This is a genomic window from Pseudomonas sp. R5-89-07 (genome assembly GCF_003851685.1).
Taxonomy (GTDB): Bacteria; Pseudomonadota; Gammaproteobacteria; order Pseudomonadales; family Pseudomonadaceae; genus Aquipseudomonas.
This window is the reverse complement of the sequence record NZ_CP027727.1, coordinates 5706961-5762757: the sequence shown is the minus strand read 5'-3', so window position 1 is coordinate 5762757 and position 55797 is coordinate 5706961. Positions and strand designations below refer to the sequence as shown.

The 55797-nt window shown below is 60.4% G+C and carries 54 protein-coding genes and 1 pseudogene (1 of these 55 only partly in view); 34 read left to right on the top strand and 21 right to left on the bottom strand.

Going from position 1 to position 55797, the window contains the following annotated elements; all coding sequences use genetic code 11:
• The first annotated feature begins 79 nt into the window (after positions 1-79).
• Positions 80-412, top strand: a complete 333-nt coding sequence (sutA, locus tag C4J94_RS26490; protein ID WP_124388734.1) for a transcriptional regulator SutA — start codon at positions 80-82, stop codon at positions 410-412.
• A 186-nt stretch (positions 413-598) separates the two neighbouring features.
• On the opposite strand, the gene C4J94_RS26485 is transcribed toward sutA, so the two are convergent.
• From C4J94_RS26485 to C4J94_RS26460, 6 genes are read right to left on the bottom strand one after another with little or no spacing between them, the layout of a single operon-like run.
• Entirely contained in the window at positions 599-1294 is a 696-nt protein-coding gene (locus C4J94_RS26485) for an HAD family hydrolase (protein ID WP_124388733.1), read from the bottom strand.
• Complete coding sequence (xerC, locus tag C4J94_RS26480) at positions 1291-2190, bottom strand: tyrosine recombinase XerC (protein WP_124388732.1); 900 nt, start codon at positions 2188-2190, stop codon at positions 1291-1293. The genes C4J94_RS26485 and xerC overlap by 4 nt, the downstream gene beginning before the upstream one ends.
• A gap of 2 nt (positions 2191-2192) precedes the next feature.
• Entirely contained in the window at positions 2193-2909 is a 717-nt protein-coding gene (locus tag C4J94_RS26475) for a DUF484 family protein (protein WP_124388731.1), read from the bottom strand.
• Positions 2910-2922: 13 nt separating this feature from the next.
• Entirely contained in the window at positions 2923-3753 is an 831-nt protein-coding gene (gene dapF / locus C4J94_RS26470) for a diaminopimelate epimerase (protein WP_124388730.1), read from the bottom strand.
• Positions 3754-3756: 3 nt separating this feature from the next.
• Positions 3757-5004 carry a diaminopimelate decarboxylase gene (lysA, locus tag C4J94_RS26465; protein WP_124388729.1) on the bottom strand — a complete coding sequence of 416 codons (1248 nt, stop codon included), beginning with the start codon at positions 5002-5004 and terminating at the stop codon, positions 3757-3759.
• Between the two features lie 9 nt (positions 5005-5013).
• Entirely contained in the window at positions 5014-5181 is a 168-nt protein-coding gene (locus C4J94_RS26460; RefSeq protein ID WP_003195417.1) for a lipoprotein, read from the bottom strand.
• Positions 5182-5419: 238 nt separating this feature from the next.
• Between C4J94_RS26460 and cyaY the strand changes: the two genes are divergently transcribed.
• From cyaY to rnk, 3 genes are all read left to right on the top strand, one after another.
• Complete coding sequence (cyaY, locus tag C4J94_RS26455; protein ID WP_124388728.1) at positions 5420-5752, top strand: iron donor protein CyaY; 333 nt, start codon at positions 5420-5422, stop codon at positions 5750-5752.
• Positions 5753-5754: 2 nt separating this feature from the next.
• On the top strand, positions 5755-5973 hold the full coding sequence (locus C4J94_RS26450; RefSeq protein ID WP_124388727.1) for a DUF1289 domain-containing protein: 219 nt from the start codon (positions 5755-5757) through the stop codon (positions 5971-5973).
• 131 nt (positions 5974-6104) lie between these two features.
• On the top strand, positions 6105-6518 hold the full coding sequence (gene rnk / locus C4J94_RS26445; protein ID WP_124388726.1) for a nucleoside diphosphate kinase regulator: 414 nt from the start codon (positions 6105-6107) through the stop codon (positions 6516-6518).
• On the opposite strand, the gene C4J94_RS26440 is transcribed toward rnk, so the two are convergent.
• The 3 genes from C4J94_RS26440 to C4J94_RS26430 form a co-directional block, all read right to left on the bottom strand.
• On the bottom strand, positions 6515-9355 hold the full coding sequence (locus tag C4J94_RS26440) for a class I adenylate cyclase (protein WP_124388725.1): 2841 nt from the start codon (positions 9353-9355) through the stop codon (positions 6515-6517). The two genes, rnk and C4J94_RS26440, sit on opposite strands and share 4 nt — an antisense overlap.
• A gap of 168 nt (positions 9356-9523) precedes the next feature.
• A complete protein-coding gene (locus C4J94_RS26435) occupies positions 9524-9778 on the bottom strand; it encodes a TIGR02647 family protein (RefSeq protein ID WP_003195403.1) in 255 nt (84 codons plus the stop codon).
• A 96-nt stretch (positions 9779-9874) separates the two neighbouring features.
• A complete protein-coding gene (locus C4J94_RS26430) occupies positions 9875-10159 on the bottom strand; it encodes a hypothetical protein (RefSeq protein ID WP_124388724.1) in 285 nt (94 codons plus the stop codon).
• A gap of 126 nt (positions 10160-10285) precedes the next feature.
• Between C4J94_RS26430 and C4J94_RS26425 the strand changes: the two genes are divergently transcribed.
• Positions 10286-10945 carry a glutathione S-transferase family protein gene (locus C4J94_RS26425; RefSeq protein WP_124388723.1) on the top strand — a complete coding sequence of 220 codons (660 nt, stop codon included), beginning with the start codon at positions 10286-10288 and terminating at the stop codon, positions 10943-10945.
• A gap of 100 nt (positions 10946-11045) precedes the next feature.
• Here the strand turns inward: C4J94_RS26425 and argH are convergent, their stop codons facing one another.
• Positions 11046-12440, bottom strand: a complete 1395-nt coding sequence (argH, locus tag C4J94_RS26420; protein WP_124388722.1) for an argininosuccinate lyase — start codon at positions 12438-12440, stop codon at positions 11046-11048.
• 389 nt (positions 12441-12829) lie between these two features.
• Between argH and C4J94_RS28215 the strand changes: the two are divergent.
• The 8 genes and pseudogenes from C4J94_RS28215 to rsd form a co-directional block, all read left to right on the top strand.
• Positions 12830-12946: pseudogene (locus tag C4J94_RS28215) on the top strand (sensor histidine kinase); the annotation flags it as partial.
• The gene (locus C4J94_RS26415) at positions 12943-13689 is read left to right on the top strand and encodes a LytTR family DNA-binding domain-containing protein (protein WP_124388721.1); all 747 of its coding nucleotides are present in this window, start codon (positions 12943-12945) and stop codon (positions 13687-13689) included. The pseudogene C4J94_RS28215 and the gene C4J94_RS26415, both read left to right, overlap by 4 nt.
• A gap of 137 nt (positions 13690-13826) precedes the next feature.
• On the top strand, positions 13827-14768 hold the full coding sequence (hemC, locus tag C4J94_RS26410; RefSeq protein WP_124388720.1) for a hydroxymethylbilane synthase: 942 nt from the start codon (positions 13827-13829) through the stop codon (positions 14766-14768).
• Positions 14765-15523 (top strand): uroporphyrinogen-III synthase, encoded by a 759-nt coding sequence (locus C4J94_RS27955; RefSeq protein WP_256657606.1) that lies wholly within the window; start codon positions 14765-14767, stop codon positions 15521-15523. Before hemC ends, C4J94_RS27955 begins: the two co-directional genes overlap by 4 nt.
• Positions 15524-15541: 18 nt before the next feature.
• Positions 15542-16657: a uroporphyrinogen-III C-methyltransferase gene (locus C4J94_RS27950; RefSeq protein WP_256657605.1), complete on the top strand. Its 1116-nt coding sequence runs from the start codon at positions 15542-15544 to the stop codon at positions 16655-16657.
• Between the two features lie 5 nt (positions 16658-16662).
• Entirely contained in the window at positions 16663-17904 is a 1242-nt protein-coding gene (locus C4J94_RS26400) for a heme biosynthesis protein HemY (protein ID WP_124388719.1), read from the top strand.
• Positions 17905-18141: 237 nt separating this feature from the next.
• Positions 18142-18693, top strand: a complete 552-nt coding sequence (locus tag C4J94_RS26395; RefSeq protein WP_124388718.1) for a disulfide bond formation protein B — start codon at positions 18142-18144, stop codon at positions 18691-18693.
• A gap of 179 nt (positions 18694-18872) precedes the next feature.
• A complete protein-coding gene (gene rsd, locus C4J94_RS26390) occupies positions 18873-19331 on the top strand; it encodes a sigma D regulator (RefSeq protein ID WP_124388717.1) in 459 nt (152 codons plus the stop codon).
• A gap of 52 nt (positions 19332-19383) precedes the next feature.
• On the opposite strand, the gene C4J94_RS26385 is transcribed toward rsd, so the two are convergent.
• On the bottom strand, positions 19384-20061 hold the full coding sequence (locus tag C4J94_RS26385; protein ID WP_124388716.1) for an FKBP-type peptidyl-prolyl cis-trans isomerase: 678 nt from the start codon (positions 20059-20061) through the stop codon (positions 19384-19386).
• Positions 20062-20252: 191 nt separating this feature from the next.
• Between C4J94_RS26385 and C4J94_RS26380 the strand changes: the two genes are divergently transcribed.
• Entirely contained in the window at positions 20253-21359 is a 1107-nt protein-coding gene (locus C4J94_RS26380) for an AlgP family protein (RefSeq protein ID WP_124388715.1), read from the top strand.
• On the opposite strand, the gene C4J94_RS26375 is transcribed toward C4J94_RS26380, so the two are convergent.
• Complete coding sequence (locus C4J94_RS26375) at positions 21356-21820, bottom strand: TIGR02444 family protein (RefSeq protein WP_177413465.1); 465 nt, start codon at positions 21818-21820, stop codon at positions 21356-21358. The two genes, C4J94_RS26380 and C4J94_RS26375, sit on opposite strands and share 4 nt — an antisense overlap.
• Before the next feature lie 50 nt (positions 21821-21870).
• Here C4J94_RS26375 and C4J94_RS26370 point away from each other — a divergent pair, with 50 nt between their 5' ends.
• From C4J94_RS26370 to C4J94_RS26350, 5 genes are all read left to right on the top strand, one after another.
• Positions 21871-23781, top strand: coding sequence for an ATP-binding cassette domain-containing protein (locus tag C4J94_RS26370; RefSeq protein WP_124388713.1), 1911 nt, complete (start codon positions 21871-21873; stop codon positions 23779-23781).
• Positions 23781-24353 carry a mechanosensitive ion channel family protein gene (locus C4J94_RS26365; protein WP_124388712.1) on the top strand — a complete coding sequence of 191 codons (573 nt, stop codon included), beginning with the start codon at positions 23781-23783 and terminating at the stop codon, positions 24351-24353. Before C4J94_RS26370 ends, C4J94_RS26365 begins: the two co-directional genes overlap by 1 nt.
• 88 nt (positions 24354-24441) lie before the next feature.
• Positions 24442-25074, top strand: coding sequence for a LysE family transporter (locus tag C4J94_RS26360; RefSeq protein WP_124388711.1), 633 nt, complete (start codon positions 24442-24444; stop codon positions 25072-25074).
• Between the two features lie 201 nt (positions 25075-25275).
• On the top strand, positions 25276-27171 hold the full coding sequence (locus C4J94_RS26355; protein ID WP_124388710.1) for an FTR1 family protein: 1896 nt from the start codon (positions 25276-25278) through the stop codon (positions 27169-27171).
• Between the two features lie 2 nt (positions 27172-27173).
• Positions 27174-27629, top strand: coding sequence for a YaiI/YqxD family protein (locus C4J94_RS26350; protein ID WP_124388709.1), 456 nt, complete (start codon positions 27174-27176; stop codon positions 27627-27629).
• A 106-nt stretch (positions 27630-27735) separates the two neighbouring features.
• Here C4J94_RS26350 and elbB read toward each other — a convergent pair whose 3' ends face one another.
• Complete coding sequence (gene elbB, locus C4J94_RS26345) at positions 27736-28401, bottom strand: isoprenoid biosynthesis glyoxalase ElbB (protein WP_124388708.1); 666 nt, start codon at positions 28399-28401, stop codon at positions 27736-27738.
• A 114-nt stretch (positions 28402-28515) separates the two neighbouring features.
• Here elbB and C4J94_RS26340 point away from each other — a divergent pair, with 114 nt between their 5' ends.
• Positions 28516-29751, top strand: coding sequence for a sterol desaturase family protein (locus C4J94_RS26340; RefSeq protein WP_124388707.1), 1236 nt, complete (start codon positions 28516-28518; stop codon positions 29749-29751).
• Here the strand turns inward: C4J94_RS26340 and C4J94_RS26335 are convergent.
• The gene (locus C4J94_RS26335) at positions 29732-30364 is read right to left on the bottom strand and encodes a DedA family protein (RefSeq protein ID WP_124388706.1); all 633 of its coding nucleotides are present in this window, start codon (positions 30362-30364) and stop codon (positions 29732-29734) included. The genes C4J94_RS26340 and C4J94_RS26335 overlap by 20 nt on opposite strands.
• A 208-nt stretch (positions 30365-30572) precedes the next feature.
• Here C4J94_RS26335 and hemB point away from each other — a divergent pair, with 208 nt between their 5' ends.
• Together hemB and ppk1 are read left to right on the top strand one after the other, a co-directional pair.
• Positions 30573-31586 (top strand): porphobilinogen synthase, encoded by a 1014-nt coding sequence (hemB, locus tag C4J94_RS26330; protein ID WP_124388705.1) that lies wholly within the window; start codon positions 30573-30575, stop codon positions 31584-31586.
• A gap of 18 nt (positions 31587-31604) precedes the next feature.
• Positions 31605-33827, top strand: coding sequence for a polyphosphate kinase 1 (gene ppk1 / locus C4J94_RS26325; RefSeq protein WP_124388704.1), 2223 nt, complete (start codon positions 31605-31607; stop codon positions 33825-33827).
• 133 nt (positions 33828-33960) lie between these two features.
• Here the strand turns inward: ppk1 and ppx are convergent, their stop codons facing one another.
• Positions 33961-35463: an exopolyphosphatase gene (gene ppx, locus C4J94_RS26320; protein WP_124388703.1), complete on the bottom strand. Its 1503-nt coding sequence runs from the start codon at positions 35461-35463 to the stop codon at positions 33961-33963.
• Between the two features lie 480 nt (positions 35464-35943).
• On the opposite strand from ppx, the gene C4J94_RS26315 reads away from it, so the two are divergent.
• The 4 genes from C4J94_RS26315 to C4J94_RS26300 all read left to right on the top strand — a co-directional run bounded on the left by C4J94_RS26315 (position 35944) and on the right by C4J94_RS26300 (position 40458).
• Complete coding sequence (locus C4J94_RS26315) at positions 35944-36600, top strand: DUF1120 domain-containing protein (RefSeq protein WP_124388702.1); 657 nt, start codon at positions 35944-35946, stop codon at positions 36598-36600.
• A gap of 130 nt (positions 36601-36730) precedes the next feature.
• Complete coding sequence (locus tag C4J94_RS26310; RefSeq protein ID WP_124389045.1) at positions 36731-37420, top strand: fimbria/pilus chaperone family protein; 690 nt, start codon at positions 36731-36733, stop codon at positions 37418-37420.
• Positions 37421-37427: 7 nt separating this feature from the next.
• The gene (locus C4J94_RS26305; RefSeq protein ID WP_124388701.1) at positions 37428-39929 is read left to right on the top strand and encodes a fimbria/pilus outer membrane usher protein; all 2502 of its coding nucleotides are present in this window, start codon (positions 37428-37430) and stop codon (positions 39927-39929) included.
• Positions 39919-40458 carry a hypothetical protein gene (locus C4J94_RS26300; protein WP_124388700.1) on the top strand — a complete coding sequence of 180 codons (540 nt, stop codon included), beginning with the start codon at positions 39919-39921 and terminating at the stop codon, positions 40456-40458. The genes C4J94_RS26305 and C4J94_RS26300 overlap by 11 nt, the downstream gene beginning before the upstream one ends.
• Here C4J94_RS26300 and C4J94_RS26295 read toward each other — a convergent pair.
• Genes C4J94_RS26295 through C4J94_RS26280 form a run of 4 tightly spaced genes read right to left on the bottom strand, consistent with a single transcriptional unit; the run spans position 40430 to position 43272 of the window.
• A complete protein-coding gene (locus tag C4J94_RS26295; protein ID WP_124388699.1) occupies positions 40430-41167 on the bottom strand; it encodes an amino acid ABC transporter ATP-binding protein in 738 nt (245 codons plus the stop codon). The two genes, C4J94_RS26300 and C4J94_RS26295, sit on opposite strands and share 29 nt — an antisense overlap.
• Entirely contained in the window at positions 41154-41804 is a 651-nt protein-coding gene (locus C4J94_RS26290; protein WP_124388698.1) for an amino acid ABC transporter permease, read from the bottom strand. The genes C4J94_RS26295 and C4J94_RS26290 overlap by 14 nt, the downstream gene beginning before the upstream one ends.
• Positions 41801-42469: an amino acid ABC transporter permease gene (locus C4J94_RS26285; protein WP_124388697.1), complete on the bottom strand. Its 669-nt coding sequence runs from the start codon at positions 42467-42469 to the stop codon at positions 41801-41803. The genes C4J94_RS26290 and C4J94_RS26285 overlap by 4 nt, the downstream gene beginning before the upstream one ends.
• 17 nt (positions 42470-42486) lie before the next feature.
• The gene (locus tag C4J94_RS26280) at positions 42487-43272 is read right to left on the bottom strand and encodes a transporter substrate-binding domain-containing protein (protein WP_124388696.1); all 786 of its coding nucleotides are present in this window, start codon (positions 43270-43272) and stop codon (positions 42487-42489) included.
• Between the two features lie 255 nt (positions 43273-43527).
• Between C4J94_RS26280 and C4J94_RS26275 the strand changes: the two genes are divergently transcribed.
• The 6 genes from C4J94_RS26275 to C4J94_RS26250 all read left to right on the top strand — a co-directional run bounded on the left by C4J94_RS26275 (position 43528) and on the right by C4J94_RS26250 (position 50801).
• Positions 43528-44223: a FadR/GntR family transcriptional regulator gene (locus tag C4J94_RS26275; RefSeq protein ID WP_124388695.1), complete on the top strand. Its 696-nt coding sequence runs from the start codon at positions 43528-43530 to the stop codon at positions 44221-44223.
• A 120-nt stretch (positions 44224-44343) separates the two neighbouring features.
• Entirely contained in the window at positions 44344-44673 is a 330-nt protein-coding gene (trxA, locus tag C4J94_RS26270) for a thioredoxin TrxA (protein WP_015886460.1), read from the top strand.
• A 234-nt stretch (positions 44674-44907) separates the two neighbouring features.
• Positions 44908-46167, top strand: coding sequence for a transcription termination factor Rho (rho, locus tag C4J94_RS26265; RefSeq protein ID WP_003176825.1), 1260 nt, complete (start codon positions 44908-44910; stop codon positions 46165-46167).
• A gap of 157 nt (positions 46168-46324) precedes the next feature.
• A complete protein-coding gene (locus tag C4J94_RS26260; RefSeq protein ID WP_124388694.1) occupies positions 46325-48307 on the top strand; it encodes an acyltransferase family protein in 1983 nt (660 codons plus the stop codon).
• 59 nt (positions 48308-48366) lie between these two features.
• On the top strand, positions 48367-49833 hold the full coding sequence (gene ubiD, locus C4J94_RS26255) for a 4-hydroxy-3-polyprenylbenzoate decarboxylase (RefSeq protein WP_124388693.1): 1467 nt from the start codon (positions 48367-48369) through the stop codon (positions 49831-49833).
• Positions 49833-50801: a CDP-6-deoxy-delta-3,4-glucoseen reductase gene (locus tag C4J94_RS26250; RefSeq protein ID WP_124388692.1), complete on the top strand. Its 969-nt coding sequence runs from the start codon at positions 49833-49835 to the stop codon at positions 50799-50801. The genes ubiD and C4J94_RS26250 overlap by 1 nt, the downstream gene beginning before the upstream one ends.
• A gap of 58 nt (positions 50802-50859) precedes the next feature.
• Here C4J94_RS26250 and C4J94_RS26245 read toward each other — a convergent pair whose 3' ends face one another.
• Positions 50860-51342, bottom strand: coding sequence for a sn-glycerol-3-phosphate transporter (locus C4J94_RS26245; protein ID WP_124388691.1), 483 nt, complete (start codon positions 51340-51342; stop codon positions 50860-50862).
• Positions 51343-51671: 329 nt separating this feature from the next.
• On the opposite strand from C4J94_RS26245, the gene C4J94_RS26240 reads away from it, so the two are divergent.
• Positions 51672-54059: a TonB-dependent siderophore receptor gene (locus C4J94_RS26240; RefSeq protein WP_124388690.1), complete on the top strand. Its 2388-nt coding sequence runs from the start codon at positions 51672-51674 to the stop codon at positions 54057-54059.
• 27 nt (positions 54060-54086) lie between these two features.
• Entirely contained in the window at positions 54087-54740 is a 654-nt protein-coding gene (locus C4J94_RS26235; protein WP_124388689.1) for a gamma-glutamylcyclotransferase, read from the top strand.
• Here C4J94_RS26235 and glpT read toward each other — a convergent pair.
• Positions 54737-55797, bottom strand: the 3' portion of a protein-coding gene (glpT, locus tag C4J94_RS26230) for a glycerol-3-phosphate transporter (protein ID WP_016978960.1). It continues 277 nt past the right edge of the window; the window shows 1061 of its 1338 coding nt (coding positions 278-1338); its start codon lies beyond the right edge, outside the window — the gene reads right to left on this strand; the stop codon is at positions 54737-54739. The two genes, C4J94_RS26235 and glpT, sit on opposite strands and share 4 nt — an antisense overlap.

The window sequence follows — 55797 nt, the reverse complement described above, 5'->3', positions numbered from 1 at the left end:
TGATTTTTTTCCAGCGACCTCGACAGAGGGTGAAGCTGGGCTATAACTAATCTGCTTTTCGCAAGTCATGAGGTAGAACATGAGCGACGATGATCTGGAAAACGACGACCTTGAAGTAGGTGACGAAGACGACACTGAGGAAAGTCTTGAAGTGGCGGCTGATGACGTTGCTGAAGACCTTGATGACAGTGCTGGCGATGATGCCGCGCCCAAAGCCAAAGGCAAGGCCAAGGCTGCTGTTTCGGTAGACGAGCTGCCTAGCGTTGAAGCCAAGAACAAAGAGCGCGATGCCCTGGCCCGCGCGATGGAAGAGTTCCTCGCCAAAGGCGGCAAAGTGGTCGAAGTCGAGCCCAACGTGGTTGCTGATCCACCGAAGAAACCGGATAACAAGTACGGCAGCCGTCCTATCTGAGGCAGCCACCTGCTTGCTGAAAGAGCCCGCCGTCGCTGCGGGTTTTTTCATGGCTGCTATTTATGAGCTTGGGGCAATTCAATGTGGGAGGGGGCTTGCCCCCGATGGCGGTGGGTCAGCCAGTCCATCTGGTGACTGGTACACCGCTATCGGGGGCAAGCCCCCTCCCACATTTGGCCATCGGTGTTACTGCCAGCGGCGAAGTAACTCCGGCAACTCCGTCAGGCTGCGAATCTGCGCATCCGGGAGTTTTTCCCCTTCCCACACCTTGCCTGTCGGGTTGAACCACACCGCCCGCAGCCCCGCCTGTTGAGCCCCGGCGATGTCATCACCTGGATGATCGCCAACATGCACCGCCGCCCCGGCCTCCACACCGCCGCGCTGCAACGCCTCTTGAAACAATCGCGCATCCGGCTTGGCGATGCCGATATCTTCGGCACGCAAGGCAAAGTGAAAGTAGTCCGCCAGGCCCACACGTTGCACATCGGCATTGCCATTGGTGATCACCCCCAGCAGGAAGTGCTGGCGCAGCGCTTTGAGCATTGGCTCGGCTTCGGGGAAGACGGTGAGCTGGTGCCGCGCATGAATGAACGCTTCAAAACACACGTCGGCCATTTCCGTGGCCTCAGGTTGTGGATAACCGGCCTCCTCAAACGCATGCATTAACACCCGGTGGCGCAGGATACTGATGCGGTGTTTGAGTTCCGGGTGACGCTGCAGCACCTGTTGGCGCAGGCTGGCGAAATGTTCCAAGGGCAAGTCGCCGACCTTGGACGCGTTGAGCGCCAACCATTCGCGCATCGACGCTTCGGCGCTGATGATGACGGGTACGTTGTCCCAGAGCGTGTCGTCCAGGTCGAAGGTGATCAGCTTGATGCTCATGAGTCGTCGCCCTTGATGCGTTTGGCCCGTGGATGGGCGCTGTCGTACACCGTTGCCAGGTGCTGGAAGTCGAGGTGGGTATAGATTTGCGTGGTCTTGATATCGGAGTGGCCGAGCAGCTCCTGGACTGCGCGCAGGTCCTGGGACGATTCGAGCATATGGCTGGCAAAGGAGTGCCGGAGCATATGCGGGTGCAGGTTTTGTCCCAGTTCGCGCTCGCCGGCGGCCTTCACACGCAACTGAATGGCCCGTGGCCCCAGGCGTCGGCCTTGTTGGCTGATAAATACCGCATCGTCTTTCGGGTTGGCCAGCGCCCGTAATGGTAACCACAGCTGCAAGGCTTCGCGGGCTTTGCGGCCGACCGGCAGCACACGCGTCTTGCTGCCTTTACCCAGCACCTGCACCAGCCCATCCGCCAGGTCGAGTTGGTCGAGGTTCAGGCCGGTCAACTCTGACAAGCGCAGGCCCGAGGAATAGAACAGCTCGAGGATCGCCTGGTCGCGGTGTGCCAGGAAGTCATCCTCGACCGCGCCGTCCAGCAGTTGCAGGGCGCGGTCGGTGTCCAGGGTCTTTGGCAGGCGTCGCTCGCCTTTGGGCGGTGACAGGCCGTTGGCCGGGTCGTGATCGCACAAGCCTTCGCGGTTCAGGTAGTGATAGAGGCCGCGCACCGCCGACAGCAGGCGCGACAGGCTGCGCGAGGACTGGCCTTGCTGGTGCAGCCGTGCAACCAGGCTGCGCAGGCTCTGGATATCCAGGGTTTTCCAGCTGGCGACCTGCTGTTTTTCGCAATAGGCCAGGACCTTGTTCAAGTCCCGCCGGTAGGCCTCCAAGGTGTGAGGCGACACCTGGCGCTCGTTGCGCAGGTGAGCGCAGTAAGCGTCCAGTTGCCGTTCCATGGCTAGCGCACCGCGCGCAGGGCAGTGGTGTAGCGCGGCAAGACGCGGCCCAGCACTTCGGCGATGTAGGTCAGGAACAGTGTACCCACCGAGCTTTTATAGTGCGCAGGATCGCGGCTGGCGATGGCCAGTACGCCGTGCAGGCCTTGGTGGCTGAGGGCTACCACGGCGGTGGAGCCGATCTGTTTGCGCTGTTCGGCGCCAAACAGGAAGTCCAGTTCGTGCTCGCGCAGGGTGCCGCTGATGGTCTTGCCTTCCGACAGCAGGCCGCCAATGGCGGTTTGCGCTTCGCTACCACTGACCCAACGACCCACCGGCATCGGGTTATCGCTGAACAGGATCAGGCTGACAAATGGCACCTGGAAGTCCTGGCGCAGGCTGTCTTCCACGGCCATCACCGTTTCTTCCAGGCTGGCGGCGTCCATCAGGGTCAGGATCAGGCGACGGGTCTTGTCGAACAGGCGATCGTTGTCGCGCGCCACGTCCATCAGGTGCGAGAGCCGGTGGCGCATTTCGATATTGCGCTCGCGCAGGATTTTCATCTGCCGCTCCACCAACGACACGGTATCGCCACGCTGGTGAGGGATGCGCAATGCCGGGAGCAATTCTTCGTGCTCGACGAAGAAGTCCGGATGAGCCTCAAGGTACGCCGCGACTGCGGCGGCCTCCAGGCTTTCACTTGGGGTGACGTGTGCGGGTACTTGAGGCTTATCGGTCATTGGCTTGGCTCACTCATAGACGGACCTGTCCTTCGTATACACGCGAGGCCGGCCCGGTCATCATCACCGGGTGGCCAGGGCCTGCCCATTCGATGGACAAGCGCCCACCCGGCAGGTCGATCAGCAGCGGCGAATCCATCCACCCCTGGCTGATCGCGGCCACGGCAGCGGCGCAAGCACCGGTGCCGCAGGCCTGGGTTTCGCCGGCGCCGCGCTCCCACACACGCAATTGCGCGCGGGAACGGTCGATCACCTGCAGGAAGCCCACGTTGACCCGTGCCGGAAAGCGCGGGTGATGTTCGATCTTCGGCCCCAGCTCATGCACCGGTGCATTGTTGATGTCATTGACCCGCAGTACCGCATGGGGATTGCCCATGGATACGGCGGCGATATCCACACGGTTGCCGTCTACGTCCAGCGCATAGCTGAGCGCCTGCTCGGGCGCCTGGAACGGAATGTCCGCTGGCACCAGGCGTGGCGCGCCCATGTTGACGCTGATCTGGCCGTCACTGCGGATATCCAGTTCGATCACGCCGCCCTTGGTCTCGACGCGAATCTGGCGCTTGGCGGTCAAACGCTTGTCCAGCACAAAGCGCGCAAAGCAGCGCGCGCCGTTGCCGCACTGTTCCACTTCGGAGCCATCGGAGTTGAAGATCCGATAACGGAAGTCCACCTCCGGGTTGGTCGGCGCTTCTACCAGCAGCAGTTGGTCGAAGCCGACACCGGTATGCCGGTCGCCCCATTGTTTGGCGTGCTTGGGCAGGATGTGCGCATGCTGGCTGACCAGGTCGAGGACCATGAAGTCATTGCCCAGCCCGTGCATCTTGGTAAAACGCAGCAGCATGGCTTACTCCGGCAGCAGGCTTTCGCCAGCATACAACTCGGCTACCGTCTCGCGGCGACGCACTTCAAACGCTTGATCACCGTCCACCAGCACCTCGGCGGCTCGCCCGCGAGTGTTGTAGTTGGAACTCATGACAAACCCATAGGCACCGGCCGAATGTACGGCCAGCAGGTCGCCTTCCTCCAGGGCCAGCTGACGATCCTTGGCCAGGAAGTCGCCGGTCTCACAGATCGGGCCGACGATGTCATACGCACGCGCCTCGCTGTTGCGCGGTGCAACGGCAGTGACATTCATCCAGGCCTGGTACAGCGCCGGGCGGATCAGGTCGTTCATTGCCGCGTCGACAATGGCGAAGTCCTTGTGCTCGGTGTGCTTGAGGTACTCGACCTGGGTCAGCAGCAAACCGGCATTGGCGACGATGTAACGTCCCGGCTCGAACATCAGCGTCAGGTCGCGACCTTCGATACGCTCGCGCACGGCCTTGATGTAGTCGGCGATCAACGGCGGCTCTTCATCGCGATAACGCACCCCTACACCGCCACCCAGATCGATGTGGTGCAGGTAGATGCCGCAGTCGCCGAGGCGGTCGATCAGCGCCAGCAGGCGGTCGAGCGCATCCAGGAACGGCGGCAGGGTGGTCAGTTGCGAGCCGATATGGCAGTCGACGCCCAGTACTTCCAGGTTCGGCAACTGAGCGGCGCGGACATACACGTCTTCGGCGTCGGCAATGGCGATGCCGAACTTGTTCTCTTTGAGACCGGTGGAAATGTACGGATGAGTGCCGGCATCGACGTCCGGGTTGACGCGCAGGGAGATCGGCGCGCGAACGCCCATTTCGGCCGCCACGACCTGCAGGCGCTCCAGTTCGTCGGTGGATTCGATGTTGAAGCAGTGCACGCCCACTTCCAGGGCACGGCGCATGTCTTCGCGGCTCTTGCCGACGCCGGAGAATACGATTTTGTCGGGTTGGCCACCGGCGGCCAATACACGTTCGAGCTCGCCACGGGACACAATGTCGAAACCAGCGCCAAGGCGCGCCAGGACATTGAGTACACCCAGGTTGGAGTTGGCTTTCACCGCGTAGCACACCAGGTGCGGCACGCCTTCCAGCGGGTCGGTGAACGAGCGGTATTGCGCTTCGATGTGAGCACGCGAGTACACGTAGGTCGGGGTGCCGAAGCGCTCGGCAATCGCGGACAGCGCCACGCCTTCCGCGAACAGCTCGCCGTCCCGGTAGTTAAAAGCGTCCATGAGGGTCCCTTAGTAAGTGTCGTGCTTGTGCGCTTTGGATGGCTTTTGCGACGACTGCGCCTGTTCGTTCGGGTCTTTGCTGTCGTCGGGCAGGTACAGCGGGCCTTTTTGACCACAGGCACTAACGAGGCAAGCGACCGCGACGAGCGCAGCAAGGGAAGAGATCAGGCGCTTCATGGCGAAATCCTTGAATATGCATTAATTGCGCCCGAGTATACCGACCACCCGCCAGCTTGCCTATGCGCTGGAATACCCGTCCGGCGGGGGTTTGCCGAGATAGTCGGGAAGCGGGCTACGCTAGCTGGGGATATTTCGTACCGCCATCTGTGATGAAATCGGTATCCTTTGCAATCGGCGGGGCGCGTCCGTATCGTGCGGCGCTTGAGCAGAACCAGACACTTTCGAGGTTGCCACAATGAGTTTGACCGAAGCCCGTTTTCACGACCTGGTGGATGCCACCCAGGAGAAGCTGGAAGATATTTTCGACGACAGCGACCTGGACGTGGACCTGGAAAACTCGGCCGGCGTGCTGACTGTCAAGTTCGAGAGTGGCCAGCAATTGATCTTCAGTCGCCAGGAGCCGCTGCGTCAGCTCTGGTTGGCGGCGCGCTCCGGTGGCGTTCACTTCGACTACGACGAAGAAAGCGGCAAATGGCAGTGCGACAAGAGCGAAGAACTGTTGGGAGAAATGCTCGCGCGCCTGGTCCACGAATATACCGGTGCCGACCTGGATTTCGACGAGATCTGATCGTGAGTGAGCCTGCACCCGTACGCCCGCCCAAGCCACTGTTCAGCAATGTCAGCCCGGCAGTGCCGTCACCTTGTATCAGCTTGTGTCGCCTGGACGAGCAGAAAGTCTGCCTCGGCTGCTTCCGCCACGTGGAAGACATCCGTGAGTGGCGCTCCGCCGACGATGCCCGGCGTCGGGTGATCTGTGCACAAGCGGCGCAGCGCAAGGCCCAAACCTGACGCCGTCTTGTTTATTTGTGACGCTGTGTTAGTGTCCGGATACACCTCAACTCATCGAGGTCCGCGAGAACCCCGCCTTTTCCTGGCGGGGTTTTGCTTTTTTGTGCAGAAAAAAGGAGTCTGCCTGAATCATGACCACCGCACCGTCCATCATTCTTACCCGTCTTGACGTGCAGCGTCTGGAGCAACTGATCGACCGCTTGGGCGACGAGTTTCCCGGTGTCGAAGCGTTGCAGGCCGAACTCGACCGCGCCGAAGACGTGGTTGGTCACGATGAAGTGCCTGCAACTGTCGTGACCATGAACTCCAGCGTGCATTGCCGTGAACAAGGCAGTGGCAAGGACTATCACCTGACCCTGGTTTACCCGAAGGACGCGAATGCCGACGAAGGCAAAATCTCGATTTTGGCGCCGGTAGGCAGCGCTTTACTGGGCCTGCAAGTGGGCCAGCATATCGACTGGCCTGCACCGGGCGGCAAGACCCTCAAGCTCGAGCTGCTGAGTGTCGAAGGCCAGCCCAAAGACGGCGGTCCCTTCTCTCTTTAAATCTGGCTCAGCGCTGCATTGAGCGCGAGCTCCAGCTCGGCCTTGTAGCGCAGGTACAGATTGCTCGGGCTTTGCACGTCGCCCAGCAGGCCCGACAGATCCAGGTCGGTAATGTAGCAACGGTAACGCTCGGGTTCCCGGCGTTGCCCGACGATTTCCCGGGCGACCACCGCGAACAGCTGGTCGCCAAACTCCAGTTCGGAAAACTCCCGCTGATTGCAGTACAGCGTGACACTCACCTTGCCAGGCGCCGCCTTGCCGATAATCGCCTGCACGTCATAAAACGGCTTGTTGGCTGGGTTTTGCGGAGCCGGCCTTGGCTCGACAACGCGCGCGCGGGTGCTGCCCGATGGCAACAGCTGGTAATACAGGGTTTGTACTTCGCCCAACGGCTGGTGTGTGTCCAGAGGGGATAGCGCTTCGCGTCGATAGATGATCGACAGCAGGAAGCGCTGCAGCGGTGCCAACAGGCTTTGTTCATCATGGAACGGCAAGCGTTGCTGCCAGAGCGCATTGAATTCGTCGAGCACATACAGCTCGGCGAAGCCTTCGTTGACGCGATAGAACACTTGTACGCAATCGGCCAGGCCCATGGGCAGCAAAAGCGCCAGGTCATGGTCTTCCAGCGCCATGGCATCCAGGTGCAACGGGCTGTAGCTCGCCAGCTCTTCGCTGAGGTAGGCGACCAATGCGTCCTGGGTCGGCAGCGCCACGTGGGTGGCCTGGCCGGGGGTCAGTTCCATGACGTGATAGTGCTGCTGCACCTGGAGCAGGTAGCGGTAGTTGCTTTGGCCGAGCAGCAGATTCTGCGCGGTGTCGAATACCTCTTCCACGCGCTGGGCAATGAACTGCGCTCGGTTGTGACAGAAGCAGCGCACCCGCAGCCGAGGCAAATGATCCGGCGGCAGTTGGTTGAGGTAGTCGCGCAGGCAGTCGAGCAGCGCATGGGGCCCGTCGTAGCGGCTGACCAGCACCTCGTTCCAGCTATTGAGCGTGACCTGGTCCAGGGTCAGCACCAGGTTTTCGCGTACACCGGCGTAACTCAGGGAATCGGTGCGTTCGGTGGTCATCAGGATATTCAGGTCGCGGTGATGCTTGAGTGGATCCACGCCGACGTTGACCAGCAACAGCACGTCTTCCGGCACCGCCGAACGCAACAACCGAACTTCATCAACACTGGCCATGGGCAGGGTGATGGTTTGCTGCAGGCTGCCCAGCAGGTTGAACAGCTCGAACTCGGTCATGTCGCTGGCGCCGGGGTGCAGCGCCAGGCGCGTGCTGCTGTCGATCACACCGTTGCGGTGGCACCAGGTGAGCATTTCCAGCAGGTCGCGGCTGCGTTTGATCGGTGCGAAGTGTTCCCATTCCAACGCCGTGAGGTTGCCGTTATATAGCCCCCAATGATGCTGGCCCGGTTCCTTGCGGTTAGGTGAGTGCACCAGGGTCAGGGTGTCTTCGGCCAAGTCCGGGGCAATCCCCGGGTTAATGAACTCGACCTTGCCGGCCTTGCGTTCAAAGGCCGCGTACAAGCGACGGCCCAGCACATTCAGGTCGCGCTTGTTGATCAGGCTGACAGTCTGTTCCGTGCGGGCGAACTGGGTGAGGAAGCGATAGCTGTAGTTCAGCTCATTGACCAGGGCACGCCGCTCAGAGGCGACCTGACGCACCTTCCACTGGCTGCGACTGTCCAGCAGGGCGAGTTGGCGCTGGTCCCAACCCCACTCCTGGGCCAGGCGTTCCAGCAGCAGGCGTTGCCAGCTGGCGGTACGCTGGCCGGCGCTGAGCTTGCGGTTGACCTTCAGGTACAGGCTGCGCCTTACCAGTTCCAGGCGCTCGGGTTCATTGCGGGCCTTGAGGTATTCCTCGATACGGCGGTAGACCACGATGTAAGGGTCCAGCTCGTCCAGATCCATCTGGTTGGCAAACACCGCGCGCTTGAAGCGCAGGCTCAGGCAATGCACGTTGGGGTGCTCGCTGGCGTAGACCTCGGTCAGCAGCAGCTTGAGCACCGATTTATAGGGCGACTCGATGCCCTTGAACAGCTGCCACAGGCCGGCACCGATGAACTCCCCAGGGGGAATGCGCGCCAGATGGCCGAGATCAAGGGTCTCGTCGGCGCGAATGAAGCGTTTGGAGATCAGCGTGTGAGTGAACTCGGCGTAGCGGCTTTCTTCATACACCGGCACCAGCCACCAGATCGGCGTGCGCCCGGCCAGCCAGATAGCGGTGCGGTAGAACTCATCCAGCAATAAATAGTGCTGAGTGGTACCGCAATCGTCGGAGCTCAGCTGCGTGTCCCGGTCACCGAGCACAAAGCGCGTCGGTTCGATCAGGAAGAAATGTGCCTCGGCTCCCATCGTCTGGGCCCAGGCTTCCAGCAGTTGGCACTTCTTGCGCAGCTCGGCCAGCTCGTTTTCATTCAGGTCGGGAGCGTGGCACACCCACACGTCCATATCGCTTTGATCCGCCTGGGCCAATGTACCCAGGCTGCCCATCAGGAACAGGCCGTGGATCGGGCGGGGCGGGTTGCCGTGGCGCGGCTTGTAGGAAAACGAACGTGTCAGGCGCTGGGCTTCGGCCAGGGCCTGGGTGTCGGGTTCGAAATTCGACAGCCCGGCCGGTGTGGTGCTGGAGACATAGCCTGGCAGCAGCGGGTGATTCACGTGGAAAAACAGCGGCAACAAGGTCAGCACGCTTTGTTGGCGCGGGGTCAATCCTTCGACGGCCCGGGCCATGCGGCCTTCATTGAGGGCCATGAAACGCGCGCGCAACTGGGTCAGCACCTTACGGTCGATGCCTTCGTCCAGGTCGGGGCGGATTTCATGTGTGCGGGTCATGTCGAATTCGGTGGCTCGCAGGGCCCGACGTGGGCGGCCGTGTAGGAGTTTACAGGCAGTAGCGTAGGAGGTTTAGCGAGAATGGTCGTTGGCGCTGGAATTTTGTGAATTGCACAGCAATGCCCTCGGAATCCGCAGAGGGGCGGACTCCATGGGCGGGATCAGGTATCAGGCGGCTTCTTTGGTCGACGCGGTGGTCAAGATAGTCAGCAAGGTTTGGGCTTGCTCGGCGGCGTCCCGGCCAAGGCTGGTCAGGTAGCCTCCGTCCGGCTGGTCGATAAGGCCTTTGGCGTGGAGGCGCTTGGCGGCGGCGATGGCAGTGGGAGCAGCGGTCTGATGGACTTTCAGACCCTCCTTGGTGCTGTCCAGGGGGAAGAGTACAAGGATTTCCAGTTCGGCAACCAACTCAGGGGTATACGACATAAGGACTCCAGACTTTCTAAATTTATTAGAGGCTAGCAGGCCATAAGGTGAACGTACTTTGCCGAACTGTCCAGCGTGTTGCTGCGCGCCCGAGGGTTATTCTTTTTCCGGCGGCAGCTCAGGCAGTGCTCGCAGCGCGGTTTCATACCATTGGGTATCAAAAGCGCGGTCTTCGTCCAGCATGGCATCGATCTCAAAGGCCAATACATGGGCCATAAGATTCAAAATCTCTTCTCGCTCATAACCGACCAGCGTCAGTTTGTTGAACGTGGCCTTGGCCGCTGGCGGGTTGTCGCTTTCGATCTGGTTTTCAATCGCTTCGATCAGCGTGTTTTCGGTGAATTCTTCTTCGTCGTTGTCGATATCGGTCGGCTCGCTCATGGCAGGCTCCTCAAGGAAAGGGCGCCAGTCTAACTCCATTCAGGTGGGTGATGCTGCTGGTCAGGCTGCGCCCCAGCGTCTATAACGCTTGCAGCCAACCCCACACCCGGCCTGGAGGCACTCGCAATGCTCAAGCTCTACGGTTTTGCTGTCAGCAACTACTACAACATGGTCAAGCTGGCGCTGATGGAAAAAGGATTGCCTTTCGAAGAGGTACCTTTTTATGCGGGGCAGACGCCTGAAACCTTGGCGGTGAGCCCACGAGGCAAAGTGCCAGTGCTCGGCGTCAAGCAAGGCTTCATCAACGAAACCAGCGTGATCCTCGAATACATCGAGCAGACTCAGGAGGGGCCTGCGCTGCTTCCGGCCGACCCGTTTCAACGCGCGCAGGTGCTGGCGTTGTGCCGCGAAATCGAGCTGTACATCGAATTGCCCGCGCGAGCGTGCTTCGCCGAAGCCTTTTTTGGCATGACAGTGCCCGAGGCGATCAAGGAGAAATCCCGCGCTGAATTGTTGCTTGGTATTGGTACGTTAGGCCGGCATGGCAAATTTGCGCCTTATGTGGCGGGAGAAAGCTTCACGATTGCCGATCTGTATTTCATGTACAGCTTGAACCTGGCCGTGGGTGTGGGCGAGAAGCTGTTTGGGCTGGACCTGTTGGCTGAGTTGCCTAAGGCGAAGGTGTTGCTGGAGCGTTTGAATGCAATGCCCAATGCGCAAAAGGTCGAGGCGGACAGGCTGGCGGCCATGCCGGGTTTTATGGCGATGATTGCAGCCAAAAAGTGATCAAATGTGAGAGGGGGCTTGCCCCCGATAGCGGTGAGTCAGCCAGCACATGTGTTGCCTGACACCTGCCATCGGGGGCAAGCCCCCTCCCACATTTTATTCAGCGGCTGGCCAACAGCGCCTGGCCGCGTACCACCGCTGCCTTGACCTGCGCCGGCGCAGTGCCGCCGACATGGTTACGGGCATTCACCGAGCCTTCCAGTGTCAGCACGGCGAACACGTCCTGCTCGATCTGGTCGCTGAACTGGCGCAGTTCTTCCAGGCTCATTTCAGCCAGATCCTTGCCGGTGTCCACGCCGTATTTCACGGCATGGCCAACGATTTCATGGCAGTCACGGAATGGCAGGCCACGACGCACCAGGTAGTCGGCCAGGTCGGTCGCGGTGGAGAAACCACGCAAGGCTGCTTCGCGCATGATTGCGTGCTTGGGCTTGATCGCCGGGATCATGTCGGCAAACGCACGCAGTGAGTCGCGCAGGGTGTCGGCGGCGTCGAACAGCGGTTCCTTGTCTTCCTGGTTGTCCTTGTTGTAGGCCAGCGGCTGGCCTTTCATCAGGGTCAGCAGGCCCATCAGTGCGCCAAATACGCGGCCGCTCTTGCCACGCACCAGCTCTGGCACGTCGGGGTTTTTCTTTTGCGGCATGATCGAGCTGCCGGTGCAGAAACGGTCCGGCAGGTCGATGAACTGAAACTGCGCGCTGGTCCACAGCACCAGCTCTTCGGAGAAGCGCGACAGGTGCATCATCGCAATGCTCCCGGCGGCGCAGAATTCGATGGCGAAGTCACGGTCCGACACGCCGTCCAGGGAGTTGCCGCCGACGGCGTCGAAACCCAGCAGTTGCGCGGTGTACTCGCGGTCGATCGGGTACGTGGTGCCCGCCAGCGCGGCGCTGCCCAACGGCATGCGGTTGGCGCGCTTGCGGCAATCCACCAGGCGTTCGTAATCGCGGCTGAGCATTTCGAACCAGGCCAGCAGGTGGTGGCCGAAAGTTACCGGTTGAGCGGTCTGCAGGTGAGTGAAGCCGGGCATGATGGTGTCCGACTCGCGCTCGGCCTGCTCCAGCAGACCTTTTTGCAAGCGGGTGATTTCAGCCAGGATCAGATCGATTTCATCGCGTAGCCACAGGCGAATATCGGTGGCCACCTGGTCGTTACGGCTGCGACCGGTATGCAGCTTCTTGCCGGTCACGCCGATGCGATCAGTGAGGCGCGCCTCGATGTTCATGTGCACGTCTTCCAGGTCGACGCGCCAGTCGAACGTACCGGCTTCGATCTCGCCACGGATGGTGGTCAGGCCATCGATGATGCTGTCGCGCTCGGCGTCGGTCAGTACGCCGACCTTGGCCAGCATCGTGGCATGGGCGATGGAGCCCATGATGTCGTGGCGGTACAGGCGCTGGTCGAAGGTGACGGAGGCGGTGAAGCGCGCGACGAAGGCGTCGACGGGTTCACTGAAGCGGCCGCCCCAGGACTGGTTGGTCTTGTCGGTGCTCATGGATTCGCTCGTGATCTGCTTAAAAGAGGCGTGGAGGTGTGCCGCCGATAATAACAGGGTTGTCCGCGGACGCGATGCTGTGGGTGGAGGGCAATTTTTTTGCGCAAAGGATGGCTAAGTGCCTTGCCGTCGACCGCATCCAGGACGAGACTGGGAGCAGGTACTTATTGAAACGATATTTGACGATTGAGCAATATCGTCTCAGCGAGCGTCTACAGTTGGACTGACAGTGTGTGAATGCACCAAAGTCGGGTCATGCGGTCAGAGCCCTGACTAACCATTAAAAAAGGGGGGTATTCGGATTGTGTATCAGCAAACCCTACGACGATGCGCAAAGGCAGCGGGTCTTGGGCGCTATTGAACAGGTCCGGGTAAATTTGGGTGCCGCTCCCAGGGCACTTTTTGCCGCTCGCGCTAGTCTTAGCGTGGATCGCTGTGACGCAAGTCACCGCACCTGTCTACGCTATCCTTGTGCGAGACTCACGCAGGAATCCAGCGCAATATGAATGTCCTGATCGTTGATGACGAACCCCAAGCCCGCGAGCGACTGAGCCGTCTGGTCAGTGAACTCGAGGGTTATACAGTCCTTGAGCCGAGCGCCACCAGCGGCGAGGAGGCGTTGACGTTGATCGACAGCCTCAAGCCGGATGTGGTGTTGCTCGATATCCGTATGCCGGGCCTCGATGGCCTGCAAGTTGCCGCCCGCCTGAGTGAGCGCGAGTCGCCACCTGCCGTGGTGTTATGCGCGGCCCAGGAAGAGTTTTCTGCGCAGACGCTGGAAGACAGCGGTGTCAGTTTTCTTGTCAAGCCAGTGGCTGGCGAAGCGTTGCTCAAGGCCTTGAAGAAGGCCGAGCGCCCCAGTCGCGTTCAGCTTGCTGCCTTGACCCAGCCTGCCGCCCAGAGCGGTAATGGCCCCCGCAGTCATATCAGTGCACGGACCCGCAAGGGCATCGAGCTGATCCCCCTCGGCCAGGTGGTCTATTTTATCGCCGACCATAAATACGTGACCTTGCGGCACGAGGCGGGGGAAGTGCTGCTCGATGAACCGCTGAAGGCCCTTGAAGACGAATTCGGCGACCGTTTCGTGCGTATTCATCGCAATGCGCTGGTGGCCCGCGAGCGTATCGAGCGGCTGCAACGCACGCCCCTGGGGCACTTTCAGCTCTTCCTGAAGGGGCTCAATGGCGATGCCTTGATCGTCAGTCGGCGCCATGTCGCCGGCGTGCGCAAGATGATGCAACAGCTTTAGCCCAGGGCTGTCGCGAGTCCTGCAGTCCTTTTCCCGGTGCGACGCGGCCAGGGAGGCCCCGCACTTGCTGATACAAATCAAAGCGTATTTGCCTGAGCTGTTATTATCTGCCGTATCTATTCAGTACGGATTGATCCATGTCTTCTCGCGAAATCCGCATCGCCACCCGTAAAAGTGCCCTGGCCTTATGGCAGGCCGAGTACGTCAAGGCACGTCTTGAACAGGCCCATCCTGGCCTCCGGGTGACCCTGGTGCCCATGGTCAGTCGCGGCGACAAATTGCTGGACTCCCCACTGTCGAAAATCGGTGGCAAGGGGCTGTTCGTCAAGGAGCTGGAAACCGCGCTGCTGGAAAATGAAGCCGACATCGCCGTGCATTCGATGAAAGACGTGCCCATGGATTTCCCTGAAGGTCTGGGCCTTTTTTGCATCTGCGAGCGCGAAGACCCACGCGATGCCTTCGTTTCCAACACCTATGCGTCCCTGGATGACTTGCCCCTGGGCAGCATCGTGGGAACTTCCAGCCTGCGTCGCCAGGCCCAATTGCTCACCCGTCGTCCCGACCTGCAGATCCGCTTCCTGCGCGGCAACGTCAACACGCGCCTGGCCAAGTTGGATGCGGGCGAGTACGACGCGATCATCCTGGCCGCTGCTGGCCTGATCCGACTGGGCTTCGAAGATCGCATCACCAGTGCAATCAGTGTCGAGGACAGCTTGCCCGCTGGAGGGCAGGGCGCGGTCGGGATTGAATGCCGTACCGCCGACAGCGAAATTCACGCCCTGCTCAAACCGCTTGATCACGCCGACACCGAAGTTCGCGTCACGGCCGAGCGCGCCCTGAACAAACACCTCAATGGTGGCTGCCAGGTACCGATCGCCTGCTATGCCGTGCTTGAGGGTGAGAACCTGTGGCTGCGTGGCCTGGTAGGAGACCCGGACGGCGGCACGTTGCTGACCGCCCAAGTGCGCGGTCCACAAAGCGAGGCCACGGCCTTGGGCATTCAGGTTGCCGAGGAGCTGTTGGACAAGGGCGCCGGCGCCATTCTGCAAAAGGTCTACGGCGAGGCCGGCCCGCAGTGAGCCACTGGCGATTGCTGCTGACACGGCCTGCCGATGAGTCGACAGCCTTGGCGGCGACATTGGCCGAGGCTGGTGTTTTCAGCAGCACGTTGCCCTTGCTGGAGATTGAAACGTTACCGGTCACGCCTGAACAACAGGCAATCTTTGCGGCGCTGCAGCGCTATTGCGCGGTGATCGTGGTGAGCAAGCCGGCGGCGCGTCTTGCCTTGCAACGATTGATCGCACCCTGGCCGCGAATGCCGTGGTTCAGTGTCGGCGCAGCTACGGCACAGATACTGGCCGATCATGGCCTGGACGTGCACTATCCGCCAGCGGGTGACGACAGCGAGGCATTGCTTGAGTTACCGGCATTGCGCGAGGCTGTCGCACGGCCTGGCGCCAGGGTGCTGATCGTGCGCGGCGAGGGGGGGCGGGGGTTGCTTGCGCAGCGTTTGCGCGAGCTTGGTGTTAGTGTCGACTATGTGGAGTTGTATCGCCGTTTGCTGCCGGCCCATGACACGGGCGCACTGGCCCAGCGCATCGAGTTGGAACGCTTGAACGGCCTGGTGGTCAGCAGTGGGCAAGGTTTTCTACACTTGCAGGCCTTGGCCGGCTCCGATTGGCCTGAGGTGGCACAGCTGCCGTTGTTCGTGCCCAGTCCGCGCGTCTATGAAATGGCGCGGGCCGCTGGCGCAGAAAAAGTGGTGGATTGTCGCGGCGCGAGTGCCGCGGCTTTGTTAGTGGCGTTAGGGAGTAATCCCGTTCCCACTCTCTGATACGCAAAGGACGGATACGTGAGCGAAACAGCCTTGCCTAAAGATGAAGCTCAGCCCGCGCTCGATGCGCCGGTCGGAACGCCAGTTGCCGCGCCACGCCGTGGCAATGGCCTGGCCGTCGTCGCTTTGCTGCTGGGTGCTGCGGGCGTTGCCGCCGGTGGCTGGGGGATCTGGCAGGTCCGGGCCCTGCAAGCCAGCAGCCAGCAGCAACTGGGCCAGGTGCAGACCCTGGATGACCAGTCCCAGAGCCTCAAGCAGAGCCAGCAACAGCTGGCCGCCCGCCTTGCGCAGCTGCCCGGCGCGGATGAGCTGGAAGAACGCCGACGCCTGGTCGCCCAGTTGCAGGGCGATCAGCAGCGCCTGAACCAGCGACTGGAAACCGTACTGGGCGCCAGCCGCAAGGATTGGCGCCTGGCTGAGGCCGAGCATCTGATTCGTCTGGCCAGCTTGCGCTTGTCGGCCTTGCAGGACATCAACAGTGCCCAGTCGCTCGTGCAGGGTGCCGATGAGATTCTGCGTGAGCAAAGCGACCCAGGTGCGTTCGCCGCCCGCGAACAACTGGCCAAGAGCCTGGCGGCGTTGCGCAGTACCGAACAGCCGGACCGCACCGGGTTATACCTGCAGTTGGCAGCGTTGCGCGACCAGGTTGTGCAACTGGCGGCGATCGCCCCGGAGTATCAACTCACGGAGCCTGCTTCCCAAGGGCGCCCTACCAGCGACACTGGGAACCAGTTGAGTCAGTGGTGGGAGCAGGTATCGCGTTATTTCCGTATCGATTTCAACCCCGATGACAACATTCGTCCCCTGTTGGCGGGCCAAGGGTTGAATCAGGTGCGTCTGGCCTTGAGCCTGGCGCTGGAGCAAGCACAGTGGGCGGCGCTCAACGGCGAATCGGCGGTGTATAGCCGTTCGCTGGGTGAAGCGCGCAGCGTGTTGCAGGATAACTTCAACCCGGACAACCCACAGAGCAAGGCGATGCTGGCGCGGATCGCCGAGCTTGAGCCCAAAGCCGTGTCGGTGGTGACACCTGACCTGGCCGCGAGTCTGGCGGCTGTGCAGGCCTACCTTGAGCGTCGTCACCTGTCTGCCGACGAAGCCAAGGCTTCGGCTGCCAAGCCTGCGACCCCGGAGTAGAGCCGATGAAGCGTTTCTATGTGATCCTGGTGCTGGCAATTGCGATTGCCCTGGCACTCGCCGTTGGCATTTCGAAACACACCGGCTACGTGCTGATTACCTACCCTCATCTGCTGCATTACGAGTCGAGCTTGTGGGCCACATTGGTGGCCGTGTTTGCCATCGGCCTTGCGATCTACCTGATCCGCGTCCTGCTGAGCCTGGTCACTGCCTCCGGCGGCGTGGTCAATCCCTGGTCGCGGCGCAATCGCAGCCGACGTGTGCAAATTGCAATCGAGCAAGGCCAGATGGACCTTGCCGAAGGTCGCTGGGCCAGTGCCGAGCGCCACTTGCACCGCGCTGCTGAAGCAGAGCGCCAACCACTGCTGTACTACCTTGGCGCGGCACGCGCGGCCAACGAGCTGGGACGTTATGAAGAATCCGATGCTTTGCTGGAACGTGCTCTGGTCCGCCAGCCCCAGGCGGAGCTGGCCGTCGCCCTGAGCCATGCGCAATTGCAGATGGATCGTGGCGATACCGATGGCGCGCTGGTCACCCTGCAGGCCATGCATGAGCGCCATCCTCATAACGCCCAGGTCCTGCGGCAGCTGCAGCGCCTGCACCAGCAACGTGGCGACTGGTCGTCGGTGATTCGCCTGTTGCCTGAATTGCGCAAGGACAAGGTGCTGCCGGCCAGTGAACTGGCTGAGCTGGAGCGCCGGGCCTGGGGTGAAAACCTCAGCCTGGCTGCGCAACGCGAAGAGCAGGGCGAGGCCGGCTTGCGGTCCCTTGAGCGCGCATGGGAGCAACTGACTTCAGCCCAGCGCCAGGAGCCTCAACTGGTGTTGGCTTACGCTGAACAATTGCGTCGACTGGGCGCTGACGCCAAAGCCGAGGAAGCACTGCGCGGTGCGATCAAGCGCAGTTATGACAGCCATCTTATTCGGCTCTATGGCCTGCTGCGCGGCAGCGACCCGGCACGTCAGTTGAAGTTTGCCGAGGGCTGGCTTAAGGATCATCCAGGCGATGCCAGCCTGTTGCTGACGCTGGGCCGTCTCTGCCTGCAAAACAGCCTCTGGGGTAAGGCTCGGGATTATCTGGAAAGCAGCCTGCAGGTGCAGCGCAACCCCGAAGCCTGTGCCGAACTGGCCCGTTTGCTGGCCCAATTGGGTGATACCGAGCGCAGCAACCAGCTTTTCCAGGAAGGCTTGGGGCTACTCGATAATCGCCTGTTGGCCTCACCGCTGCCGGCACCCGCGCAAGCTTGAAGTAGGAAAGGGCGAACGGGTTGGCTCAGACGGATCTCTAAGCCAATCTTTCAACCCTATGTAATCACTCGGCTTAAGTGGTCCCGTAATCAATTCTTACGTCTTGAAGGGCGGTTTCTTCGGTGTGCTGGCGGGATCTCCCTGTGTTTTCGCGGAATTGTCTGCTCCAAGGCGTATTGAAAGGGGTCGGGCCTTTCCTCTACCGTAGCGACCTATCTCTTGCGGTGCGGATAAACAATGTCTTTGGCCCCCTTACGCTCCTTGTTTTTCCTGGCGTTCATGGCCGGTGCGCTGACGTTGGGCGTGTCTTTCTATCTGGAATATGGCGCACTGTTACAGCCATGCTTTCTGTGCCAGGTACAACGGTTGTTTCTCGCCGTCTTTGTACTGATCAACCTGGTTGCCGCCCTTCATAACCCCGGCCGTTCCGGCGTGTGCTTGTATTGGCTGGCGAGCATGGGGTGTGCGTTGTTTGGCGCCGTCACGGCCGGGCGCCACGTGCTGCTGCAGAACACTCCATCAGACCAGTTGCCGAACTGCTGGCCAACGCTTGATTACATGATTGAAAACCTGTCGTTTTGGCAGGCTGCTCGGTCAGTCTTCAAAGGTACTGTCGATTGCGTCGAGATCAATTGGACGCTGTTCGATCTCAGCCTTCCGGAGTGGAGTCTGTTGTTTTTCGTGGCGATGCTGATTCTGGGCAGTGCGCCGCTTTCTCGGTTGTTGCTCCGTCGGCGTTATCTATCGCAAAGCAACGAAAATACGGTTCATGTTGTGGGGCGGGATTAAACGCTTGTATGAACTTTCTCTCCTGCGTACCTTGAAGCCATAGTGATGCGGGCATAATCTGGCCCGCACGCGTTATCGAAACCGCTTGTCAGACGTGGCCTTGTCCGGCTGCCGCTTTAATCTTGAAGTGTTGCACGGGCACACGGCAGCAGCGTCCCCTATAGGGAAGAGAGATCATCATGCTGGAAAGTTGTCAGAATGCTCAGGAACGCTGGGGTGGGGTGCACAAGCTGATCGACAGCTGGTTGAAAGCACGTCACGAACTGGTTCGTGCCTTTGATGCGCTCGGTGCCAAGCCCGAGGCGCTGGCCGAGAAGCGCGAGCCGCTGCAAGATTTCTGCGCGGTGCTGGTGGACTATGTGTCTGCAGGTCATTTCGGCGTCTACGAGCAACTGACCAAGGAGGCGGAGGCTTTCGACGACCAGCGTGGTCTGGACTTGGCGGAGACCCTTTACCCGCGCATCGATGTCATCACCGAAAAGCTGCTGGCGTTCACTGACCTGTGCGATGCGGGTAAGTGTGTTGCTGAAAAATTCAAAGAATTGGGCGCACTGTTGCATGAGCGCTTCGAATTGGAAGATTGCTTGATTGAAGTGCTGCACAACGCTCACAAAGAAGAGCCTGCTACACCGGCATGAAGCGTTGAGATTCAACCAAAAACGGTGCGCATGTCGCACCGTTTTTTATGGGTTAGTGGCGAGTCCCGAGCAATTCGATTTCGAAGACCAGCGGGGTGTAGGGTGGAATCAGTTCGCCTGCGCCGTCAGCGCCATAGGCTTGGGCCGAGGGAATGACCAGGCGCCATTTCGCGCCTACCGGCATCTGTTGCAGTGCACTGCTCCAGCCACTGATTACGCTGTCCAGGCGAAACCATTGCGGCTGCGCGCTTTTATCGAAGACGGTCCCATCGGGTAATCGACCCACATATTTCACCTGCACCTCATCACTGGCTACCGGCTTGTTTCCAGTGCCCGGCGTCAACTCGGTGAGCAGGATGCCGTCCGCCAATTCGCGCACATCCTTTGCAGCTTTTTCCTTCGACAAAAATTGCTGTTCGGCAGCGAGTGCTTTTTCGCTCTGGGGCGCTTGGGTGTCGTTGGCATTCTGTGTTTCATGCTGTGCAAGAATCTGTTCGATGCGTGTGTTATCGAGTGCCAATGGTTTGCCTTGGTAGGCTTGTTTGAGTCCGTCGATCAGGGCTTGGATCTGCAGGTCGGGGACTTCCTGGCGTAGTCGCTCACCGAGGCTGGCGCCCAGGCTGTAGGCGAGATCATGCTGGTCCTGGGCAACGGTTTTTGGCAGCGATTGCTCGCTCGCATCGGCGCTGAAAATCGCCAGGCCAAGCACTAGGAAAAGGTAACGCGACATGGGTGTTCTCCGCCGAAAGTGCGACGGATTATGCCAGCGTGAGTGGCCGAGCAGTGGCGTGGTTTTCTGTTATATCCATAAGAATTTTCGTACGTTGCAACGCAACGCAAACGATACTGTCAACATGCCCTAGCGGCGGTAAGAGCAGAGGGCTAGTATGAGCCGCACCCACGTCAGCCAGGAGGTAAACCATGTCGGCCAAACAGAAGCCTGTAAATACCCCGTTGCACTTACTCCAACAACTGTCGGGCAGCTTGCTCGAACATCTGGAAAGCGCTTGTTCTCAGGCCTTGGCCGATGCAGAAAAACTGCTCGCCAAACTGGAAAAGCAACGCGGCAAAGCGCAAGAAAAACTGCACAAATCTCGCACCAAATTGCAAGACGCCGCCACTGCGGGCAAGGCCAAGGCACAAGCCAAGGCCAAAGACGCTGTTAAAGAACTCGAGGACCTGCTGGACGCCCTCAAGGACCGTCAAGCCGAAACCCGCAGCTACATTTCCCAACTCAAAAAAGATGCTCAAGAAAGCCTGAAACTGGCCCAGGGTGTTGGTCGTGTGAAGGAAGCCGTAGCCAAGGCGCTGGGCGCTCGTACTCCGGCAAAAGCCGTCGCAGCCAAGAAGCCAGCGAGCAAAGCTGTTGCAACGAAGGCGCCGGCTAAAGCCGCCGCCAAGCCAGCCGCTAAAACTGCTGCTGCAAAACCGGCCGCCAAGCCAGCTGCTAAAACTGCTGCTGCAAAACCGGCTGCCAAGCCAGCTGCTAAAACTGCTGCTGCAAAACCGGCCGCCAAGCCAGCTGCTAAAACTGTTGCTGCTAAACCAGCCGCCAAGCCAGCTGCAAAAACTGCTGCTGCTAAACCGGCCGCCAAGCCAGCTGCAAAAACTGCTGCTGCAAAACCAGCCGCCAAGCCAGTTGCTAAAACTGCTGCTGCAAAACCGGCCACCAAGCCAGCGGCTAAAACCGCTGCTGCAAAACCAGCCGCCAAGCCAGTTGCTAAAACTGCTGCTGCAAAACCGGCCGCCAAGCCAGCGGCTAAAACCGCTGCTGCAAAACCGGCCGCCAAGCCAGCGGCTAAAACCGCTGCTGTTAAACCGGCCGCCAAGCCAGCTGCTAAAAGTGCCGCTGCAAAACCGGCTGCCAAACCAGCCGCTAAGCCAGCTGCTGCAAAACCAGCACCTGCAAAGCCAGCGACTCCTGCTGCACCTACCGCTACTCCGGCAGCGTCCTCCGCTCCAACCGCATCGGCCAGCAGCACTTCTGCACCGGTAGCGCCAAGCGTCACCCCAACCAGCGCTTCCTAAGTGCGGGTGATCACGACGCGCAGCTGCTGCAGCGCGTCGTGGTCAAGGTCGACGGTTTCGCTCGTCAGGCCTTCAAGCCATTCGTATTGCGCCTTTACCTCGTTGGTCGGCCAGGCCTGAGCCAGTGCTTCCAGGCGTGTCAGTAAGGCTCGCTCGGCTTCCAGTTCCAATGTCTTGATCTGCTCTCGTAACGCTGCCAATTGCGCATCCCGCTGTGCCATCGCCCGCCATTGCCTGCGTATCTCGCGCAAGGGTTCAACGACGTTCGTGCGCCACGGCCGCGCGAGCTGCTGCAGCGCCACAACGCGTTCAGGTAACCGCGCCACACCACGTTGCTCCAACCACGCACCACACAACAACAGGCATACATCCGCGCCTTGCTCCTGCATACGCAGGCAAGCCGCTTCCACACCGGGGCGGGCATAAGTCGAGAGGGCAAAGCTCCACAGGTCAGCGCACATATTCACACCCAAGCCAGCGGTCAACGAAGCTGGTAGACTCCGCCGCCATTATGATCCGACTTCAAAGCCTAACATTACAGCGTGGCCCGCAACGTCTTCTTGAAGACGCCGAGCTGACCCTGCACGCCGGTCACAAAGCCGGCCTGATCGGTGCCAATGGCGCCGGCAAATCCACCTTGTTCGCCCTGTTGCTGGGCGAGCTGACCCCGGATTCGGGCGACTGCCTGCTGCCGGCCGACTGGCGCATTGCCCATATGCGCCAGGAGATCGACACCCTGGACCGCATCGCGATCGATTATGTGCTCGATGGCGACCTGCGCCTGCGCCAGGTACAACACGACCTCGTCGCGGCAGAACAAGCCCAGGACGGCGCCGCCCAAGCCCGCCTGCATTCGGAGCTGGACAGCGCCGACGGCTACACCGCCGACGCCCGCGCCCGCAAAATGCTCGCCGGCCTGGGTTTTACCAACGAACAGATGGACCGCCCGGTCGCCGACTTCTCCGGCGGCTGGCGCATGCGCCTGAACCTGGCGCAGGCGCTGATGTGTCCCTCCGACCTGTTGCTGCTCGATGAACCGACCAACCACCTGGACCTCGATGCGATCCTGTGGCTGGAGGATTTCCTCAAAAGCTACCAGGGCACCCTGTTGCTGATTTCCCACGACCGGGATTTCCTTGACGCCGTGGTCGACAACATCGCCCATGTCGAACAGAAGAAAATCACGCTCTATCGTGGCGGCTACACCGCCTTCGAGCGCGCCCGTGCCGAACGCCTGGCCCAGCAGCAACAAGCGTTTGAGAAGCAACAGGCGCAGCGCGCGCACATGGAAAGCTACATCGCCCGGTTCAAGGCCCAGGCCACCAAGGCCCGGCAGGCCCAGAGCCGGATCAAGGCGCTGGAGCGCATGGAAGAACTGTCAGCGGCCCATGTCGATTCGCCGTTCGACTTCGTCTTCCGTGAGTCGGTGAAGATCTCCAGCCCCTTGCTCGATCTGTCGGACGCCCGCCTGGGTTACGGCGACAAGACCATCTTGGAGAAGGTCAAGCTGCAGCTCACACCCGGCGCGCGTATCGGTTTGCTGGGGCCTAACGGCGCGGGCAAGTCGACGCTGATCAAGAACCTCTCCGGTGAACTGGAACCCTTGGCCGGTCGCCTGACCCGTGGCGAGAACACCGTGGTGGGCTACTTCGCCCAGCATCAACTGGACTCGCTGGATTCCAAAGCCAGCCCGCTGTTGCACCTGCAGCGCCTGGCGCCCACCGAGCGCGAACAGACCCTGCGTGATTTCCTCGGTGGTTTCGACTTCCGTGGCGCGCGTATCGATGAGCCGGTGCTGAATTTTTCCGGCGGCGAAAAGGCCCGACTGGCCCTGGCCCTGATCGCCTGGGACCGCCCGAACCTGCTGCTGCTCGACGAACCGACCAACCACCTGGACCTGGAAATGCGCCTGGCGCTGACCATGGCCCTGCAGGAATTCAGCGGTGCGGTACTGGTGGTGTCCCACGATCGCCACTTGCTCAAGAGCACCACCGATAACTTCCTGCTGGTGGCTGACGGCAAGGTCGAGGAGTTCGACGGCGACCTGGACGACTACGCGCGCTGGCTGACCGACTACCGTCTGCGCAATGCGCCGGCCAGCAACACGCCGGTCAACCCGGACAAGACCGACAAGAAAGCCCAACGCCAGGCCGCCGCGGCACTGCGTCAGCAGTTGGCGCCGCACAAGCGTGAAGCCGACAAGCTGGAGGCCGAGCTGGGCAAGGTGCATGAGCGCCTGGCCAAGATCGAAACCAGCCTGGGCGACAGCGCCGTGTATGAGGCGGCACGCAAGGATGAATTGCGCGACTTGCTGGCCGAGCAGGCCAGGCTCAAGGTGCGTGAAGGGCAGCTGGAGGAATCCTGGATGGAAGCCCTCGAACTGCTTGAAAGCCTGCAAGCGGAGCTGGAGGCGCTGTCCTGATGGAAGCGTTGCAACTGCCTTTGCCGGCGCAATGGATCGAGCCTGTATGGATCGGCGTGCAGATCCTGCTGATCCTGCTGGCCGGCTACCTTGCCCAGCGTTTTGTCGCCAAGGGCTTGACCCGTCTGGGTCAGCGCTACCCGCTCCCGCCACAATTGCTGATGCCGCTGCGCGGTGGCCTGCGCTGGCTGATCATGGGCAGCGCGCTGATCTTCGTGTTGGGTCGCCTGGGCGTATCGGCTACGGTGCTGTGGACGGCGCTGTCAGGGTTCGTGGCAGTAGCGGCAGTGGCGTTCTTCGCCATGTGGTCCGTGCTGTCCAATCTGTTGTGCGCCATTTTGATCTTTACCGTGGGGCCGTTTCGCCTCGGCGACATTGTCGAGCTGGTGGACACCGTCGACAAACCTGGTGTGAAAGGGCGCGTCGTGGCGATCAATCTGCTCTATACCACGCTGATCGAGGTGCAGGAGGCCGGCACTGACAGCGCGATGGTGCAAGTGCCCAACAGCTTGTTTTTCCAGCGCTCGGTTCGGCGTTGGCCCGGTACGCATGTGTTCCCTGGCGACCATTAGAAATCATCCGGTTTAAAAATTTATAGCCAGCCTTCGGTCGGTGGAGTTAGCTTAAGGCACAATCGCAAATTCCCTCCCGAGGTGTGCAATGGCACTCGACACGTGGCTGGCCTTTTTCCTGGCCAGCTGGATCATCTCCCTTTCCCCCGGTGCCGGCGCCATCGCCTCGATGTCCAGCGGGCTGCAATACGGTTTTGTACGCGGCTACTGGAACGCCATTGGCCTGCAACTGGGTCTGGCGATGCAGATTGCCGTGGTGGCGGGTGGCCTGGGTGCCATCCTGGCGACATCGTCGACCGCGTTTTATGCGATCAAATGGTTTGGAGTGGCGTACCTGGTATACCTGGCCGTCAAGCAATGGCGCGCCTTGCCGATGGACATGACCGATGAGGGCGCAGTACGTCCGATCGGCAAACCGATGGCGATGATGTTCCGTGGTTTCCTGGTCAATGCCAGCAACCCCAAGGCGCTGGTGTTCATGCTCGCGGTGTTGCCGCAGTTCGTAAACCCACAGGCGCCGTTGGCGATCCAATACCTGATCATTGGGGCAACGATGATCAGCGTCGATATGATCGTGATGGCCGGTTACACGGGATTGGCCTCCAAAGTCCTGCGCCTGCTGCGCTCGCCCAAACAGCAGAAGCGCGTAAACCGCACGTTTGCCGGGTTGTTCGTCGGCGCTGCTGGGTTCCTCGCCAGCCTGCATCGCGCCACGGCGTAATTGACGAAACCGGATCAAAATGTGGGAGGGGGCTTGCTCCCGATAGCGGGGTATCAGTCAGCTCATCTCTAGCTGAACCACCGCTATCGGGAGCAAGCCCCCTCCCACATTAGTTTTTTGGCGTCACGAAATAACACCTTGAGTCAAATCCGTTAAAGCTCAACAATAGTGTTACTTCGTATTTCCACTTGAGATTCATTCATGACTGCCCCCTTGCGTTTTCTCGCCTGGCTGATGCTGCCGGTGTTGATGTCGTGCAGCTTCAATCTGTTGGCCGCGACGGCCGAAGGCGCGCCCCAGGCTCTGCATCTGCTGGACTATATTGGCGCCGACTATCCACCAACGGTGGAAGCGGGCAAGGTGGTGGACGAATCGGAATTTCGTGAGCAGGTGGAGTTTCTAGGGGTGTTGCAGGGGTTGGTCGCGCAACTGCCGGAAAAGCCCGAGCGCGTTGAGTTGATAAAGGGCGTCGGTGAGTTGCTCGCGGCAGTCACCGCCCATGCAGACGGCGCAGGCGTCGCCCACCAGGCCCGTCAGTTGGGTGCCAAGCTGGCGGTGGCGTATGAAGTCAGCCAAGCGCCGGCCATCACGCCCGATCCCACGCGCGGTGCGCCGCTGTACGCCCAGCATTGTTCGGTGTGCCACGGCACGGCGGGCGCTGGTGACGGCCCAGCCGGCATGGGCATGACCCCGGCGCCCGCTAACCTGCGCGATGCCACGCGCCTGGATCGCCTGAGCCTCTATGCGATCTACAACACTTTGGGCCTGGGTGTCGAAGGCACTGACATGCCGTCCTTTGCCGACCAGTTGGATGACCGTCAGCGCTGGGACCTCGCCACCTACATCGCAGGTTTCACGGCTGCGCAGGCTGCGCCCAAAAGTGAACAAACCTTCAACCTGGCCGACCTGGCACGTCAAACGCCCAACGAAGTGCTGGCCACAGACGGCCCGGCGGCAGCGGCGACCTTCCGCGCCCAGCGCGCGCAACCGCCGCAGGTCAAGCGTGGCCCGGCGCAGTTGCTCGACTACACCGCCGCCACCCTGGACAAAAGCCTGGCCGCGTTCCGTAACGGTGACCACGAACAAGCCTATGACCTGTCCGTAGCCGCTTATCTGGAAGGCTTCGAGCTGGTGGAAAGCTCGCTGGATAACGTCGACGCCAATGTGCGCAAAGACACCGAGAAGGCGCTGATGGCCTACCGGCAGTCGTTGCAGGACGGTCTGCCAATCGAACAGGTGCAGCAGCGCCTGGATGCGGCCAAGGGCAAGCTCAGCGAGTCCGCAGGGTTGCTGGGCGGCGATGGCCTGAGCTGGTCGTTGAGCTACATCTCCGGCTTGCTGATCCTGCTGCGCGAAGGCCTGGAAGCGATCCTGGTACTGGCCGCGATCCTGGCTTTCCTGCGTAACACCGGCCAGCAATCGGCGGTGCGCAGCGTCAACGCCGGCTGGGGTCTGGCGCTGTTGGCTGGCTTGGCCACCTGGGCGCTGGCGGCCTACGTGATTGACGTCAGCGGTGCCCAGCGTGAACTGCTTGAAGGCTGCACGGCGCTGTTTGCCAGCGTGATGGTGCTTTGGCTCGGTGTGTGGATGCACGACCGACGTCACGCGGCAGCCTGGCAGGACTACATCAAGAGCAGCCTGGTGGGCGGCGGCGGGCGCTTTGGTTTTGCGCTGCTGGCCTTCTTCTCGGTGTACCGCGAGCTGTTCGAAGTGATCCTGTTCTACGAAACCCTGTGGCTGCAAGCCGGCCCGGCCGGGCATAACGCGGTCCTGGCCGGTGGTGCCACCGCCTTGGTGCTGCTGGTGGGCCTGGCCTGGGTGATTCTGCGCGGCTCGGCCAAATTGCCGCTGGCGCTGTTCTTCGGCATCAACGCTGCGCTGCTGTGTGCGCTGTCGGTGGTGTTCGCCGGGCATGGCGTCAAGGCGCTGCAAGAGGCGGGCATCTTCGGCACGCGGCCGGTGGCGTTCTTTGACTTCGACTGGCTGGGTATCCACGCCGATGCGTATTCGTTGAGTGCGCAGGCCGTGGCGATCCTGGCGATTGTGGTGCTGTATGGGCGCAGTCGCTTGGCCGAGAAGCAGCGAGTGGCGGCGTAGGCATGCGGGTCTGGATCGACGCGGACGCCTGCCCTCGGGCCGCCAAGGATCAGGTGGTTAAATTCGCCCTCAAGCGCCAATTTGAAGTGGTGCTGGTGGCGGGCCAGAGCCAGATCAAGCCCGGCTTTGCCTGTGTGAAGCTGATCGTGGTGCCCAGCGGCCCCGATGCGGCGGATGACTATCTGGTGGAGCACGCCGTGCCCGGCGAGTTGGTGATCTGCAGCGATGTGCCTTTGGCCGACCGCCTGGTCAAGAAGGGCGTTACGGCCCTCGACCCGCGCGGCAAAGAGTTCAGTCCGGCGAACATGAGTGAGCGGCTGGCGGTGCGCAACCTGTTCACCGACCTGCGCGAGCAAGGCCAGATGGGTGGTGGGCCGCCGCCGTACAGCGAGAAGGACAAACAGGCGTTTGCCAACGCGCTGGACCGCCTGCTTACCCGTTTGATGAAGCCTTTGTAGGAGCGAGCTTGCTCGCGAAGAACGTCAACGATGACGCGGGCACTGGGGATGAACACGGCGTTCTCAGGTTTTTCGCGAGCAAGCTCGCTCCTACAGAAAGAGGACGTTAGTCGTTCTCGTGGGTCAGCTCCAACACCCGGTCCACGAGTTTGTTGATCCCCGACGCCACTTCACTGATGTTCTTACCCAGCATATAGGCCGGTGTACTCACCAGCTTGCGCGCCTTGTCCTCGACGATATCCTCCACGGTGCATTCCTGATGGGTAGCGCCCATTTTGTCTAACGCCGCTGCGGTGTCGGGGTCGTTGCCGATGGTGCAGGTCACGCCTGGGCCGTAGATTTTTGCGGCCAGGGCCGGGGAAATGCAGATCAGCCCCACGGGCTTGCCGGCTTCGGCAAAGGCTTCTGCCAATTCCAGGACCTGCGGGTTGACGCTGCAGCCGGCGCCTTCCACTGCGAAATTCGACAGGTTCTTCGCCGCGCCAAACCCCCCGGGCACAATCAACGCATCGAAGTCTGCAGCGCTGGCCTCACTGATGGCCTTCACCGCGCCGCGGGCGATGCGCGCTGACTCCACCAATACATTGCGCGACTCAGGCATTTCTTCGCCAGTGAGATGGTTGATCACGTGCAATTGCGCTACGTCTGGCGCAAAACACTCAACCTGCGCGCCGCGCTGATCCAGGCGCAGCAGGGTAATCACGCTTTCATGGATTTCTGCACCGTCGTACACGCCACAGCCGGAAAGGATCACTGCAATCTTTTTGCTCATGGGCATTTCTCCTGATTCATGGCGTTAAATGTCTACTAATTTGTAACCTGTTGCCAATGGGATCTGATGTGACTGCACCTAATCTGATGTAACAAAAATAGACCGGACTAGCCCATGGACTTCGTGCCTTACGCGGTGCCGTTTTTCATTGCCTTGATTGTGGTTGAGCTGCTGGCCGACCGCTGGCGCGGTGAACGCAACTATCGAGTGGCCGATGCTATCAACAGCCTCAGCACCGGCGTGCTGTCTACCACGACTGGGTTGCTGACCAAAGGTGTGGGCGTGCTCACCTATGCGTTCGCCCTCAAGCATCTGGCGTTGATCGAGCTGTCGCCCCAGAGCGTGTGGACCTGGGTATTCGCCTTTGTGTTCTATGATTTCTGCTACTACTGGCTGCATCGCCTGGGGCATGAGCGCAACATCCTGTGGGCCGCGCACTCGGTGCACCACCAGAGCGAGGATTACAACCTCACCACCGCGTTGCGTCAGACCAGCACTGGCTTCTTGCTGAGTTGGATCTTCTACCTGCCGCTGGCCGTGCTCGGTGTGCCTTTGGTGGTGTTCATCAGCGTGGCGTCGCTCAACCTGTTGTATCAATTCTGGGTACATACCCGTCACGTGCCCAAGCTCGGCTGGTTCGAGTGGTTCTTCGTCACACCGTCCAATCACCGCGCTCACCACGCACAGAACGCCCTCTACATGGATCGCAACTATGGCGGGGTGTTCATTTTTTGGGATCGCCTGTTCGGCACCTTCCAGGAGGAAGACGACAACGAACCAGTGGTCTTCGGCGTGACAACGCCCCTGGCCAGCTGGAATCCGCTGTGGGCGAACCTGCAGTTTTATGCACAGTTGTGGAGCGATGCCCGCCGTACTGAAAGCCACTGGGACAAGCTGCGCATCTGGTTCATGCGCACGGGCTGGCGCCCCGCAGACGTGAAAGCCAGATACCCGATGGCCAAGCCAGACTTGGCCCAGTTCCGCAAATTTGAAGTGCCGCTGGATACACGCCAACAGGTGTATGTCGCTTTGCAGTTCATGGTTTATGTGGGGTTTGGTAGCTACCTGATGAATTTCGGCGAACGTCTGCCGACGGCCGCGCTGATCCTGGGCTGGGGCATGATGGCGCTGGGGCTGTTCACACTAGGGGTCGCGCTGGAGAATCGCCCTTGGGCGCTGAAGGTAGAATGCCTGCGCCTGGGGCTGAACGTGCCTTTGGTAGGGCTGGCCCCGTGGGTCGGGCTGTGGCCCGACAGCCACCTGGGCTGGCTGGCCCTGGTGAGCTACAGCGGGCTCAGCGTGATCGGCCTTTACTGCTGCAGAAGCCGGCTCATTCGCCTGGCGTCTTAGGTGTTTCGATCGAGGCGGGTTCGGCAGCGAGCCGAGCCTTGGCCGCACACGCCTCGCGGGCGATGCGGGCGTTCTTGAAGCGGCGTCGCAGCCATAGGCCAAAGCCCAGCACCAGCAAGGCGCCCAGCACCCACAGCTCGTATTTTTTGACGCTGCCGAGCATGCCTTCCAGGACAGCGCCGAAATGATAGGCCGCCGCCCCCAGCGCAGCCGCCCATATCGCCGCACCGATACCGTTAAGAATCAGATAGCGCAGAGGTGGGTAGCCGGAGAGGCCAATCGCCACAGGCATCACTGTGCGCAAACCGTAGACGAAGCGAAAGCTCAGTACCCAGATATCCGGATGCTTGCGGATGTGCTCCAGCGCCTTGTCGCCCATCAATTGCCAGCGCGGTTTGCGTGCGAGCAGCTTGCGGCCGTGCTTGCGCCCCATGTAGTACCAAAGCTGGTCACCGGCGTAGCTGCCGAAAAAGGCAACGACCACCACCAGGTTGATATCCATGTAGCCACGGAACGCCAGGAAGCCTGCGAGCACGAGGATGGTCTCGCCTTCGAAGAACGTGCCGAGGAAGAGGGCAAAGTAGCCGAAGTCATGCAGAAATTGTTGAAGCATGGTCTAGGGTGCTGGCGAAATGAACGCGCAGCCTACGCCTTCACGAAGATTCATGAAAGTATCGAGATGTGTCACGAAGTGAACAATTCCTACATAAATGACGAATGCGACTACAGGTCGCGTCGATAAGCACAACTGTCATTCCTTCGTCATAATGGCCGCTTATAACTGCACCGCTCGCCCGTAAACGCGGGCTCAGGAGTCTGTCGTGAGCTTTACCCCCGCCAATCGGCTATTCCCCGCCACCCGTCTGCGTCGTAACCGTCGTGATGATTTTTCTCGCCGTCTGGTACGTGAAAATGTGCTGACGACGAATGATCTGATCCTGCCGGTATTCGTGCTGGACGGTGAAAATCGCCGGGAAGCGGTGGCATCGATGCCAGGGGTGGAGCGCTTGAGCATCGATCTGCTGCTTGAAGAAGCCGTCCACTGGGTTGAACTGGGAATTCCGGCGCTGGCGCTGTTCCCGGTAACGCCAACTGAGCTCAAGTCCCTCGACGCTGCCGAAGCCTGGAACCCGCAAGGCATCGCCCAGCGCGCCACTCGTGCCCTACGTGAGCGTTTCCCCGAGCTTGGGGTGATCACCGACGTGGCCCTGGACCCGTTCACCACACACGGGCAGGATGGCATCCTCGACCAGGCCGGCTATGTCGAGAACGACATCACCGTCGATGCGCTGGTCAAGCAGGCCTTGTCCCACGCGGCTGCAGGTGCCCAGGTGGTGGCGCCGTCGGACATGATGGACGGTCGTATCCAGGCGATTCGGGAAGCCCTTGAGTTGGCCGGGCATGTCAACGTGCGGATCATGGCCTACTCGGCCAAGTACGCCAGCGCCTATTACGGCCCATTCCGCGATGCGGTGGGCTCTGCGCTGAACCTGGGCAAGGCCAACAAGGCTTCGTACCAGATGGACCCGGCCAACAGCCATGAAGCCCTGCACGAAGTGGCGGCCGACCTGGCCGAAGGCGCCGACATGGTGATGGTCAAGCCCGGGATGCCTTATCTGGACATCCTTTACCGGGTCAAAGAGGAATTCAAGGTGCCGACCTTTGTCTATCAGGTCAGCGGTGAATACGCCATGCACATGGCCGCAATCCAGAATGGTTGGTTGAGTGAAGGGGTGATCCTCGAATCCCTGACAGCCTTTAAACGTGCCGGCGCTGATGGCATTCTGACCTACTTCGCCGCCCGCGCTGCCCAATTGCTTAGAGAGCAACAATAGCCCTCACAGGAACACTCGATGAATACCGAAGGACTTAAAGAAGTTGCCGTAAAAGACGCTCATCCGGTGGTTGAACAAATCGCCGAGACCCCGCCGGAGCTGGAGCCTGCCGTGCCTGTGGTGGCCGCCGAAGCGCCGGCCCCGGCGCCGGTGGCCGTGGTCACCAACCTGGATGACAGCAGCCTGTATATCCATCGCGAGCTGTCCCAACTGCAATTCAACATCCGCGTGCTGGAGCAGGCGCTGGATGAGTCCTACCCGTTGCTGGAGCGGCTGAAATTCCTGCTGATCTTCTCGAGCAACCTGGACGAGTTCTTCGAGATCCGGGTCGCCGGCCTCAAGAAGCAGATCACCTTCGCCCGTGAGCAAGCCGGTGCCGATGGCCTGCAACCGCACCAGGCTCTGGCGCGCATCAGTGAGCTGGTGCACGGCCATGTGGACCGCCAATACGCGATCCTCAACGATATCCTGTTGCCGGAACTGGAAAAACATCAGGTCCGCTTCATTCGTCGCCGTCACTGGACCACCAAGATCAAGACCTGGGTGCGCCGATACTTTCGCGACGAGATTTCACCGATCATCACGCCGATCGGCCTCGACCCCACGCATCCGTTCCCATTGCTGGTGAACAAGAGCCTCAACTTCATCGTCGAGCTCGAAGGCATCGACGCCTTCGGTCGCGACTCTGGCCTGGCGATCATCCCGGCGCCGCGCCTGTTGCCACGGATCATCAAGGTACCCGAAGAGGTAGGGGGTGCTGGCGATAACTATGTATTCCTGTCCTCGATGATCCATGCACACGCCGATGACCTGTTCCAGGGCATGAAGGTCAAGGGCTGCTACCAGTTCCGCCTGACCCGTAACGCCGACTTGGCGCTGGACTCAGAAGACGTCGAAGACTTGGCCCGCGCCCTGCGTGGTGAGCTGTTTTCGCGGCGCTACGGCGATGCGGTGCGCCTGGAAGTGGCGGATACCTGCCCGAAACACCTGTCGGACTACCTGCTCAAGCAGTTCAACCTGGCCGAATCCGAGCTCTACCAGGTCAATGGCCCGGTCAACCTGACGCGCCTGTTCAGCATCACCGGCCTGGACAGCCACCCGGAGCTGCAATACAAACCGTTTACCCCGCAAATTCCGAAACTGCTGCAAAACAGCGAGAACATCTTCAGCGTGGTGAGCAAGCAGGACATTCTGCTGTTGCACCCTTTCGAGTCGTTCACCCCGGTGGTCGACCTGTTGCGCCAGGCTGCCAAGGACCCACACGTTCTGGCCGTGCGCCAGACGCTGTATCGCTCCGGCGCCAACTCGGAAATCGTCGATGCACTGGTCGATGCTGCGCGTAACGGCAAGGAAGTCACCGCGGTCATCGAGCTGCGGGCGCGCTTTGATGAGGAGTCCAACCTGCAACTGGCCAGCCGCCTGCAAGCGGCCGGTGCGGTAGTGATCTACGGCGTGGTTGGCTTCAAGACCCACGCCAAGATGATGTTGATCCTGCGCCGCGAAGCCGGCGAGATCGTGCGTTATGCCCACTTGGGCACCGGCAACTATCACGCCGGCAACGCGAAGCTCTATACCGACTACAGCCTGCTGACGTCCGATGATGCGTTGTGCGAAGACGTCGGTAAGTTGTTCAGCCAGCTCATCGGCATGGGCAAGACGTTGCGGATGAAGAAGCTGCTGCACGCGCCGTTCACGCTGAAGAAGGGCATGCTCGACATGATTGCCCGCGAGACCCAGTTCGCCCTCGACGGCAAGCCGGCGCACATCATCGCCAAATTCAACTCGCTGACCGATCCGAAGATCATCCGCGCGCTGTACAAGGCCAGTCAGTCAGGGGTGCGCATCGATCTGGTGGTACGTGGCATGTGCTGCCTGCGCCCGGGCATTGTCGGCGTCTCGCATAACATCCATGTGCGCTCGATCATCGGCCGCTTCCTGGAGCACACGCGGGTGTTCTATTTCCTTAACGGTGGCGAAGAGCAGATGTTCCTCTCCAGCGCCGACTGGATGGAGCGCAACCTCGACAAGCGTGTGGAGACCTGCTTCCCGGTGGAAGGCAAGAAGCTGATCATGCGGGTCAAGAAGGAATTGGAAAGCTACCTGACCGACAACACCCACAGCTGGAGCCTGCAGTCGGATGGGCGGTACGTGCGCAACACCCCGACCGGCAACCAGAACCCGCGCAGCGCGCAGGCGACGTTGCTGGAGAAGCTGGGCAGCCCGATCCTGACGGTGAATTGACCCAGGTTTGCTCCGATCTAACGTGGGAGGGGGCTTGCCCCCGATGGCGGTGGTTCAGTCAACGTATCAAGTGACTGACATACCGCATCGGGGGCAAGCCCCCTCCCACATTTGTTTTCTGCCGTAGGCCGGATTAGCGCACGTTCAGGCTGAACCCCACTCGTGTCAGCCACTCCGCCTCCTGGGCGAAGTCCGCCTGGGTCAGCTGGTTTTCATCCAGCCAGCCTTTGGGGAACATCACTTCCAGGCTGTCGCCGTCGGCGCGCAGCTTCACCTGGGGCATTTCCTGGGTGCCACGGATGTGGTGGAACAGGATGGCAAAGCGCAGCAGTGCGCACAGGCGAATCAGCTTGATGCCGTCTTTGCCGAACTCGGCAAACTTGTCCTTGGGAATATTGCGGCGGTGGCCGCGCACCAGCAGCGCGAGCATCTGCTGATCTTCGCGTGAGAACCCGGCCAGGTCCGAGTGCTCGATCAAATAGGCGCCATGCTTGTGGTAATGGTAGTGGGCGATGTCCAGGCCCACTTCGTGCACCTTGGCGGCCCAGCCCAGCAGTTCGCGCCATACGCCGTTTTGCAGGTCCCAATCGGCGGCCACCTGGTCGAAGGCATGCAGGGCTTTGCGCTCCACGCGAGCTGCTTGCTCCACGTCTACGTGGTAACGCTCCATCAACGAGCTGAGGGTGCGCTCACGCACATCTTCATGGTGATGGCGGCCAAGCAGGTCATAGAGCACACCTTCGCGCAGGGCGCCGTCACAGTGGTCCATGCGTTGCAGCTCGAGGGCATCGAAGATGGCTTCGAGAATCGCCAGGCCGGCTGGGAAGATGGCGCGTCGGTCAGGCTTGATGCCGTCGAAGTCGATCTTTTCGGCGTCCCCCAGCTTGAACAGCTTGCGCTTGAGCCACGCCAGGCCTTCGGCATTCACCTCGCCGGTGCCATGGCCACCGGCCTTGAGCGCCAGGCCGATGGCACGGATGGTACCGGAAGAGCCGATGGCTTCATCCCAGCTCAGGCGGTGCAGGGCGTGTTCGATACTCATGATCTCCAGCCGCGCCGCCGTGTAGGCCTGGGCATAACGCGCCGGTGTGATCTTGCCGTCCTTGAAATAACGCTGGGTATAGCTGACGCAGCCCATCTGCAGGCTTTCGCGCAGCAGGGGTTCGAAACGCTGGCCGATGATGAATTCGGTGCTGCCACCGCCAATGTCCGCCACCAGGCGTTTGCCGGGGGTGTCGGCCAGCGTATGGGAAACGCCCAGGTAGATCAGGCGTGCCTCCTCGCGACCGGAAATGACCTCCACCGGATGCCCGAGGATTTCCTCGGCGCGATGGATGAATTCGTTGCGGTTGCGGGCTTCACGCAACGCGTTGGTGCCCACTATTCGTACAGCGCCAGGGGGCATGCCGTTGATCAGTTGCGCAAAGCGCTTGAGGCAGTCGAGCCCGCGCTGCATGGATTCTTCATTGAGCTGACGTTCGTCATTGATCCCGGCAGCCAGTTGCACTTTCTCGCCGAGCCGCTCAAGGATGCGGATTTCACCGTTCTGGGCCTTGGCCACGACCATGTGAAAGCTGTTGGAGCCCAGGTCGATGGCAGCGATCAGGGACAGATTCTTGGCTTGGGATTGCGGCATGGTTTGGGGTCTCGGTCGATAACCTTGCCATCGTGCCACGATCGACCGCTGTAGCCAACGCGTTGTGCTTCGGTAATTTTCCCGAGGCTTTCTGTGGGGATATGTTGTGAGATATGTAGGGTGACATTCCAGGGTGGTCGACGAGTAGCGACTTAATGTGTAGGGGGTTTCAACTTTTGTTGTTAGTAAGGCCGGCTTTTGATTTGTCCTACAGAGCGCGTTTGGTTATTTCATCGGTTATTTACTTTTAGCCTACTCTTGAATTGGTTCTAAATGACTAATGGTTTTTACCATTCTCACTTTAACTGGAGTTTTGTCTGGTTCTTTAATGACGCACCAAAGCGACACACTGTCATCCGGCAATTGTGCCTTGGTGTTATTTATATGTCGTTGTAGATATCCAGGAAGATAACCGTTTGGCGATGGAGCCGCCAAGACGAAATAGAGAGCACCTGATAACTTCTAAGTGACAGGTCGAATATGAAAAAAATTGTTGGATTGACTTTGGGTCTCGCTTGCCTGGCGGCAAACATCGGTGCATATGCTGCCACCAGCGCCGAACTGATTGTCAGGGGGGTTATCAAGCCCGCCGCCTGTAACCTCAGCATGACCGCCGGTGGCATTATCGACTACGGCGATATTCCTTCGGGCCAGCTGTCTCAAACGGCGTTCAACGCGCTTACCGAAAAGACCACGCCTATCAGCATCCGCTGTGGCAACACGTCTGCCAAGTTCGGGCTCAAATTTTTCGATCTGCAGGCCGACAGCACGGTCCCGAACATACTCAACGCCCTTGGAAGTGGGTACACCGATGCGCATAACTACGGGTTAGGCACTGTGGGCACCCGGAAGACGGGTGGCTTTGCCATTGCCCTCAAGGACCTGCGCTCATCGACCACAGCATTGTCGCCAATTATGCGAATCAGCAATGGCGCCTGGCAGAACAGTGATGGCAAAGTCGCAAAATCGCCTAATCAATATTCCTGGCGCAGTGGCGCGAGTGTTACACCCGTCTCGATCACTCAGTTGACCGGTACGATCGCTGTGCGCGCGGTTATCAACAAAGGCCTGGACCTGGACCTCAGTCGCGACATTATCCTTGATGGGCGTGCAACACTTGAACTGAGTTACATCTAAACGACATAGCAACAGCCGATCAGGAGGTTTGTATTTCTGGTCGGCTGTTTTATAGCCGTGCCCGTCTATTCATAGTCAACTTCAAGGTTGTGGAGAGCACAGAGTGCTTAGTCGTCTATTCAGAAAAAATATGTGTTTGTCATGTGCAATGTGGCTTCTGTGTTTTGCCGGTGTTGCGGCGGCGGACGGTATGTTGCCGGAAACTACGGTTATTGTACTGAACGAAGAACAAGGTGAAGCGACGATTAACATCAAGAACACCGACGCGGCGCCTGCACTGTTGCATTCGGTAATAGAGAATGTACCGGAAGACGTGGAACCGCTCGTGATCGTGACGCCGCCCATTGCGCGAGTGGAAGGCGGCGAAACGCAACTGGTGCGTTTCATCAGCACCTCTAAGGCACCGCTGAAGACTCAGCGGCTCAAACGCGTATCCTTCGAAGGCATCCCCCAGGCGCGAGCTGCAGGCGGTGCGACCATTGGTATCACTTTGCGGCAGAATTTGCCGCTGATCCTGCATCCCCAAGGCCTGCCTGTTCATCACACGCCTTGGGCGCTGTTGAAATGGCGACGCACAGGGCCACGTTTGGCGGTGCACAACGACAGCGCGTATGTGGTGCGCATGGCCCCACAGGTTCGGTTACTGCCACAGGGAACCGCCGCTACGCTGCCGCGCACCTACATTTTGCCGGGCGAAGCGCTGGCGGTGAAGGTTGAGGGACCCTTGGAGGGACTGACGGGCGTCGAAATTCAGCCTGCCACGATCTACGGCTTTTCGGTAGATAACTACCGGGCCCCGATCAATGCCGACGGGGGTTGATCGACCCATGACAAACCTGTCGAGTCACCGAACCGGGGCTTTTTTATGGCCCCGTCGACCTACGTTGCTCATGGGGGTCGCGACACTGTGGAGCTTGCCCGGCGTTGTCCCTGCCTTGGAACTGGGCGAGGGCTTTGACCTCGCGGCACTGACCACCCACGGCATTGACCCGAAGGTCTCGGACTACTTCCGCACGGCGGCGCGCTTTCGTGAAGGCACCCAGGTGGTGGGGTTGAAAGTCAACGGTAACCCGCTCGGGTTGGTGGACGCGCAGTTCGATGCCAATGGGCAATTGTGTTTTACCCCGGCATTGCTGGAAAAAGCCGGTTTGGTAAAACCCGCTGGCACCGTCCGCAAAGGCGCCACTGCCGACCAGGCATGCCATGACTTTCTGGGAGCGTTCCCCACGACGATGGTGCGGCTGCGCCCTGGCAACGACGAGGTTGCGCTGGTAGTGCCAACTTCGTCATTGCGCGAACCGCAGTGGGAGGCCGGGGAGTTTGCCCGGGGCGGCGCGGCGGGTTTGTTCAACTATGACATACAGGGTTTCGACAGCCATTCGCGCAGTGGGAACAACCGGTTCGTCTCGGCCTACACCGAAGCGGGTTTCAACCTGGGCGATTGGATTGTCCGCAGTCGTCAGGTCCATGTCTCCGATAACGGCGTGACGCACAACGAGCACCTGTATGCCTATGCGCAGCGGGATGTCGCCGCATTGCGGTCGACTTTCCAGGCCGGTCAGCTTTCCAGCAACAACCCGCTGTTTGGCGGCATCCAGCTGTCGGGTGTGCAGTTTTCCCCCGATGGCCAGTCGCGCGTGCCAGCGGGCAGCAACAGTGCCGTGGTAGAAGGCCTGGCCCAGAGCCAGTCGCGAATCGACGTGCGTCAGTCCGGTGTGTTGATTCACAGCACGCTCGTGCCCGAAGGGCCGTTCCGGCTGACCGGTTTGCCATTGCTCAATGGCACGAGCGACCTTGAGGTCAGTGTGATCGATGTGCGCGGAGCCCGACGCAGCTTCGTGGTGCCGGCGGCTTCGTTCGCCGGAGCCGCGCCTGCGGCGCCTGGTTATTATTTCTCCCTTGGCAAGTTACGTGAGGAGGCGCACGGCGAAGGGCCGTCGCCCATCGTCGCCATGGGCAGCGGGACCTGGGGGCTGGGGCGCGACTCCTCGGGCGGTTTCGGCTTGCTGAGTACCGACGAATACTGGTCGGCAGGTGGCACGTTGAGCAGCGTGTTCTTCCAGCGCGTTTCGGTAGGCGCGCGCCATAACCTATCCCGCGACAGCCGTAATGCGGTGTCCGGGTCGCGCAGCAGCGTGTCCTTGAGCAGCCCGGTATCCGCCAACATCGATCTCAGTCTCAGCGCAACCAGCCAGACCCGGGGCTATCGCGAAGTGACTGAGGCCGGCCGCCCGACCACGGCCGACGTGCTGGAGTCGCGTTTCAAAAATCAATACACGGCGGGCATGACATGGGCCGACCCTACCCTGGGTGCGTTTTCCCTGGGCTATACCCGTAGCGCTCAATTTGACGGGCAGTCGAGCGAACACGTATTCGCCTCATGGAGCAAATCGTTGCGCTATGCCGATGTTGCGTTGATTGCCGACTCGCAGGTAGGCAGCACTCAGTCACGCCGAGACGCCAGGCGGGATAGAAACCGCCATGACACCGTGGTCGACGATGACCTTTCCCTGCGGTTGCAGGTCAGCGTACCCCTGGGCGGTGATCGTCGTGTGAACAGCTATATCAGCCGCCGTGGGGAGCAATCCCGTGCCGGTACTGCGCTCACTGAGCGGGTCAATGAGTATGTGAATTATGAAGTGGGTATCGAGCGCGACCTCAGTGCCAGGGAGCAAACGATGCGCGGCCAGGTAGACCTCACGCCGCGTTACACCCGAGTCGGTCTGGGTGTCAGTCGCGACCCGTTGAGCACCAGTTATACCGGGCAATTGCAAGGTGGCGTGGTTGCTCATGAAGGTGGGATTACCTTCTCGCCTTACGCGGTGCAGGACACGTTTGGGATCGCCTCGGTGGGCGATATTGGTTCTGCAAAAATCGATACCCCACAAGGCCCGGTGTGGACCGATTTCACCGGGCAAGCCGTGCTGCCAAGCTTGCCTGCCTACACCAACAGCCATATCGAAGTACAAACCCAGACCCTGCCAAGACGTGTTGATTTGAAGAACGGCACCCGGGTGCTCGCCGCAGGTCGCGGTTCCGTCAACACCGTGGCATTCGATGTGGTGAACGTGCGTCGTATGCTGGTCAACGCCAGCGACGATCAAGGCCGGCCGCTGCCCCAGGGGGCAGCAGTGTTCGGCAAGGGAGGTCGTTTTCTGACCAGCGTAGTGGGCGAGGGCATGATCTTTCTGAACGACGTAAGCGACATCCAGGATCTGAAGGTTTCATTACCGGACTCTGCCAGTTGCCTGCTGAGCATTTCACCTGGGGGCCAGCCTGATGATGACAAGTTCTACGAAACAACGTCGGCGGTGTGCCATGGCCGGTAAGCTCGGAAGCATCGGCTATGCGCTGTTCTTTACGGTGTTGTCGGCTCAGGGGGCACAAGCCGAAAACTGCCGCTTGTCCTTGAGCCAACCGCGTATCGACTACGGCGTCATTCGCAGGGAGGCGCTGGTCGAAAGCGCTACGGTGACGCTCGCCACGCGCACGCTGCAGCTTAACGTGTTGTGCGTCGAGCCAACGGCGATGGCGTTGCGGTTTGTCGGTGCCGCCGATGGGCAAGCGTTCCGTTTTGGCCAGCAGGGGCGGATGCGGTTTAGCCTCAAGCATGCACAGGTGGATGGGCGCGCCGTCGACTGGGACCCGCTCGGCAGTGGTGCGGGTGGGCAGTTACTGCCGGGCCAGATCCTGACGGCACGCGCCGCCGGGATGCCGGTGGCAGGCCAGCGCCTGACGGCCCAGGTCGACATCGACGTCGACCTGCCCGCCGACGCCCTGCAGGTCCGGAGCCAGACGTTGTTGGAGGGGCTGGGTAGCTTTGAACTGGTCAGCCCGGCTGTTCCACAGAGCCGATGAAGTTGGCGAGCTCGGGCGTCTGCGGGTTGGCAAACACGACCTTGGGGTCGCCCACTTCATGCACCTTGCCTTGGTGCATGAACACCAGCTTGTCACCCACTTCGCGGGCGAAGCGCATTTCGTGGGTCACCATGATCAGGGTCATGCCATCTTTGGCCAGTTGGCGTACCACGCTGAGTACTTCGTTGACCAGTTCCGGGTCCAGGGCCGAGGTGATCTCGTCGCACAAAAGTACCTTGGGTGACATGGCCAGGGCGCGGGCAATGGCGACGCGCTGCTGCTGCCCACCGGAAAGCCGATCCGGGAAAGCGTCGAATTTTTCCCCCAGGCCGACCCGCTCCAGCATCTGCCTGGCCAATTGCGCTGCCTTGGCCTTGGGCACCTTCTGTACCACTTGCGGGGCGAGCATGACGTTCTCGCCAACGGTGAGGTGCGGGAACAGGTTGAACTGCTGGAACACCATACCGACCTTCTGCCGCAGGCTGCGCAGGTCGGCGCGGGCGGCGTCGAGGTATTCGCCATCGACTTCGATCACGCCGTCGTTGATGGACTCCAGGCCATTGAGAGTGCGCAGCAAGGTGGATTTACCCGAGCCACTGCGGCCGATGATCGCCACCACCTGGCCTTCTTCAACGGTCAGGTCGATGCCCTTGAGCACGTGGTGATCGCCGTAATATTTATGCAGGGCGGAAATTCTAAGCAGAGGCATGCAGTCTCCTTTCCAGGTAGCGCGCACTGAGGGACAAGGGGTAGCAGAGCAGGAAGTAGCCGAGGGCCACCAGGCCGTAGACCATGAAGGGTTCGAAGGTGGCGTTGGCGAGCATGCCGCCGGTCTTGGTCAATTCGGTAAAGCCGATGATCGAGGTTACGGCGGTGCCTTTGACCACCTGCACCGAAAACCCCACGGTCGGCGCCACGGCGATGCGCAGCGCTTGGGGCAGTATCACGTAGCGCAGTTGTTCAAGGGGATTGAGCGCCAGGCTGGCTGAGGCCTCCCACTGCCCATGGGCAATGGAATCAACGCAGCCGCGCCAGATCTCGGCCAGGTAGGCGCTGGTAAACAGGGTCAGGGCAATGGCTGCCGCCATCCAGGGCGAAATATCCGCCCCGAGCAACGCAATGCCGAAAAACACCAGGAACAGTTGCATCAGCAGCGGTGTGCCCTGGAACAGTTCGATATAGGTGCGGGCAACGTTGCGCGGGAATGCCTTGTGGCTGATGCGCATCGCCATCACCACCAGGCCGATTACACCGCCGCCGACAAACGCTACCAGCGACAGCAACAGCGTCCATTGCAGTCCGGTGAGCAGGTTGCGCACGATGTCCCAGAACGAAAAATCACTCATCGGCTGTTCCTCATCACATAGCGGCGACCGATCCAGTTAAGTAACTGGCGAATCATCAACGCCATGCACAGGTACACCAGGGTGGTCAGGGCATAGGTTTCGAAGGCGCGGAAATTGCGTGACTGAATGAAGTTGGCGGCAAAGCTCAGCTCTTCGGTAGCGATCTGCGAGCAGACGGCCGAGCCGAGCATCACGATGATGATCTGACTGCTCAGGGCCGGCCACACCTTACCCAGCGCCGGCAGCAGGATTACGTGGCGAAACGCTTCGAAACGCGTCATTGCCAAGGCCGCCGCAGCCTCCAGTTGCCCGCGCGGTATGGCCTGGATGCCAGCACGGATGATCTCCGTGGAGTACGCGCCCAGGTTGATCACCATCGCCAGCACGGCGGCTTGCCACTCGGTGATCTTCACACCCAGGGACGGCAGGCCGAAGAAGATGAAGAAGAGCTGCACCAGAAATGGCGTGTTGCGGATCAACTCGACATACACGCCGAAGCACCACGCAAACGGCTGGATCTTCCACGCCCGCACGACCGCACCGACGGTGCCCAGCGCCACCCCCAGGATCGCGCCGATAGCCGTCAGCTCAAGTGTAAACAGGGCTCCGCGTAACAACAGGTCGGTGTTGGCCAATACCGGTACAAAGTCGAATTGATACGCCATCGGTTAGCTCCGTCGCGTCACAGATCAGCCGGTAGCGGCTCTTTGAGCCACTGCATGGCGTTCTTTTCCAGGCTGCCATCGGCCTTTGCCGCGACCAGTATCTGGTTGACCTTTTCCAGCAATGCCGGCTCGTTCTTGTTCACACCCACGTAGACCGGTGAGTCCTTGAGCTTCACTTTCAGCGCCGGTACGCGTTTCGGGTTGCGCTCGCTGATCGCCACCATCACCACGTTGCCGCTGGCGATCAGGTCGACCTGGCCGGCCAGGTAGGCGGCGATCGTCGAGTTGTTGTCTTCAAAGCGCTTGATGGTCGCCTCTTTGGGCGCAACAGCCGTCAGCTCGATGTCCTCGATGGCGCCGCGGGTCACGCTGATGGTCTTGCCCTTGAGGTCATCGGTGGTGCTGATCGGCGCGTCAGGCGGGCCGAACACGGCGAGGTAGAACGGTGCGTAGGCCTTGGAGAAGTCGATGACCTTTTCGCGCTCGGGGTTCTTGCCCAAGCTGGAGATCACCAGGTCGACCTTGCCGGTGGTGAGGAACGGGATGCGGTTGGTGCTGTTGACCGGGGTCAGCTCCAGCTTGACCTTGAGCTGGTCGGCCAGCAGCCTGGCGGTGTCGATGTCCAGGCCGCGGGGTTGCATGTCCGGGCCCACCGAACCGAACGGCGGGAAGTCCTGAGGCACGGCGACCTTGAGGGTGCCACGGGCAACGATATCGTCCAGACCGTTGGCCTGGGCGGGTGCCTGGCTCAGCATAAGGCTGGCAAACAGGGCAGTGAGCAGGGCGCTGTAGCGCTTGGTCATGGCAACTCTCCGAGAAGGGCGAAGGAATTTTCTGAGTTTGCTCAGTGCACAGCCCATGCCAGCCCTCTTGGAAATCCCTGAAAGGCACGTATCCGTTGAGATGGCATGGTCTTACTGGTCTGAACAGTCATTGAGCTTTTCGCACCCTTTTCGAGCGCTGCAAAAACCTCGCGAGCCCCTTTGGGGCGTGGCTTGCCGACAGACGCGAATAGCTTTACAACTAGCCGCTCAGTTGACTGGAACCTTGAGTTTTCTATGAATTCCATCGCCCAAGCGGTACCGGAGGCGGCCCTGCAGGCCATCCGCAAACTGATCAGGGAGCAAGGCTTCGGGCCGGGCGATGCCTTGCCCTCTCAACGCGATTTGGCGGTGCGTTTAGGCGTGAGCCGGGCGTCGTTGCGTGAGGCGTTATCGTCCTTGAGTGCCTTGGGCGTGGTCAGTGTGCAACCGGGCAAGGGCGTGTTCGTGCAGGCGCCACAGCCGCCGTCCGAACTGGCCTGGCCGTTCGCGGCGCAGGCCACGCCGCTGGACATCTTCCAGTTGCGTTACGCCCTTGAAGGCTTCGCTGCAGGTTTGGCGGCGGTCACATTGACCACCGACGAGCTCGACAGCCTGCAAGACAATGTCGAGGCGATGCGCAAGGTGCTCAAAGCCGGTGACTTTGAAGCCGCCGCCCGGCTGGACTTCGAGTTCCACCAGCGCATCCTGCTGGCCAGCGGCAACCAGGCAATGGTGAGCATTCTGAGTGCCAGCGCCGACGTATTCCTGGAAAGCCAGAAACTACCGTTCATCCGGCCGGAACGCGCCATGGAGACCTGGCAGGAACATCGCAAGATCCTGCGCGCCCTGGCCCGGCGCACCAGTGCGCCAGCGCAGAAAACCATGCAGGAACATGTACGTAATGCGGCATTGCGCACAGGGATAGCCTTCGTCACACCCGTTTCGCCGTGAGCCGGTGATATCCAAAGTCATGCGTCACCATAGCAAGACTCAATCAGAGGCGGCTTCCTGAACGGGGGAAGGGCGGCTATGATGGGCAACGTTTTTTTTGCTTACAATCCGGAGACATCCATGAGCAACGATCTTATCAAGCACGTCACCGACGCGACCTTTGAGGCCGAAGTACTCAAGGCTGCTGGCCCGGTGCTGGTTGACTACTGGGCTGAATGGTGCGGCCCTTGCAAAATGATCGCTCCGGTCCTGGACGACATTGCAACCACTTACGAAGGCAAGTTGACCATTGCCAAGCTGAACATCGACGACAATCAGGAAACCCCGGCCAAGCACGGCGTGCGTGGTATCCCAACGTTGATGCTGTTCAAGAATGGTAACGTTGAGGCCACTAAAGTGGGCGCGCTGTCGAAGTCCCAGCTGCAAGCTTTCCTCGACGCCAACATCTAAGCGTCGTCAAAAAAGCCCCGAAAATCTCGGGGCTTTTTCGTAAAACAGGGCTAGACGCTCCGAAATTCAGGTGGTACATTCGGCCCCGCACTGGTTTCTCCACTGCCCCCTGCAAGCCGTCGCCGACGCACTCCTTTTCGATTAGTACGCGATCCTGTCGCCTTCTCTGCGGCGCGGCCTCATTAAGCCAAAAGCTTAATTTCCCCCCTCCATAAATGATTACGTCATTCCTATATGAATCTGACTGAACTCAAGCAAAAGCCGATTACCGACCTGCTCCAACTGGCCGAAGAAATGGGCATAGAAAATATGGCCCGTTCGCGCAAGCAGGACGTGATTTTCTCCCTGCTCAAGAAGCACGCGAAAAGCGGCGAGGAAATCTCCGGTGATGGCGTGCTGGAGATTCTCCAGGACGGCTTCGGCTTCCTCCGCTCCGCAGACGCTTCCTATCTTGCCGGCCCAGACGATATCTACGTCTCGCCGAGCCAGATCCGTCGCTTCAACTTGCGCACCGGCGACACCATCGTGGGCAAGATCCGCCCTCCAAAGGAAGGCGAGCGTTACTTCGCTCTGCTCAAGGTCGACACGATCAACTTCGATCGTCCAGAGAACGCGAAAAACAAGATTCTCTTCGAGAACCTGACACCGCTGTTCCCGACCGTGCGCATGAAGATGGAAGCCGGCAACGGTTCCACCGAAGACTTGACCGGTCGTGTGATCGACCTGTGCGCCCCGATCGGTAAAGGCCAGCGCGGCCTGATCGTCGCGCCGCCGAAAGCCGGCAAGACGATCATGCTGCAGAACATTGCAGCGAACATCGCGCGTAACAATCCTGAAGTTCACCTGATCGTGCTGTTGATCGATGAGCGTCCGGAAGAAGTGACCGAAATGCAGCGCACCGTGCGTGGCGAAGTGGTTGCCTCGACGTTCGATGAGCCGCCGACCCGCCACGTGCAGGTTGCGGAAATGGTGATCGAGAAGGCCAAGCGCCTGGTCGAGCACAAGAAAGACGTGGTGATCCTGCTCGACTCCATCACCCGTCTGGCGCGTGCCTACAACACCGTGATCCCGAGCTCCGGCAAGGTGCTGACCGGTGGTGTCGACGCCCACGCCCTGGAGAAACCCAAGCGTTTCTTCGGCGCCGCGCGCAACATCGAAGAAGGCGGCTCGCTGACCATTATCGCCACCGCGCTGGTTGAAACCGGCTCGAAGATGGACGAAGTGATCTACGAGGAGTTCAAGGGTACCGGCAACATGGAGCTGCCTCTGGACCGTCGTATTGCTGAAAAACGTGTGTTCCCGGCCATCAACATCAACCGTTCCGGCACCCGCCGTGAAGAGTTGCTGACTGCCGACGACGAACTGCAGCGCATGTGGATCCTGCGCAAGCTGCTGCACCCGATGGATGAAGTTGCCGCCATCGAGTTCCTGATCGACAAGCTGAAAACCACCAAGACCAACGACGAGTTCTTCCTGTCGATGAAGCGCAAGTAATACAGCGTTTCAGGTCCGAAAAATGGCGCCCTAACGGGGCGCCATTTTTTTTGCGTCGAGATTCATCGTGTTTTGTGGCATAAGTGTCCGTTAAGTAACAAAAATTGTACGCGCGACTACGCTCACTTCTTTCGTCACAGACTGACCACAAATTCTTATGACCACTCTTGCTTACCGCAGAGACATCGATGGCCTGCGTGCCATTGCTGTCCTTGCAGTCGTGTTGTTTCACTTCGGCGTTCCTGGCATCACCGGCGGTTTCGTTGGCGTTGATGTGTTCTTCGTCATTTCCGGCTTTCTGATCACTTCCATTATCTGGCGCGAGCGTCAGGCCGGGCGCTTCAGTTTCATCGACTTCTGGGCTCGGCGCGCACGGCGTATTCTGCCGGCGCTATTTGTAATGATTGCGGCGACACTGGCGGTGGGTTGGTTTCTGTTGGCGCCCAAGGACTACGAGGAGTTGGGGCGGTCTGCGCACTATCAGGTGACCTTTACCTCCAATCTCTTGTTCTCGCGCCAGCATGGCTACTTCGATGCATCCTCTGACATCAAGCCCCTGCTGCATACCTGGTCACTGGCGGTAGAAGAACAGTTCTACATCGTTTTCCCCCTGCTGCTAACGTTGCTTTCGAGTCGCCTGAAACACTGGCGTCTGGCGCTGTTCGTGGTGCTGCTGGGTTCGTTTGGCATGAGCGTCTGGGCGGTTCAGCATGAGCCGCAGAAAGCCTTCTTCTTGTTTCACCTGCGGGCCTGGGAATTGCTGGCCGGCGCGATGCTGGCGGTGCTGCCCAAATATGAGTGGCGCGCCTCGCCTGCCCTGGCGCAAGGGGTCAGCCTGGCTTCCCTGGGGCTGATTCTGATCGCCGTATTGGGCTACGACGCGAAAACGCCTTTCCCCGGCGCAACCGCGCTGTTGCCTGTGCTGGGCGTCGTCGGCTTGATCTGGGCCAACGGCCAGCAACACACCTGGGTCGCGCGCCTGTTGAGCACGCGAGTAATGGTCGGCATCGGGCTGATTTCCTATTCCTGGTACCTCTGGCACTGGCCGGTGTTCGTCTACGCCAACTATGCTGCAGTGGATGGCTTGAGCGCGCTGGAACTGGCCGGGCTGATGCTGCTGTCGCTGGTGCTCGGCTACTTGTCTTGGCGTTTCGTGGAAACGCCATTCCGGGAAAAACGCTTGCTGGCTACACGCAAGACGATTCTGGCGGCAGCCCTGGTCGGCATTCTTGGCCTGGGCTTTACGGGCCTGGCGATACGCGAATTCGACGGGGTGCCTTCGCGTTTGTCCGAACAGGCGTTGCGTTTCGCCCAGGCGAAGAAGTGGAGCCCGGAGCTGCTGGCGTGCATGGCTGACAAAGACACGCCCGATGAGCGGTTGTTCTGCCATTTCGGCCCGCAAACCCAGTCCGTCTCTGCGCTGGTATGGGGCGATAGCCATGCCACTGCATTGATTCCCGCACTCAAGGAAGGCGCTGATCGCCACGATATCAGCCTGGTCGAAGCCAGTTTCGCGGGCTGTATTCCGTTGGATGGCCTGGAAAACATTACCCGCTGTGCGCATTTCAACCGTCGCGTCGAGAAGGCGATGGCCGAGAAAAAGTTTAGCGATGTGGTGCTGGCGGCGCGCTGGAGCCTCTATGTCTACGGGCAAATGTCCGGTGACAAGGAGCATGCGCTCAAGGACCCGGGCACCGGCCAGTATGTGCGCGCTGTCGCCGAGCAGCGCTTTGCCCAGGGCCTGCGCAAGCGCATTCAGGCACTGCGCGCTGCCGGGCATAAGGTCTGGTTGGTCAAGGAAGTGCCGCTGCAGGAAATCATCGTGCCTTACCGCCTCAGTCGCCTGGCGATGATGAATCGACCGGTGGACGGTGAAGGGCTCGCCGTGGCCGAGCATGTGAAGCGCCAGGCCTTTATCACCCAGTTGTTCGACGAGCTGGCGGCTGCCGACAGCGGTGTCAGGGTGCTGGATCCAGCGCCCTTGCTGTGCGGTACCGACGGCTTGTGCCGGGTGGAACTCAACGGTCGGGCGCTGTACACCGACGATAACCACCTTTCCGACGTGGGTGCGCGGCACATCGAGGCCTTCCTGGAACCGTTGTTCAGTTCGCTGCAATCACGGGGATTGACGGCCAATTAAGCTGCCAGCTGTCTCTGGAGCAGGTAGGATGTACGCCTATTTTACGGGTGGCATGGTTAATGAAATTCAAGGATCTTCGGGATTTCGTGCAGCAACTTGAGCAGCGCGGAGAGTTGAAACGTATCCAGATGCCGATTTCGCCGGTACTGGAAATGACTGAGATTTGCGACCGCACCCTGCGCAACAAGGGCCCGGCGCTGCTGTTCGAGAACCCGACCGGCTATGACATCCCGGTGCTTGGCAACTTGTTCGGTACTCCCGAGCGCGTCGCCTTTGGCATGGGCGCCGAGTCGGTCAGCGAGCTGCGCGAGATCGGCAAGCTGCTGGCATTCCTCAAGGAGCCCGAGCCGCCCAAGGGCTTGAAAGACGCGTGGTCGAAGCTGCCGATCTTTCGCAAGATCATTGCCATGGCACCCAAGGTGGTCAAGGACGCGGTGTGTCAGGAAGTGGTCATCGAAGGCGATGACGTCGACCTGGCCATGCTCCCGGTGCAGACCTGCTGGCCCGGCGACGTCGGCCCGCTGATCACCTGGGGCCTGACCGTCACTAAAGGGCCGAACAAGGACCGCCAGAACCTCGGCATCTACCGTCAGCAAGTGATCGGCCGCAATAAGGTGATCATGCGCTGGCTGAGCCACCGTGGCGGCGCCCTGGACTTCCGGGAGTGGTGCGAAAAGCACCCCGGCCAGCCGTTCCCGGTCTCCGTGGCGCTGGGCGCCGACCCGGCTACCATCCTGGGCGCCGTGACGCCGGTGCCGGACAGCCTGTCCGAATACGCCTTTGCTGGCCTGCTGCGCGGCAACCGCACCGAACTGGTGAAATGCCGCGGTAACGACCTGCAAGTGCCGGCCACCGCCGAAATCATCCTCGAAGGCGTGATTCACCCCGGTGAAATGGCCGATGAAGGGCCTTACGGCGACCATACCGGCTATTACAACGAAGTCGACAGCTTTCCGGTGTTCACCGTCGAGCGCATCACCCATCGGATCAAACCGATCTACCACAGCACTTACACTGGCCGTCCACCGGACGAGCCGGCCATTCTCGGCGTGGCGCTGAACGAAGTGTTCGTGCCGATCCTGCAAAAGCAGTTCCCGGAAATCACTGACTTCTACCTGCCGCCGGAAGGCTGCTCGTACCGCATGGCCATCGTGACCATGAAGAAGTCGTATCCAGGCCATGCCAAGCGGGTAATGCTGGGCGTGTGGTCGTTTTTGCGACAATTCATGTACACCAAGTTCGTTATCGTCACTGACGACGACATCAACGCACGCGATTGGAACGATGTGATCTGGGCCATTACCACGCGCATGGACCCCAAGCGCGACACGGTAATGATCGATAACACACCGATCGATTACCTTGATTTCGCCTCTCCGGTGTCGGGACTTGGATCGAAAATGGGTCTGGATGCCACTCACAAGTGGCCGGGTGAAACCACCCGCGAGTGGGGCCGGGTAATCGTCAAGGATGACGCAGTGACGGCTCGCGTCGATGCAATCTGGAAAGAATTGGGAATAGATTGATGCGCGTAACCCTGCAACCTTCCGGCGCGGTACTGGAGCTGGACCCTGGCGAGCGAATCCTCGACGGCGCACGTCGCCTTGGCTACGAGTGCCCGCAGGCCTGTCGCAACGGCGTATGCCACGTGTGTGCGGCGCTGCTGGTGGAAGGCCGGGTGCAGCAGGCTGGCGAAGTACGTGACCACGGTGAGTTCTTTACCTGCATCGCCGAGCCGTTGGAAGATTGCATTGTGTTGTGGGATGGCGTGCTGGCGCCGGGAGAGTTGCCATTGCGCAAGTTGTCGTGCCAATTGAGCGAATGCGTGGAGGTCGGCGGCGATGTGTGGCGCGTGCGCCTGCGAGCCCCGGCGGGCAAGGCGGTGCGCTACCACGCCGGGCAATACCTGATGATCGAGCGTGAAAGCGGCGAGAAGTCGGCGTTTTCCCTGGCGTCGGCGCCTCACTCCGGGCGCGAGCTGGAATTGCACGTGCTGGCCCGCGAAGACAGCGCACGTAACCTGCTGGACCAGCTCCAGCGCAATCAGATGGCGCGTATTGAATTGCCGTTCGGCGACACCCACCTGGCCGAGTTACCGGACGGGCCGTTGGTGCTAATTGCCGCCGGCACCGGCATGGCGCAGATGCACAGCCTGATCGAGCATTGCCGGGCTTCCGGTTTCAAGCACCCTGTGCACCTGTATTGGGGCGTGCGTCGTCCGGAAGATTTCTACGAGATCGAGCATTGGGAGCAGTGGCAGCAACTGCCCAACCTGTTTCTGCACAAGGTCGTGAGCGACCTGTGCGGTTGGGAAGGGCGTTGCGGCTTGCTGCATGAAGCCGTGTGCGAAGACATTGCCGACCTGACGGCCGTGCACGTGTACGCCAGTGGCTCACCAGCGATGATCTACGGCACGCTGGATGCGTTGGTCGACGCCGGGATGGATGCGCACCAGATGCGCGCCGACGTATTCGCCTACGCCCCTCGGCCCTGAGCAGAGCAAAAACATCAGGGTTAAACGCCGATCAAATGGTGGGAGTGGGCTTGCCCGCTCAGAACCGCAACCCCGCCGTCACCATCGCCGCATTGAACCCCAGCAACACCAATTCCGCCGCCACCGGCCCGTAATGCGTGCCTATGGATGGAATGATCACGGGCGCCACGCCGTAACGGTTCAGCGGGATCTTGTCGCGGTACTTGCCGCAATAACCCTGGATCGCCCCGCCTGTGACCTTCAGGTACACCGGGTACTCGGCCATGTCGTAGCGCTTGCCCGCATAGGCGTAGTACGAACGCTGGCGGAACGAGTTGCGAAAGGTCGCCCCGCCATACACAAAACCTGAGGCTTCGTTGCGCTCCAGGCCGATCAGGTCCTGGTTATTGTTGTGCTCCGGGTCCGGCGCGAAGTGTCGGGTGTAGACGCTGGTCTGGGCGTACCAGAAGCCTTTGTCGTCCTCGGCAGCCAATGTTTCGCCAGCCAACGCCGTGGTGGCTTGGGCGAGAAATAACAGGCCAGGCAATCGAAATGTTTTCATGGGGTGCGACCTCGATAGTCGGTTTGAAGGGCGGCTAAGTGGGTCGTTCTGTACGCGCCATTTTGACGGTTTGGCGTATCCCCAGGCTGAACCGGGGCTGAAAGTAGCGGGATTGTTGTCCTCAATCCTGACGGAGGGGTCTGCTTGCTTATGCTTTCTCTTATTCTTTAAAGGTATTTAATTTGTTTCATAAATATCATTAAGCTATATCTCAACGGACTACCGATCTTCTTCAGACACCAACACACTGACCGCCACCGCCCGCCAGCCGGACCGATCGTACGAATTCAGAGCAGTGAAGTTCTGATTCCTGATTCAAGGGGAGCGGTATGGGGAGTTACAAGAAACACGCGCTGTACTCAGCGATTTTGTCGGCCAATTTGCTGACCGCTGTGGGGTTCAATCCCGTCCTGGCAGACGAAACGCCTGCCGCCGAAGCGCCCAGGCTGGACACCGTGATCGTCACCGGTACCCGCGCCCAGGAGCGCACTGCCAGCGCTTCGTTGTCGCCTATCGACGTGATCTCCGGCGAAACCCTGCGCAGCACCGGCTCCGACGAGTTGGGCGCGGTGTTGGCGCGCCTGATTCCATCGATCAACTTTCCCCGGCCAAGCCTGGTCGATGGCGCCGAACTGGTGCGCCCGGCGCAGTTGCGCGGCCTATCGCCGGACCAGGTGTTGGTGCTGGTCAACGGCAAGCGCCGTCACACCAGTGCCTTCGTCAATCTCGGCGGAGCGGTGGGCCGTGGTTCTGCACCGGCAGACTTGAACGCGATCCCGCTCTCGGCAGTCGACCACATCGAAGTGCTGCGTGATGGCGCCTCTGCACGTTACGGCTCCGATGCGATCGCCGGAGTGATCAACGTGATCCTCAAGCATGCCGACCATGGCGGCTCGATCTCCACCAAGTTCGGTGAATACAAGAAGGGCGACGGAATACAGCGCACTGTCAGTGGCAACACCGGCCTGGCATTGGGTGACAACGGCTTTATCAACCTTTCGGCCGAAGGCGCCGATAACGATTACACCAACCGCGCCGGCAATGATTACCGCCCCGGCAGCATCGGCTCCACCACCTACGGCCAGCGTGTGTTCCGTCAGGGCGAGCCGGCTACCAATGAAGGCAAGTTCCAGTTCAACTCCGAATATGCCTTCAGCGATGCGGCAGAGTTCTACACCTTCGGCGGCTACAGCAAGCGACGCGGCGAAACGGCGGCGTTCTATCGAGCGAGCAATGCGTCCAACAACATTGCGGCGCTCAACCCCAACGGTTACTTGCCGCTGATCAAGGGCAACCTGGAAGACACCTCCCTGGTGGTCGGCTTGCGCGGTCTGCTGGCTTACGACTGGCATTACGATTTGTCGGCCAACTACGGCAAGAACCAGTACGAACTGGGCACTGAAACCATCAATACGTCCCTGGGCCTGAGCACGCCGCGCAAATTCAACAATGGCACCTTGAGCAACGATCAGAAGCAAGTCAGCCTGGACCTGTCCCGTGAGTTTGACCTGGGGTTCCTGCCATACCCGGTTTCCGTGGCGTTTGGCGGTGAATACCTGCATCAGGGCTATCAAATCGAAGCAGGGGAGCCCGCGTCCTACTACCAGACCGGCAGCTCGGGCCTCGGCGGCTTCCGCGATGCGGATGCGGGCACCAGCACCCGGCATAACTGGGCGCAATATCTGGACCTGGAAACCAACTTCACCGAAAAACTCAGCGCCTCGGCTGCGGTACGCCATGAGGACTACAGTGATTTTGGTTCCAACCTCAGCGGTTCGCTGTCGGCCCGTTACGACTTCACTCCGCAAGTGGCGTTGCGCGGCAGCATTTCCAACGGCTTTCGCGCGCCGTCCCTGGCCCAGCAGAATTTCGCCTATACCTCGTCGCAGTTGATCGGCAATACGATCCAGGAGGCCGGCACGTTCCCGGCCAACAGCCAGGTGGCGCGACTGCTCGGCGCCGAAGACCTCAAGGCCGAAAAGTCGCGCAACTACAGCCTTGGCCTGGTGCTGGAGCCTGCCGATGATCTGACGGTGACGCTGGATGTGTATCGCATCGACATACGTGACCGCATCAGTCTTTCGTCCAACCTAGCGCTCAACCCGGCGACGGTTGCCTACCTGCAAGCCAACGGGGTCGGCAACATCAACTACACCACCGCGCGTTACTTCACCAATGCCACCGACACCAGCACCGACGGTGTCGACCTGGTGGCCAACTATCGCTATCAGTTCGATAACGGTATTCGCTGGAACAGCACCGTGGGCTACAACTACAACCACACCAAAGTCACCGACGTAAAGGCCAATCCGGCGGTCCTCGACAGTCTGGGCGCCAACCTGGTGCGGGTGGACCGTCGCGAGCGCATTGGTTTGCTCGGCGACACCACGCCCCAGCACAAGCTGAGCCTGGGCAACGATTTCACCTTCGGCCAGTGGGCGCTGCACAGCAACCTGGTGCGCTATGGTGAGTTCACCAGCTACCAGGCGGACAAGGTCAACGACCAGACCTTCAAGGCGGCCTGGGTGCTCGATCTGTCGGCGGATTACAAATTGAAAAACTGGACTTTCACCCTGGGTGGCGACAACGTCACCGATAAATACCCGGAGAAGGTCAATGCCTACGCCAGCAGTGGCGGCAATCTCGCCTACAGCACTTTTTCGCCGTACGGTTACAGCGGCGCGTTTTATTACGGTAAAGTCGCTTACAACTGGTAATACATAGGAGGCGCACCGCTTTTTGCCATGACCGCCATTGAAACCGATCTTTTGCAGTTGGCTTACCCTCCGCGGCTCGATCTGGGGCCGCAACTCACGCACGAACAATTGATGAGCTCGATGCAGGCCACCATGGGTCGGCACAAGGGTGGGCCGGTCTGGCTGTTTGCGTATGGTTCGCTGATCTGGCGCCCGGAATGTTCGTCCACCGAGCGGGTGCGGGCACGTGTACATGGCTATCACCGGGGCCTGTACCTGTGGTCTCACGAACACCGCGGTACGCCGGAGTTGCCGGGGCTGGTGTTCGGGCTGGATCGCGGCGGTTCGTGCAGCGGGTTTGCTTACCGCTTGCCGGAAGATCAGTTGGAGGCGTCGCTTTATGCGTTATGGCAACGCGAGATGCCTTACCCGTCCTACCGACCGCACTGGCTCAGTTGCCGGTTGGAAGACGGCAGTCAGGTACAGGCGTTGGGGTTTGTGCTGGAACGGCACTTGCCCAGCTACGCCGGCAACTTGCCTGATATCGTGCTCAATCATGTGCTGCAAAGCGCTTGCGGGCGTTACGGCACCACTCGCGATTATGTCGAGCAGACCGTGAACGCCCTGCGTAGCCACGCCATGCCAGATAAAAACCTGGAGGCGCGGCTCAAGCGTTGTGCAAAGGATTGCTCAGGCGGTTAGCGCGCCGAGCTGACGCTGTTGGTGTGCCACAGCGTTGGGATCAGGAAGGCGATTGCCAGGATGCACGCGCCGATCAGCAGCACGAAGCCACCGTCCCAACCGAAGTGGTCCACGGTGTAGCCCATCGCCGCACTTGCGGCCACCGAACCGCCCAGGTAGCCGAACAGGCCGGTGAAGCCCGCAGCCGTACCCGCGGCTTTCTTCGGCGCCAGTTCCAGCGCCTGCAGGCCGATCAGCATCACCGGGCCATAGATCAAAAAGCCGATGGAGAACAGCGCGATCATGTCGACCATTGGATTGCCCGGCGGGTTGAGCCAGTAAACCAGGGTCGCCACGGTCACCAGCGCCATGAACACGATGCCGGTCAGGCCGCGATTGCCACGGAAGATCTTGTCTGACATCCAGCCGCACAGCAGCGTGCCCGGGATACCTGCCCACTCGTAAAAGAAATACGCCCACGACGATTTGTCGACCGTGAAATGCTTGGCTTCTTTCAGGTAGGTCGGCGCCCAGTCCAGTACGCCGTAGCGCAGCAGGTAGACGAACACGTTGGCGAACGCGATGTACCACAGCATTTTGTTGCGCAGCACGTACTTGACGAAGATTTCCTTGGCACTGAATTCGTCTTCGTGGCTGGCGTCGTAGCCTTCCGGGTAGTCGTTCTTGTACTTCTCGATAGGCGGCAGGCCCACCGACTGCGGGGTGTCACGCATGGTAATGAAGGCGAACGCCGCCACCAGCAACGCCACGGTCGCCGGCACATAGAAGGCCGCGTGCCAGTCGTTGAACCAGGCCATGCCCAACAGGAACAGCGGGCCGATCAGGCCGCCGCCGACGTTATGCGCCACGTTCCATACCGAGACCACGCCGCCGCGTTCCTTCTGCGACCACCAGTGCACCATGGTCCGCCCACTCGGCGGCCAGCCCATGCCCTGGGCCCAGCCGTTGATGAACAACAAAATGAACATCATGGTCACGCTGGATGTGGCCCAAGGCGCGAAACCGAAAATGAACATCACCCCGGCTGAAACCAGCAGGCCGAAGGGCAGGAAGTAGC

Coding starts and splice junctions, on each gene's coding strand:
- sutA (WP_124388734.1), top strand. CDS start 80: ATGAGCGACGATGATCTGGAAAACGACGACCTTGAAGTAGGTGACGAA.
- C4J94_RS26485 (WP_124388733.1), bottom strand. CDS start 1,294: ATGAGCATCAAGCTGATCACCTTCGACCTGGACGACACGCTCTGGGAC.
- xerC (WP_124388732.1), bottom strand. CDS start 2,190: ATGGAACGGCAACTGGACGCTTACTGCGCTCACCTGCGCAACGAGCGC.
- C4J94_RS26475 (WP_124388731.1), bottom strand. CDS start 2,909: ATGACCGATAAGCCTCAAGTACCCGCACACGTCACCCCAAGTGAAAGC.
- dapF (WP_124388730.1), bottom strand. CDS start 3,753: ATGCTGCTGCGTTTTACCAAGATGCACGGGCTGGGCAATGACTTCATG.
- lysA (WP_124388729.1), bottom strand. CDS start 5,004: ATGGACGCTTTTAACTACCGGGACGGCGAGCTGTTCGCGGAAGGCGTG.
- C4J94_RS26460 (WP_003195417.1), bottom strand. CDS start 5,181: ATGAAGCGCCTGATCTCTTCCCTTGCTGCGCTCGTCGCGGTCGCTTGC.
- cyaY (WP_124388728.1), top strand. CDS start 5,420: ATGAGTTTGACCGAAGCCCGTTTTCACGACCTGGTGGATGCCACCCAG.
- rnk (WP_124388726.1), top strand. CDS start 6,105: ATGACCACCGCACCGTCCATCATTCTTACCCGTCTTGACGTGCAGCGT.
- C4J94_RS26440 (WP_124388725.1), bottom strand. CDS start 9,355: ATGACCCGCACACATGAAATCCGCCCCGACCTGGACGAAGGCATCGAC.
- C4J94_RS26435 (WP_003195403.1), bottom strand. CDS start 9,778: ATGTCGTATACCCCTGAGTTGGTTGCCGAACTGGAAATCCTTGTACTC.
- C4J94_RS26430 (WP_124388724.1), bottom strand. CDS start 10,159: ATGAGCGAGCCGACCGATATCGACAACGACGAAGAAGAATTCACCGAA.
- C4J94_RS26425 (WP_124388723.1), top strand. CDS start 10,286: ATGCTCAAGCTCTACGGTTTTGCTGTCAGCAACTACTACAACATGGTC.
- argH (WP_124388722.1), bottom strand. CDS start 12,440: ATGAGCACCGACAAGACCAACCAGTCCTGGGGCGGCCGCTTCAGTGAA.
- C4J94_RS26415 (WP_124388721.1), top strand. CDS start 12,943: ATGAATGTCCTGATCGTTGATGACGAACCCCAAGCCCGCGAGCGACTG.
- hemC (WP_124388720.1), top strand. CDS start 13,827: ATGTCTTCTCGCGAAATCCGCATCGCCACCCGTAAAAGTGCCCTGGCC.
- C4J94_RS26400 (WP_124388719.1), top strand. CDS start 16,663: ATGAAGCGTTTCTATGTGATCCTGGTGCTGGCAATTGCGATTGCCCTG.
- C4J94_RS26395 (WP_124388718.1), top strand. CDS start 18,142: ATGTCTTTGGCCCCCTTACGCTCCTTGTTTTTCCTGGCGTTCATGGCC.
- rsd (WP_124388717.1), top strand. CDS start 18,873: ATGCTGGAAAGTTGTCAGAATGCTCAGGAACGCTGGGGTGGGGTGCAC.
- C4J94_RS26385 (WP_124388716.1), bottom strand. CDS start 20,061: ATGTCGCGTTACCTTTTCCTAGTGCTTGGCCTGGCGATTTTCAGCGCC.
- C4J94_RS26380 (WP_124388715.1), top strand. CDS start 20,253: ATGTCGGCCAAACAGAAGCCTGTAAATACCCCGTTGCACTTACTCCAA.
- C4J94_RS26375 (WP_177413465.1), bottom strand. CDS start 21,820: ATGTGCGCTGACCTGTGGAGCTTTGCCCTCTCGACTTATGCCCGCCCC.
- C4J94_RS26370 (WP_124388713.1), top strand. CDS start 21,871: ATGATCCGACTTCAAAGCCTAACATTACAGCGTGGCCCGCAACGTCTT.
- C4J94_RS26365 (WP_124388712.1), top strand. CDS start 23,781: ATGGAAGCGTTGCAACTGCCTTTGCCGGCGCAATGGATCGAGCCTGTA.
- C4J94_RS26360 (WP_124388711.1), top strand. CDS start 24,442: ATGGCACTCGACACGTGGCTGGCCTTTTTCCTGGCCAGCTGGATCATC.
- C4J94_RS26355 (WP_124388710.1), top strand. CDS start 25,276: ATGACTGCCCCCTTGCGTTTTCTCGCCTGGCTGATGCTGCCGGTGTTG.
- C4J94_RS26350 (WP_124388709.1), top strand. CDS start 27,174: ATGCGGGTCTGGATCGACGCGGACGCCTGCCCTCGGGCCGCCAAGGAT.
- elbB (WP_124388708.1), bottom strand. CDS start 28,401: ATGAGCAAAAAGATTGCAGTGATCCTTTCCGGCTGTGGCGTGTACGAC.
- C4J94_RS26340 (WP_124388707.1), top strand. CDS start 28,516: ATGGACTTCGTGCCTTACGCGGTGCCGTTTTTCATTGCCTTGATTGTG.
- C4J94_RS26335 (WP_124388706.1), bottom strand. CDS start 30,364: ATGCTTCAACAATTTCTGCATGACTTCGGCTACTTTGCCCTCTTCCTC.
- ppk1 (WP_124388704.1), top strand. CDS start 31,605: ATGAATACCGAAGGACTTAAAGAAGTTGCCGTAAAAGACGCTCATCCG.
- ppx (WP_124388703.1), bottom strand. CDS start 35,463: ATGCCGCAATCCCAAGCCAAGAATCTGTCCCTGATCGCTGCCATCGAC.
- C4J94_RS26315 (WP_124388702.1), top strand. CDS start 35,944: ATGAAAAAAATTGTTGGATTGACTTTGGGTCTCGCTTGCCTGGCGGCA.
- C4J94_RS26310 (WP_124389045.1), top strand. CDS start 36,731: ATGTGTTTGTCATGTGCAATGTGGCTTCTGTGTTTTGCCGGTGTTGCG.
- C4J94_RS26305 (WP_124388701.1), top strand. CDS start 37,428: ATGACAAACCTGTCGAGTCACCGAACCGGGGCTTTTTTATGGCCCCGT.
- C4J94_RS26300 (WP_124388700.1), top strand. CDS start 39,919: ATGGCCGGTAAGCTCGGAAGCATCGGCTATGCGCTGTTCTTTACGGTG.
- C4J94_RS26295 (WP_124388699.1), bottom strand. CDS start 41,167: ATGCCTCTGCTTAGAATTTCCGCCCTGCATAAATATTACGGCGATCAC.
- C4J94_RS26290 (WP_124388698.1), bottom strand. CDS start 41,804: ATGAGTGATTTTTCGTTCTGGGACATCGTGCGCAACCTGCTCACCGGA.
- C4J94_RS26285 (WP_124388697.1), bottom strand. CDS start 42,469: ATGGCGTATCAATTCGACTTTGTACCGGTATTGGCCAACACCGACCTG.
- C4J94_RS26280 (WP_124388696.1), bottom strand. CDS start 43,272: ATGACCAAGCGCTACAGCGCCCTGCTCACTGCCCTGTTTGCCAGCCTT.
- C4J94_RS26275 (WP_124388695.1), top strand. CDS start 43,528: ATGAATTCCATCGCCCAAGCGGTACCGGAGGCGGCCCTGCAGGCCATC.
- trxA (WP_015886460.1), top strand. CDS start 44,344: ATGAGCAACGATCTTATCAAGCACGTCACCGACGCGACCTTTGAGGCC.
- rho (WP_003176825.1), top strand. CDS start 44,908: ATGAATCTGACTGAACTCAAGCAAAAGCCGATTACCGACCTGCTCCAA.
- C4J94_RS26260 (WP_124388694.1), top strand. CDS start 46,325: ATGACCACTCTTGCTTACCGCAGAGACATCGATGGCCTGCGTGCCATT.
- ubiD (WP_124388693.1), top strand. CDS start 48,367: ATGAAATTCAAGGATCTTCGGGATTTCGTGCAGCAACTTGAGCAGCGC.
- C4J94_RS26250 (WP_124388692.1), top strand. CDS start 49,833: ATGCGCGTAACCCTGCAACCTTCCGGCGCGGTACTGGAGCTGGACCCT.
- C4J94_RS26245 (WP_124388691.1), bottom strand. CDS start 51,342: ATGAAAACATTTCGATTGCCTGGCCTGTTATTTCTCGCCCAAGCCACC.
- C4J94_RS26240 (WP_124388690.1), top strand. CDS start 51,672: ATGGGGAGTTACAAGAAACACGCGCTGTACTCAGCGATTTTGTCGGCC.
- C4J94_RS26235 (WP_124388689.1), top strand. CDS start 54,087: ATGACCGCCATTGAAACCGATCTTTTGCAGTTGGCTTACCCTCCGCGG.